The 55534-nt window shown below is 70.2% G+C and carries 53 protein-coding genes, 2 tRNA genes and 3 pseudogenes (1 of these 58 cut by a window edge); 17 read left to right on the top strand and 41 right to left on the bottom strand.

Annotated elements, in window-relative coordinates; translation table 11 throughout:
• The 3 genes from ELQ40_RS08715 to ELQ40_RS08705 all read left to right on the top strand — a co-directional run.
• On the top strand, positions 1 to 368 hold the 3' end of the coding sequence (locus ELQ40_RS08715; RefSeq protein WP_127793332.1) for an alpha/beta hydrolase. The gene continues 616 nt to the left of window position 1, outside the view; only the last 368 of its 984 coding nucleotides appear in the window; the start codon falls outside the window, past its left edge; its stop codon occupies positions 366 to 368.
• A 136-nt stretch (positions 369 to 504) separates the two neighbouring features.
• Complete coding sequence (locus ELQ40_RS08710; protein WP_240666012.1) at positions 505 to 1374, top strand: alpha/beta fold hydrolase; 870 nt, start codon at positions 505 to 507, stop codon at positions 1372 to 1374.
• 161 nt (positions 1375 to 1535) lie between these two features.
• Positions 1536 to 2651 carry a bifunctional 2-polyprenyl-6-hydroxyphenol methylase/3-demethylubiquinol 3-O-methyltransferase UbiG gene (locus ELQ40_RS08705; RefSeq protein WP_205649464.1) on the top strand — a complete coding sequence of 372 codons (1116 nt, stop codon included), beginning with the start codon at positions 1536 to 1538 and terminating at the stop codon, positions 2649 to 2651.
• 8 nt (positions 2652 to 2659) lie between these two features.
• Here ELQ40_RS08705 and ELQ40_RS08700 read toward each other — a convergent pair whose 3' ends face one another.
• A complete protein-coding gene (locus ELQ40_RS08700) occupies positions 2660 to 3910 on the bottom strand; it encodes a sugar MFS transporter (protein WP_127793331.1) in 1251 nt (416 codons plus the stop codon).
• 107 nt (positions 3911 to 4017) lie between these two features.
• Here ELQ40_RS08700 and ELQ40_RS08695 point away from each other — a divergent pair, with 107 nt between their 5' ends.
• From ELQ40_RS08695 to ELQ40_RS08690, 3 genes and pseudogenes are all read left to right on the top strand, one after another.
• The gene (locus ELQ40_RS08695; RefSeq protein ID WP_127793330.1) at positions 4018 to 4599 is read left to right on the top strand and encodes a sugar O-acetyltransferase; all 582 of its coding nucleotides are present in this window, start codon (positions 4018 to 4020) and stop codon (positions 4597 to 4599) included.
• Position 4600: 1 nt separating this feature from the next.
• Positions 4601 to 4744, top strand: a pseudogene (locus ELQ40_RS19390) (hypothetical protein); the annotation flags it as partial.
• A 15-nt stretch (positions 4745 to 4759) separates the two neighbouring features.
• Positions 4760 to 5263, top strand: coding sequence for a TetR/AcrR family transcriptional regulator (locus tag ELQ40_RS08690; protein WP_370296790.1), 504 nt, complete (start codon positions 4760 to 4762; stop codon positions 5261 to 5263).
• A gap of 401 nt (positions 5264 to 5664) precedes the next feature.
• Here the strand turns inward: ELQ40_RS08690 and ELQ40_RS08685 are convergent, their stop codons facing one another.
• Positions 5665 to 6915 carry an IS256 family transposase gene (locus ELQ40_RS08685; protein ID WP_127795219.1) on the bottom strand — a complete coding sequence of 417 codons (1251 nt, stop codon included), beginning with the start codon at positions 6913 to 6915 and terminating at the stop codon, positions 5665 to 5667.
• A gap of 150 nt (positions 6916 to 7065) precedes the next feature.
• Between ELQ40_RS08685 and ELQ40_RS08680 the strand changes: the two genes are divergently transcribed.
• The gene (locus ELQ40_RS08680; RefSeq protein WP_205649463.1) at positions 7066 to 8385 is read left to right on the top strand and encodes an SAVED domain-containing protein; all 1320 of its coding nucleotides are present in this window, start codon (positions 7066 to 7068) and stop codon (positions 8383 to 8385) included.
• Between the two features lie 434 nt (positions 8386 to 8819).
• On the opposite strand, the gene ELQ40_RS08675 is transcribed toward ELQ40_RS08680, so the two are convergent.
• The 3 genes from ELQ40_RS08675 to ELQ40_RS08665 all read right to left on the bottom strand — a co-directional run bounded on the left by ELQ40_RS08675 (position 8820) and on the right by ELQ40_RS08665 (position 11250).
• A tRNA-Ile gene (locus tag ELQ40_RS08675) sits at positions 8820 to 8893 on the bottom strand.
• A 10-nt stretch (positions 8894 to 8903) separates the two neighbouring features.
• Positions 8904 to 10154: a glycosyltransferase gene (locus ELQ40_RS08670; RefSeq protein ID WP_240666010.1), complete on the bottom strand. Its 1251-nt coding sequence runs from the start codon at positions 10152 to 10154 to the stop codon at positions 8904 to 8906.
• Positions 10155 to 10332: 178 nt separating this feature from the next.
• Positions 10333 to 11250 carry a DMT family transporter gene (locus ELQ40_RS08665; RefSeq protein WP_127793328.1) on the bottom strand — a complete coding sequence of 306 codons (918 nt, stop codon included), beginning with the start codon at positions 11248 to 11250 and terminating at the stop codon, positions 10333 to 10335.
• Between the two features lie 41 nt (positions 11251 to 11291).
• On the opposite strand from ELQ40_RS08665, the gene def reads away from it, so the two are divergent.
• The gene (def, locus tag ELQ40_RS08660; RefSeq protein ID WP_127793327.1) at positions 11292 to 11852 is read left to right on the top strand and encodes a peptide deformylase; all 561 of its coding nucleotides are present in this window, start codon (positions 11292 to 11294) and stop codon (positions 11850 to 11852) included.
• 40 nt (positions 11853 to 11892) lie between these two features.
• Here def and ELQ40_RS08655 read toward each other — a convergent pair whose 3' ends face one another.
• Both ELQ40_RS08655 and ELQ40_RS08650 read right to left on the bottom strand, forming a co-directional pair.
• Positions 11893 to 12198 (bottom strand): AzlD domain-containing protein, encoded by a 306-nt coding sequence (locus ELQ40_RS08655; protein WP_127793326.1) that lies wholly within the window; start codon positions 12196 to 12198, stop codon positions 11893 to 11895.
• Positions 12195 to 12953, bottom strand: coding sequence for an AzlC family ABC transporter permease (locus ELQ40_RS08650; RefSeq protein ID WP_127793325.1), 759 nt, complete (start codon positions 12951 to 12953; stop codon positions 12195 to 12197). The genes ELQ40_RS08655 and ELQ40_RS08650 overlap by 4 nt, the downstream gene beginning before the upstream one ends.
• 87 nt (positions 12954 to 13040) lie before the next feature.
• Here ELQ40_RS08650 and ELQ40_RS08645 point away from each other — a divergent pair, with 87 nt between their 5' ends.
• Entirely contained in the window at positions 13041 to 13451 is a 411-nt protein-coding gene (locus tag ELQ40_RS08645; protein ID WP_127793324.1) for a DUF1653 domain-containing protein, read from the top strand.
• A gap of 50 nt (positions 13452 to 13501) precedes the next feature.
• Here the strand turns inward: ELQ40_RS08645 and ELQ40_RS08640 are convergent.
• The 10 genes and pseudogenes from ELQ40_RS08640 to dusB form a co-directional block, all read right to left on the bottom strand.
• Positions 13502 to 13577: transfer RNA gene (locus ELQ40_RS08640), tRNA-Asn, on the bottom strand.
• Between the two features lie 97 nt (positions 13578 to 13674).
• On the bottom strand, positions 13675 to 14535 hold the full coding sequence (locus ELQ40_RS08635) for an ATP-binding cassette domain-containing protein (protein ID WP_127793323.1): 861 nt from the start codon (positions 14533 to 14535) through the stop codon (positions 13675 to 13677).
• Positions 14535 to 16274 (bottom strand): ABC transporter ATP-binding protein, encoded by a 1740-nt coding sequence (locus ELQ40_RS08630; RefSeq protein WP_127793322.1) that lies wholly within the window; start codon positions 16272 to 16274, stop codon positions 14535 to 14537. Before ELQ40_RS08630 ends, ELQ40_RS08635 begins: the two co-directional genes overlap by 1 nt.
• Positions 16271 to 17347, bottom strand: coding sequence for an ABC transporter permease (locus ELQ40_RS08625; RefSeq protein WP_127793321.1), 1077 nt, complete (start codon positions 17345 to 17347; stop codon positions 16271 to 16273). The genes ELQ40_RS08630 and ELQ40_RS08625 overlap by 4 nt, the downstream gene beginning before the upstream one ends.
• The gene (locus ELQ40_RS08620) at positions 17347 to 18438 is read right to left on the bottom strand and encodes an ABC transporter permease (RefSeq protein ID WP_127793320.1); all 1092 of its coding nucleotides are present in this window, start codon (positions 18436 to 18438) and stop codon (positions 17347 to 17349) included. The genes ELQ40_RS08625 and ELQ40_RS08620 overlap by 1 nt, the downstream gene beginning before the upstream one ends.
• 91 nt (positions 18439 to 18529) lie before the next feature.
• Positions 18530 to 20164: an ABC transporter substrate-binding protein gene (locus ELQ40_RS08615; RefSeq protein WP_127793319.1), complete on the bottom strand. Its 1635-nt coding sequence runs from the start codon at positions 20162 to 20164 to the stop codon at positions 18530 to 18532.
• Between the two features lie 390 nt (positions 20165 to 20554).
• Positions 20555 to 20962, bottom strand: a complete 408-nt coding sequence (locus tag ELQ40_RS19115) for a hypothetical protein (RefSeq protein WP_240666030.1) — start codon at positions 20960 to 20962, stop codon at positions 20555 to 20557.
• A 355-nt stretch (positions 20963 to 21317) separates the two neighbouring features.
• A pseudogene (gene dnaG / locus ELQ40_RS19110) lies at positions 21318 to 22535 on the bottom strand (DNA primase); the annotation flags it as partial.
• A gap of 64 nt (positions 22536 to 22599) precedes the next feature.
• Entirely contained in the window at positions 22600 to 23865 is a 1266-nt protein-coding gene (locus ELQ40_RS08605) for a deoxyguanosinetriphosphate triphosphohydrolase (RefSeq protein WP_370296789.1), read from the bottom strand.
• Positions 23862 to 25016, bottom strand: a complete 1155-nt coding sequence (dusB, locus tag ELQ40_RS08600; RefSeq protein ID WP_127793317.1) for a tRNA dihydrouridine synthase DusB — start codon at positions 25014 to 25016, stop codon at positions 23862 to 23864. Before dusB ends, ELQ40_RS08605 begins: the two co-directional genes overlap by 4 nt.
• A gap of 93 nt (positions 25017 to 25109) precedes the next feature.
• Between dusB and ELQ40_RS08595 the strand changes: the two genes are divergently transcribed.
• Positions 25110 to 25592, top strand: coding sequence for an aminoacyl-tRNA deacylase (locus ELQ40_RS08595; protein ID WP_127793316.1), 483 nt, complete (start codon positions 25110 to 25112; stop codon positions 25590 to 25592).
• A 142-nt stretch (positions 25593 to 25734) separates the two neighbouring features.
• Here the strand turns inward: ELQ40_RS08595 and ELQ40_RS19280 are convergent, their stop codons facing one another.
• Genes ELQ40_RS19280 through bla form a run of 3 tightly spaced genes read right to left on the bottom strand, consistent with a single transcriptional unit; the run spans position 25735 to position 27532 of the window.
• Positions 25735 to 25869 carry a hypothetical protein gene (locus tag ELQ40_RS19280; protein ID WP_255424721.1) on the bottom strand — a complete coding sequence of 45 codons (135 nt, stop codon included), beginning with the start codon at positions 25867 to 25869 and terminating at the stop codon, positions 25735 to 25737.
• A complete protein-coding gene (locus ELQ40_RS08590; RefSeq protein ID WP_127793315.1) occupies positions 25866 to 26528 on the bottom strand; it encodes a DsbA family protein in 663 nt (220 codons plus the stop codon). Before ELQ40_RS08590 ends, ELQ40_RS19280 begins: the two co-directional genes overlap by 4 nt.
• A 38-nt stretch (positions 26529 to 26566) precedes the next feature.
• Positions 26567 to 27532 carry a class A beta-lactamase gene (gene bla / locus ELQ40_RS08585; protein WP_164863509.1) on the bottom strand — a complete coding sequence of 322 codons (966 nt, stop codon included), beginning with the start codon at positions 27530 to 27532 and terminating at the stop codon, positions 26567 to 26569.
• 73 nt (positions 27533 to 27605) lie between these two features.
• Between bla and ELQ40_RS08580 the strand changes: the two genes are divergently transcribed.
• Both ELQ40_RS08580 and ELQ40_RS08575 read left to right on the top strand, forming a co-directional pair.
• Positions 27606 to 28526 carry a LysR family transcriptional regulator gene (locus tag ELQ40_RS08580; protein WP_164863507.1) on the top strand — a complete coding sequence of 307 codons (921 nt, stop codon included), beginning with the start codon at positions 27606 to 27608 and terminating at the stop codon, positions 28524 to 28526.
• Positions 28516 to 29430 (top strand): serine hydrolase, encoded by a 915-nt coding sequence (locus ELQ40_RS08575; RefSeq protein WP_127793312.1) that lies wholly within the window; start codon positions 28516 to 28518, stop codon positions 29428 to 29430. The genes ELQ40_RS08580 and ELQ40_RS08575 overlap by 11 nt, the downstream gene beginning before the upstream one ends.
• A 13-nt stretch (positions 29431 to 29443) precedes the next feature.
• On the opposite strand, the gene ELQ40_RS08570 is transcribed toward ELQ40_RS08575, so the two are convergent.
• Genes ELQ40_RS08570 through recO form a run of 3 tightly spaced genes read right to left on the bottom strand, consistent with a single transcriptional unit; the run spans position 29444 to position 31763 of the window.
• The gene (locus ELQ40_RS08570; protein ID WP_240666009.1) at positions 29444 to 30190 is read right to left on the bottom strand and encodes a Pr6Pr family membrane protein; all 747 of its coding nucleotides are present in this window, start codon (positions 30188 to 30190) and stop codon (positions 29444 to 29446) included.
• Between the two features lie 29 nt (positions 30191 to 30219).
• Positions 30220 to 31029 (bottom strand): isoprenyl transferase, encoded by an 810-nt coding sequence (locus ELQ40_RS08565; protein WP_127793311.1) that lies wholly within the window; start codon positions 31027 to 31029, stop codon positions 30220 to 30222.
• Positions 31026 to 31763 carry a DNA repair protein RecO gene (recO, locus tag ELQ40_RS08560; RefSeq protein WP_127793310.1) on the bottom strand — a complete coding sequence of 246 codons (738 nt, stop codon included), beginning with the start codon at positions 31761 to 31763 and terminating at the stop codon, positions 31026 to 31028. The genes ELQ40_RS08565 and recO overlap by 4 nt, the downstream gene beginning before the upstream one ends.
• 85 nt (positions 31764 to 31848) lie before the next feature.
• On the opposite strand from recO, the gene ELQ40_RS08555 reads away from it, so the two are divergent.
• A complete protein-coding gene (locus ELQ40_RS08555; protein WP_127793309.1) occupies positions 31849 to 32535 on the top strand; it encodes a trimeric intracellular cation channel family protein in 687 nt (228 codons plus the stop codon).
• A gap of 59 nt (positions 32536 to 32594) precedes the next feature.
• Here ELQ40_RS08555 and leuA read toward each other — a convergent pair whose 3' ends face one another.
• The 13 genes from leuA to hrcA form a co-directional block, all read right to left on the bottom strand.
• A complete protein-coding gene (leuA, locus tag ELQ40_RS08550) occupies positions 32595 to 34370 on the bottom strand; it encodes a 2-isopropylmalate synthase (RefSeq protein WP_127793308.1) in 1776 nt (591 codons plus the stop codon).
• 303 nt (positions 34371 to 34673) lie between these two features.
• Entirely contained in the window at positions 34674 to 36071 is a 1398-nt protein-coding gene (locus ELQ40_RS08545; protein WP_127793307.1) for an ABC transporter permease, read from the bottom strand.
• On the bottom strand, positions 36068 to 36829 hold the full coding sequence (locus ELQ40_RS08540; RefSeq protein ID WP_127793306.1) for an ABC transporter ATP-binding protein: 762 nt from the start codon (positions 36827 to 36829) through the stop codon (positions 36068 to 36070). The genes ELQ40_RS08545 and ELQ40_RS08540 overlap by 4 nt, the downstream gene beginning before the upstream one ends.
• A gap of 111 nt (positions 36830 to 36940) precedes the next feature.
• Complete coding sequence (locus ELQ40_RS08535) at positions 36941 to 37606, bottom strand: response regulator transcription factor (RefSeq protein ID WP_127793305.1); 666 nt, start codon at positions 37604 to 37606, stop codon at positions 36941 to 36943.
• Positions 37603 to 38811 (bottom strand): sensor histidine kinase, encoded by a 1209-nt coding sequence (locus ELQ40_RS08530; RefSeq protein ID WP_127793304.1) that lies wholly within the window; start codon positions 38809 to 38811, stop codon positions 37603 to 37605. The genes ELQ40_RS08535 and ELQ40_RS08530 overlap by 4 nt, the downstream gene beginning before the upstream one ends.
• Positions 38812 to 38894: 83 nt before the next feature.
• Entirely contained in the window at positions 38895 to 39797 is a 903-nt protein-coding gene (gene era, locus ELQ40_RS08525; protein ID WP_127793303.1) for a GTPase Era, read from the bottom strand.
• A complete protein-coding gene (locus ELQ40_RS08520; protein ID WP_127793302.1) occupies positions 39790 to 41106 on the bottom strand; it encodes a hemolysin family protein in 1317 nt (438 codons plus the stop codon). The genes era and ELQ40_RS08520 overlap by 8 nt, the downstream gene beginning before the upstream one ends.
• A gap of 2 nt (positions 41107 to 41108) precedes the next feature.
• A complete protein-coding gene (gene ybeY / locus ELQ40_RS08515; RefSeq protein WP_127793301.1) occupies positions 41109 to 41570 on the bottom strand; it encodes an rRNA maturation RNase YbeY in 462 nt (153 codons plus the stop codon).
• A gap of 74 nt (positions 41571 to 41644) precedes the next feature.
• Positions 41645 to 42661: a PhoH family protein gene (locus ELQ40_RS08510; RefSeq protein WP_127795214.1), complete on the bottom strand. Its 1017-nt coding sequence runs from the start codon at positions 42659 to 42661 to the stop codon at positions 41645 to 41647.
• A 103-nt stretch (positions 42662 to 42764) separates the two neighbouring features.
• A complete protein-coding gene (locus tag ELQ40_RS08505; protein WP_127793300.1) occupies positions 42765 to 43124 on the bottom strand; it encodes an HIT domain-containing protein in 360 nt (119 codons plus the stop codon).
• 24 nt (positions 43125 to 43148) lie between these two features.
• Complete coding sequence (locus ELQ40_RS08500; RefSeq protein ID WP_127793299.1) at positions 43149 to 43883, bottom strand: 16S rRNA (uracil(1498)-N(3))-methyltransferase; 735 nt, start codon at positions 43881 to 43883, stop codon at positions 43149 to 43151.
• A 5-nt stretch (positions 43884 to 43888) separates the two neighbouring features.
• Positions 43889 to 44986: a molecular chaperone DnaJ gene (gene dnaJ / locus ELQ40_RS08495; RefSeq protein WP_127793298.1), complete on the bottom strand. Its 1098-nt coding sequence runs from the start codon at positions 44984 to 44986 to the stop codon at positions 43889 to 43891.
• Between the two features lie 66 nt (positions 44987 to 45052).
• Positions 45053 to 46075 carry a heat-inducible transcriptional repressor HrcA gene (gene hrcA, locus ELQ40_RS08490; protein WP_127793297.1) on the bottom strand — a complete coding sequence of 341 codons (1023 nt, stop codon included), beginning with the start codon at positions 46073 to 46075 and terminating at the stop codon, positions 45053 to 45055.
• A gap of 191 nt (positions 46076 to 46266) precedes the next feature.
• On the opposite strand from hrcA, the gene ELQ40_RS08485 reads away from it, so the two are divergent.
• Both ELQ40_RS08485 and ELQ40_RS08480 read left to right on the top strand, forming a co-directional pair.
• Positions 46267 to 46686, top strand: a complete 420-nt coding sequence (locus tag ELQ40_RS08485) for a DUF4870 domain-containing protein (RefSeq protein WP_240666008.1) — start codon at positions 46267 to 46269, stop codon at positions 46684 to 46686.
• A gap of 101 nt (positions 46687 to 46787) precedes the next feature.
• Positions 46788 to 47207 (top strand): DUF4870 domain-containing protein, encoded by a 420-nt coding sequence (locus ELQ40_RS08480; RefSeq protein ID WP_127793295.1) that lies wholly within the window; start codon positions 46788 to 46790, stop codon positions 47205 to 47207.
• Positions 47208 to 47226: 19 nt separating this feature from the next.
• On the opposite strand, the gene hemW is transcribed toward ELQ40_RS08480, so the two are convergent.
• From hemW to lepA, 3 genes are read right to left on the bottom strand one after another with little or no spacing between them, the layout of a single operon-like run.
• On the bottom strand, positions 47227 to 48468 hold the full coding sequence (gene hemW / locus ELQ40_RS08475; protein WP_127793294.1) for a radical SAM family heme chaperone HemW: 1242 nt from the start codon (positions 48466 to 48468) through the stop codon (positions 47227 to 47229).
• Positions 48469 to 48470: 2 nt separating this feature from the next.
• Entirely contained in the window at positions 48471 to 49121 is a 651-nt protein-coding gene (locus ELQ40_RS08470) for a DUF1990 family protein (RefSeq protein ID WP_127793293.1), read from the bottom strand.
• A gap of 10 nt (positions 49122 to 49131) precedes the next feature.
• Entirely contained in the window at positions 49132 to 51006 is a 1875-nt protein-coding gene (gene lepA / locus ELQ40_RS08465) for a translation elongation factor 4 (protein ID WP_127793292.1), read from the bottom strand.
• A 76-nt stretch (positions 51007 to 51082) separates the two neighbouring features.
• On the opposite strand from lepA, the gene ELQ40_RS08460 reads away from it, so the two are divergent.
• Positions 51083 to 51835: an alpha/beta fold hydrolase gene (locus ELQ40_RS08460; RefSeq protein WP_127793291.1), complete on the top strand. Its 753-nt coding sequence runs from the start codon at positions 51083 to 51085 to the stop codon at positions 51833 to 51835.
• A 125-nt stretch (positions 51836 to 51960) separates the two neighbouring features.
• Positions 51961 to 52221: a 30S ribosomal protein S20 gene (rpsT, locus tag ELQ40_RS08455; protein ID WP_127793290.1), complete on the top strand. Its 261-nt coding sequence runs from the start codon at positions 51961 to 51963 to the stop codon at positions 52219 to 52221.
• A 68-nt stretch (positions 52222 to 52289) separates the two neighbouring features.
• Here rpsT and holA read toward each other — a convergent pair whose 3' ends face one another.
• Both holA and ELQ40_RS19100 read right to left on the bottom strand, forming a co-directional pair.
• Positions 52290 to 53336: a DNA polymerase III subunit delta gene (holA, locus tag ELQ40_RS19105; protein WP_240666029.1), complete on the bottom strand. Its 1047-nt coding sequence runs from the start codon at positions 53334 to 53336 to the stop codon at positions 52290 to 52292.
• 231 nt (positions 53337 to 53567) lie between these two features.
• Positions 53568 to 55331: pseudogene (locus ELQ40_RS19100) on the bottom strand (ComEC/Rec2 family competence protein); the annotation flags it as partial.
• Positions 55332 to 55534: the final 203 nt, after the last annotated feature.

Raw genomic sequence — 55534 nt, 5'->3', positions numbered from 1 at the left:
CGTTCCTGCGCGCCGACAGCATGGCCTGGTTCTGGGACCAGTACCTGCCGGATGTCGCGAAGCGCGACGAGATCACCGCGTCGCCGCTCCGTGCGACGCTCGAAGACCTCGCAGGCCTGCCGGAGGCCCTGGTGATCGTCGATGAGAACGACGTGCTTCGCGATGAGGGCGAAGCGTACGCGCGCAAGCTCACCGCCGCGGGAGTCCGCACGACGAGCCTCCGCGTGAACGGCACGATCCACGACTTCATGATGCTGAACCCGGTGCGGGGCACCGCCGCATCGACGGTCGCGATCGAACTCGCCGTCCACACGCTCCGAAGCGCCTTCGCGGCAGCGCCTGCCGTTGCAGCACCTGCGGCCGCCTGACCATCCACGCCCTGCACGGCATCGTCGTCGAACCGAAAGAGGTCGCATGAACGCCACCGACCGACTCGCGCCGCTCCAGTGGGTCTCCGCCGGCGTACTCGACGTGAGTTACCACGAGGCGGGGCCGCACGATGGGATGCCCGTGATCCTCCTCCACGGCTTTCCCTACGACCTGCACAGCTACCGTCGCGTCATCCCGATCCTCGCCGAGGCCGGCTTCCGGGTCATCACCCCCGAACTCCGTGGACACGGCGGCACACGATTTCGCAGCACGCTCACGCCCCGCACCGGGGAGCAGGCCGCGCTCGGCCGCGACGTGATCGAGTTGATGGATGCGCTCGGGCTGGAACGAGCGATCCTCGCCGGCTATGACTGGGGCGGACGCGCGGCGTGCGTCGCAGCAGCCCTGCACCCGGACCGGGTCGCGGGCCTCGTGAGCGTCAACGGTTATCTCGTCCAGGACATCCAGTCTGCGATGAAACCGCTGACGCCCGCGATCGAGGCCGGGTTCTGGTACTTCTTCTACTTCCTCACCGAGCGCGGCCGCGCGGGCCTCGCGGCCGATCGCCGGGGCATCGCCGAAGTGATCTGGCGGCGGAACTCGCCGGAATGGGAGTTCGACGACGAGACGCTCGATCGCGCCGCCACGGCGTTCGAGAATCCGGACTGGGTGGACGTCGTCGTCCACTCCTATCGGCATCGACTCGCTCAGGTACCCGGCGCACCTCAATACGTACGCGACGAAGGCGCGCTCGCGATGCTGCCGTCGATCCCGGTCCCGACCATCACGCTCGACGGGATGGCCGACGGCAACTTCCCCGCCCAGGATGCGGCAGTCCAGGCCGCGCATTTCACGGGCACGCGGACGCACCGTTTGATTCCGCACGCCGGTCACAACCTGCCGCAGGAGCGGCCGGACGAGTTCGCGTCCGCGATCATCGACGTCGCGGCTCTCGGCCGCGTGAGCCGTCGTCCGGAAGCGCGAGAGCACCGATCTACCGTCTGATCCGTCCTCCAAGCGCGAGGTCGCGTACCTGACAACTCGGGGCGAGCAGTCGGGGTTCTCCTCGGGCGGCCGCCTTCGCCATCGCGGCACGTCTGGTGTCCGGGTGTTGCGAGTCCTAGCATGTCGCTCGTTGAACCCGTCAGAGCAACCGGGGGTGCGAGATGGACGACGCGATGGATCGCGACGGCGACGAGGCCGACGGGGAGGCGGTCGAGGAGTTCGCGGGATGGGTGTTCGACCGGTTCCTCGGCGGGATGGAGACCCTGTCCATCCACATCGGATCCGCCCTCGGGCTCTACGTGGCGCTCCTGGGCGCACCGGCCACGGCGGCCCAGCTCGCCGCGCGGACCGGCATCGATCGGCGGTACGCGCGCGAGTGGCTCGAGCAGCAGGCGACGGCGGGCATCCTCGAGGTCGACGACGGCGACGGCGACGGCAACGGCAACGGCAACGACCTGAGCTTTCGTCTGCCGGCCGCGCAGGCCGAGGTGCTCACGGACCGCACCTCTCTCGGGTACTCCGCGCCGCTGGCCGACATGTTCGCCGCGGTCGCGCTGCGGATGCCCGACCTCACGGACGCCTACCGGTCGGGTCGAGGCGTTCCGTGGGCCGCGTTCGGCCCTGCGATGCGCGATGGACAGGGCGACATCAACCGTCCGTGGTTCGAGCATGCGCTCGGGGAGGCGCTCGCATCCGTCCCGCGGGTGCACGAGGTGCTGTCGCGGCCTTACGCCGGGATCGCCGATGTCGCGTGCGGGCACGGGTGGTCGACGATCGGTCTCGCCCGGGCGTACCCGGACGCCATCGTCGACGGGTTCGACATCGACGCCGCCGCCATCGAGGCGGCGCACGAGCATGCCGCGGGGCTCGAGAACGTGACCTTCTCCGAGCTCCGAGGAGAGCAACTCGCCGACGAGGGCGAAGACCGTTACGACGCGGCGTTCGTCTTCGAAGCACTGCACGACATGCCGGACCCCGTCGCCGTGCTCTCCTCGATCAGACGCGCGGTCCGACCCGACGGAATCGTGGTCGTGATGGACGAAGCCGTCGCCGAGACGTTCTCAGCCCCCGGCGACGACATCGAGCGGGCGATGTACGGATACAGCCTGCTGATCTGCCTCCCCGACTCGATGTCGACACCGGGCTCGGTCGCGACCGGCACGGTCATGCGACACTCGACCCTCGAACGCTACGCACGAGAAGCAGGCTTCTCCGGAGTCGCCATCCTGCCGATCGACGGGTTCGCCGCCTTCCGGTTCTCCCTCCTCGAGCGCTGAAGGCACGATCAGCGCTTGGCCGGAACCCGAATGTGGAGGGCCTCGGTCGCCGCGGTGCGCCGCTGACGGCGGTTGAGCGCCTCGGACATGAACAGTCCGATCGCGACGAGGACGGCGAGGTAGAGCGGGAGGATCCACATGCCGATCCCGGCGGCGATCACGCCGAACACCGGGGGCATGACGGTCGAACCCGTGTACGCCGCCGCCATCTGGATGCCGATGATCGCCTGCGAGTTCCGTTCACCGAAGTTCGCCGGAGTGGAGTGCACGATCGCCGGGTAGATCGGGGCGCACCCGAGACCTGCCAACACGAGGCCCGTCAGTGCGAACCCGTCGGTCGGGAGTGGCAGCGCGATCAGCACGACGCCCGCGGCCACGACCAGGAACCCGCCTCGGATGAGCGCACGGTCGCCGACGCGATCCGCGAAGAACCCGCTGAGGAACCGGCCCGCGGTGATGCCGAGGAGGAACAGGGCCGCGAAGGTCGCGGCCGTCGCGGGATCGATGTCGCGCTGGGTGACGAGGTAGCTCGACGCCCAGAGGATCAGGGTGCTCTCGATGGCGCAGTACGCGAAGAACGCGCCGAGGATGAGTTTCACACCGGGAATGCCGATCGCGGTGCGCAGGGGTACGTGGCCACTCGGATGCGGCTCGGGTGCGGTCGTCGCGTCAGGCGCGGCATCCTGCTGCGCCCGTGCAGGTCGACGACGGTCGACCTTCTTCCAGAGCGACAGGCTCACGACGAGCACGACCGCCAACCCCGCCTGGATCAGGCCCACGGTCTCGTAGGCGCTCGACCAGCCGAGCCCTGCGCTGATGGCGTACCCCATGATGAACGGACTGATCGACGCGCCGACGCCCCAGAACGCATGCAGCCAGTTCATGTGGCGCGCTGCGTAGTGCAGGGCGACGTAGTTGTTGAGGGCGGCGTCGACGGCCCCGGCGCCGAGGCCGAACGGAATCGCCCAGAGGCACAGCATCCAGAACTCGCCCGAGAACGCGAACCCGAGCAGCGCAGCGGCGGTCATCGTCACGCTGACTGCCGTCACGAGCCCGACGCCGAAGCGCTTGGTCACCCGCTCCGACAGCAGGCTCGAGACGATCGTGCCGCCGGCGATGATCATCGTGAGGATGCCGGCGTACGCCACGGGAACGCCGAAGTGGCCGTGCATGACGGGCCATCCGGCGCCGACGAGCGCATCGGGCAGGCCGAGGCTGATGAAGGCGACATAGATGATCGCGAGCAGGAGTGCGTACATGTGGAGCCCTCTCGAACACCGGCCGACGCGGGCCGCGGGGGAAGTGCGCGGCCGAGCCGCCGATCCGTATGTGTACGATCGTACACTCAGTCGGCTAGGCTGGCGTCATGACGCACGATCACTTCGCGGGCGACCCCCGAACGAATCGGGAGCGGATGCTCGCGGGCGATCTGTACATCGCCGACGACCCCGAGAGCGCCCGCATCGCGCAACGGGCGCTCGTGCTGAAGCACGAGTACGAGCTGGCGACGATCCGCGATCCGCAGAGCGCCCGCGTGTTGCTCGAGGAACTCGTCGGAAGCCTCGGCGCGGACGCGTACGTCAAGCCGCCGCTCTCGGTCGACTACGGCGAGAACCTCCACATCGGCGCGCGGACCTTCATCAATTCCAACCTCACCGCACTCGACGTCGCACGGATCACGATCGGCGAGGATTGCCAGATCGGCCCAAACGTCCAACTCCTCACGCCCACCCACCCGATCGAGCCCCAGCCCCGACGGGATCGCCTCGAAGCGGCCCGGCCGATCACGATCGGCGACAACGTGTGGCTCGGCGGCGGCGTCATCGTCTGTCCCGGCGTGAGCATCGGCGAGAACAGCGTGATCGGCGCGGGCTCCGTCGTCACCCGCGACATCCCTGCGAACGTCGTCGCGGTGGGCAACCCGGCACGCGTCATCCGGGAGATCTGACATGGCAGACGCCGACCCGGACGCACCTCGACACCGCCGCACCGATCCGGACCGGCGCGACCGCATCATCGACGCTGCCCTCGAGCTGATCGCGACCGAGGGAGTCGCCGGAGTGTCGCACCGCAAGATCGCAGCCGCGGCCGACGTGCCGCTCGGCTCGATGACCTACCACTTCGCCGGCATGGACGACCTGCTCCACGAGGCGTTCACCCGATTCGCGACGAGCGTCAGCGATCAGATCGATCGACGCATGGATGCCGCGCACGATCGCGACGCTGCGATCGACGCGCTCGTCGAACACATCGAGCAGGACATCTTCGGCAGCCCCCGCGAGCTCGTCCTCACCCACGAGCTCTATACCCTGGCCGCACGCCGGTCGGAGTATCGCGCGCTCACCTCGGCCTGGATGGCGAAGAGCCGGGCAAGCCTCGAACGCTATTTCGACCCGACGACCACCCGGATCCTCGATGCGCTCGTGGAAGGACTCACGATCCATCGCGCGCTCGACACCGCTCCCCCGCCGCCCGGACTCGCGCGTGAAGCGGTCCTGCGCGTCCTCACCCCGAACGTGAACCGCCCGGAGCAGACCAATTCCGCAACACATGGCACGCCTTGGTCAGGAGAAACACCTGCGACGCAAGGCGGACGGGGCTCGAACCCGTGACCGATGGACTCGCCCAGGCGTTTCCGACCTAGCTCCGAATCTCGTGAACTACTCGAGCGATCTCGACATGACCGGGGATTTCTCGCCGATCCTGAAACTTCAAACTCCAGAATACTCGGGCTGTATCGGAGCACCTCGACCGGGCTCGAATCGAATAAACGTTGGATAAGCGTTGACGCATCAAGTCCCGTGATCTCTGACGAGACTCGACTCATAGTCCACGAGCGGAACGAAGGCGAAGGCGATTCCCCCTATGGCCTCATCCAATGTGTCGTCCGTTCGTTCCTCACGCCCTTCACCTCGAATCAGCCCAGCAGAGTTCCGCCGGACAAAGAAGCCGATAGGAACGATACTCAGGCCGAGGGTCTGTCAGATAAACGGTGTGTGAGGTCCAGCGGTTTTCATTGAGCGGTGCGCTCGAGTCGTCCGGCGAATGCGATCGCGAACGCGTTCAGAGCTGGCTTCCATCTGATCACCCAGCGTGCCCTCCCGCCGCCGGTCGGGTCAAGCGAGCGGGTCACGAGGTAGAGGCACTTGAGCGCGGCTTGCTCGTTCGGGAAGTGCCCGCGGGCTCGGACCGCACGTCGGTACCGGGCGTTGATCGACTCGATCGCGTTGGTCGTGCAGATCACCTTGCGGATCTCGACGTTGTATCCCAGGAACGGGACGAACTCGGCCCAGCTGGATTCCCACAACTGCACGATCGCCGGGTATCGGTCGCCCCATTCGGCGGCGAACTCGTCGAAGCGGTCCCGGGCGGCCTGCGCGGTCGGCGCCGTGTACACGGGCTTGAGGGCTTTCACGATGCCGTCGCGGTGCTGCCGGCCCGCGTAGCGGAACGAGGCCCGGATCAGGTGCACGATGCACTGCTGCACGATCGTGGGCTCCCACGTCGTGTTGATCGCTTCCGGTAGCCCCTTCAGGCCGTCGCACACGGCGATGAACACGTCCGCGACGCCTCGGTTCTTCAGCTCGGTGAATACCTGCAACCAGAACCGGGCGCCCTCACCGCCGTCGCCTGCCCAGATGCCCAGGATGTCGCGCTCTCCGTTTACCGTGACGCCCATCACGACGTAGAACGGGATGTTGCGCACCTGCCCGTCGCGGACCTTCACGACGATCGCGTCGACGAGGATCACTGGGTACACCGCGTCCAACGGGCGCGACGCCCATTCCGTGAGCTCGGCGGTGACCTTCTCGGTGATCCGGCTGATGGTGTCCTTGGACACCTTCGCGCCGTACACCTCGTCGAAGTGCGCGGCGACTTCACCGGTCGTCAGCCCGCGCGCCGTCAACGACAACACGATCTGATCGATGCCGTCCAGACGTCGCTTCCGCTTGGGCACGATGACCGGCTCGAACGAGCCGTCCCGATCCCTGGGCACCTCGATCTGAACCGGGCCGATCTCAGTCAGCACCGTCTTGGTCCGGGTGCCGTTGCGCATGTTCCCCGTGATCGGCGTCCCGCCATGCTCGTGGCCGAGGTGGTCGGTCAACTCCGCTTCGAGCGCGGTCTCGAGCACCGTCTTCGTCAGTTGGCTGAGCAGACCGCCCGGGCCTACCAGGCTCACGCCCTGCTGCTTGGCCTGCGCGAGAAGCAGCGCGGCGAGTTCCTGCTGATCGATGATCTCTCCAGTCACGGGATCGATCATCGCGTCCTCGATGTCCTCGGTCGTGTCAGCCACGGCCGTCTCCTTTCGGATCAAGCCGAACCCCACACACCGTTATTCAGACAGTCCCCCTACTTCGGGCTGGTCGGACGACGTCAGCGACTCGGCCGAGTCGTCACGCGGGACGCGAACGTGACCCTCCCCCCGCCACGATTCAGGCCGTTCGACCAGCTACCCGATGGCGCGGTTCGCGGCGATGGCCCGGTGTTCATCTCGTACCGTCAGTCCGACGGGTCCGAGCAAGCGGAGTCCATGGAGAACTTGCTCAGGGCCGCTGGTCTCGTCGTGTGGAGAGACCGCGTCGACCTGCGACCAGGGACGACCACCGACCGACTCGAGCAGGCACTCACCGAGGGGCTTTCAGCAGCCGTGCTCGTCGTGACGCCCGACATCGTCGACAGCGAGATCGTCCGCGAACGCGAACTACCCCGACTGCTCCAGCTCGACGAAGACCCCGCATTCAGCCTGTGCATCGCCAACAAGATCGCACGACCGGGAACCGAGTCGAAATGCGACTACGACGGACCCGACCGACTGCTACGACTCGCACCGGCACGAACACTCGCCGACAAGAAGCAGGCCAACGTGCTCGACCCCGCGGGCGAGCTCGAAATCGTTCGCGACCTCCTCATGCACCGCATCGAACAACGCCGACCTGCGATCCGCACCGAGGGCCGAGGCCTCACTATGCGTGTACAGAGCCGTCCCGCCCCGTTCGCCGTGGATGCTGACGACGACGACCTTCACATGCGGATCAAGGAGGCCACAGAGGGTCGACTCCCGTCGCCGGAGGGCCTCAAACTCCTCCGAAGGACGCTCCCGCTCACCGGTGACGCGGTGTTCGCGGCAGGCGCGAAGCACGTGGAGATCTCCGGCGGCGCACACCTCTCAATCGGGCTCGCACTCGGGGCGGCAATGCCCGAAACGAAGATCGGCAACGTTGCCGTACTCGATATCCAGAACAACGTCTGGGATTCAACATCATCAAGCAACGATTCAGTCACCACCGAGCTCAACGTCGAAGCGCTCCCGGTAGACGGCACGCAGCCGAACGACACTGCGACGAAAATCGCGGTCTTCGTAACGCTCACCGCAGATCCAGACCGCACCGCGTTCGAGCGCCTCGTGCGTGAATCCCCGGAGAGGTTCGCCGGCGTAATGATCGTCTCCGTCCCGAGTTCCAATCGAATCGATCCACGGGAAGCTGGCTCACTCAGCCAAGCCGTGGCCCAACAGGTCAAGCGTCTGTCCGCCGATCACGGTCGGGCCGAGGTGCATCTCGCCTTCCACGGCCCCTTCCCCATGGCCGTACTCCTCGGGCGTTACCTGAACACGCTTCGCACCATCGCCTACGAATGGGACGGCGATACAGTCAACGGCCCTCGCTACCGGCCAGCAATCACCCTCGAGCCTGGCGTCGTCGGCGGTCCGATCACCGAGGTATTCGAGTAACGCCAGCGGCCACGTCGACACGGACCTGCTGCCACTCCGGCTGCGAGACGCCCATACGGGCGTCAAATCATCGAGCGGATGCTGATGACTGCCGCGCAACTTGCGCCAACTCACGGAAACCGGCCCATGTCCGGCTCACCCGAGTTACTCCGAGACGAACCGATAATGCTCGAGCCGCCCGTGCCCAGAGCCCCATTTGTGCCGAATAAATGGAAACGCGGCATTTCGCAAGCCACGCGAGCCGGTATAAATCCTGATCAGCGGCTGTTTCCAGTCCAGCAGGGACTTGAGCTGGAAACATCGGCATTCTGTGTAATCTCGGCCAAGAAATACCCGATCAGCGCGAAATCCAGCACGAACGAAAGGATGACGCCAGCAATCCGAAGCGGTGGAAGGGGTCGGCAAATCCCTGATCAGAAGCTAAATACACGACGTAGGGCGGACGGGACTTGAACCCGTGACCGATGGATTATGAGTCCACTGCTCTAACCGGCTGAGCTACCGCCCCGCGAGCGACCTCAGTCGGGCAGGATGACCGGGATCGACTCGGTGACCGGATCGGTCACGCGCTCACCACGATACAGACTCTCGAACGTGTCGAGCGTGCGGGTGATGTCGTGCGCCTTGATGAGCTTGATCGACTGCGACTTCAGTGCGTTGTAGTCGTCGGGCGATGCCTCGAGCACGGTGCGCAGTTTCTCGGCGAGGTCGGCGGGGTTGCTCGGCTCGAAGAGGTATCCGTTCTGGCCGTCGTGCACGAGGTGCGGCAGCGCCATGGCGTTGGCGGCGACGACGGGCAGCGCCGAGGCCATGGCCTCCATCGTGACGATCGACTGCAGTTCGGCGATCGACGGCATCGCGAGCACGGATGCCCGGTGATAGGCGTCGCGCAGTTCTTCGTCGGTGACGTAGCCGGTGAACGTCACGCGATCCGCGACGCCGAGTTCGGCCGCGAGGTTCTGCAGGTTCTTGAGCTGGTCTCCGCCGCCGACGATCTCGACCTTGGCGTCGAGTTCGGCGGGCAGGAGCGTGAGCGCCCGGATGAGCACGTCGATCTGCTTCTCACCGGTGACCCGGCCGACGAAGAGGATGCGGTTCTCGGTGCGCGGTTCCCAGTTCGGCGAGTACTTGTGCGCGTCGATGCCGCACGAGATCGCGTGGACGCCCTCGAGGCCGGTGTGCTTCTCGAGGAAGTGGGCGGCCTTGAGCGTCGGGGTGGTCACCGATTCGGCGCGGCCGAACGTGCGGCGTGCGGCCTTCCACGCGAGCCCGACGGCGAAGTCCTGCCACGCCTTCGGCAGCAGGGTGAACTCGAGCATGTTCTCGGGCATGAAGTGGTTGGTACCGACGATGCGGATGCCCCGCTTCTCGGCCTCGACCGACAGGCCCCGGCCGACGACGATGTGCGACTGGAAGTGCACCACGTCGGGCTTCACCCGGTCGAGGATGCGCGCGCTGTTCTGCTTGATCCGCCACGGGAGCGCGAACCGCAGCCAGTCGTGCGGGTACCACCGCCACGAGTACAGGCGGTGGGCGGTGAGCTGCTGCCCCTCGTGCACCTCGGTCCAGGTGCCGTGCTTGCGACTCGCGGCCGGCGCGACGATGTGCACCTCGTGGCCCCGCTCGACGAGTCCTGCCGCGAGACGCTCGGCGAACCTGGCGGCCCCGTTGACGTCGGGGGCGAACGTGTCGGCTCCGATCAGGATGCGCAGCGGCGCGTCGGTTCGGGGCGTGGTCGAAGCGGTTGACGCACCGGGTGTGTCAGTCACTGGGGTGGTGTTCCTCACGAGGTCGGTGATGGGCGAATACGCCCGGGGAGAGGCATCCGCTGCGAGGGTGGCACGCGGTTTCGTCCGACCCTAGTCTACGCGGCGGCCCGCGGGCACGGCTCGGCGGGCATGTCATCCGAGCGGATGACTCGCCCCGCGGCTCGCCGTTCGGATGCGGTCAGACGCGCGTCTGCGGGTGGTTCCTGGCGAGGAGGAAGACCCCCCACACGGCGATCGCGCCCGCGATGATGAAGGTCACCATCGCCCACGGCGGCGCCTGGGAGGCCTCGCCGAGCACGACGATGCCGATCGCGACGGCGACGATCGGGTCGACGACCGTGAGGCCGGCGATGACGAGGTCCGGCGGGCCCGACGCGTGCGCGTTCTGCACGAAGTACGCGCCGAGGCCGGTGCCGGCGAGCAGCGCGATCACGCACAGCACGGTCAGCCAGTCGAAGTCGCCCTGCTCGATCTGGCCGATGATCACCTTGGCCAGCGTGGCGACGAAGCCGTAGAGCACACCGGCCAGCACGACGTAGAAGACCGCGCGGATGCGTGCGCGGAACAGCACGAATGCAGCCCCGGCGGCGAGCAGCACGATGGCGAGGATGCCGAGGATCACGTACAGCTGCCGGTCGGTCACCGGCTTCGTGACGGCGGTGAACGCCGCGACGCCGACGAAGAGGAACACGCCGCCGACGCACATGGCGATCGCGATGATCGTGTTCCGGTTCAGCTTCACCTTCGCGACCCTCGAGTTGATGATCGACGTGATGACGAGGGCGATCGCGCCGAGCGGCTGCACGACGATCAGCGGCGCGAAGTAGAGGCTCGACAGTTGGAACACGATCGCGAGGCCGAGCATCAAGGTGCCCAGTACCCACGACGGGCGCGCGAGCAGCAGTGCGATCTGCTTGCCGCTGAGCCCCTTGCCGAGCGTGTCGACGGTCTGCGCCTCGACCTTGACGACGCCGCGGTGCTGGAACTGCGCGCCGAGCGACAGGAAGACCGCACCGACCAGTGCGAGCGGGATGCCGATGAACTGCGTCGGGTCGAGCGCGATCTGCTCGGTCAGGTCGCTCAGGTCGGGATCCACGCCCTCGACCCTACCGGCTGCCCCCTCGATATCCTTGACGAATGGCCGTTCGAGCGATCCGAATCACGGGCGACCCGTGCTCCACTCCCCGCCGCCCCGTCGTCGAGATCGACCAGGAGATCCGCGAACTCGTCGCCGACCTGTACGAGACGATGGACCGCGCGCCGGGCGTCGGGCTCGCGGCGCCGCAGGTCGGCGTGGGGCTGCGCATCTTCACGTTCGGCTGGACCGACGAGGACGACCGGCTCTGGCGCGGCGTCGCTATCAACCCGGAACTGTGGATCAGCCCGCCGCCGCCTGGCGAGCCCGACATCGACGAGGAGGAGGGCTGCCTCTCGTTCCCCGGCGAGCGGTTCGGCCTGCGCCGGGCCGAGCGCGCGATCCTGCGGGCGACGAACCTCGAGGGCGAGAAGTACGAGATCGAGGCATCCGGGTGGCTCGCCCGCATCTTCCAGCACGAGTACGACCACCTCGACGGCGTGCTCTACACGGACCGGCTCGAGTATCGAGACCAGAAGGTCGTGCAGAAGATCACGCGCAAGCTCGGCTGGGGCAAGCCGGGTGGGAAGTGGATGCCGGGAGTCGACGACCTCGACGCGTGACCGGATTCCCGGGGCATCCTGCGCGGTACGACAGCGGACGTCAGGTGAACGCGCGGATGCCCGCCGCCACGCCCGCGGCGGCGAAAACGACGATCACGAACGGCACCCGCAGCGCGTAGAGCGCCGCGGCGACGATGACGGCAGGCAGCCGCGCGTCGACGACGATCTGCTGCCCTTCGGCGAACGTCTGCACCGCGATCAACGCGGCGAGGAGCGCCACGGTCAGCAGGTCGGCGATCCGCGCGGGACGCTCTCGTTCGAGGAATCCCGCGGGCACGAGATGGCCCGCCAGCTTCAGCGACAGCGTCGCGACCGAGGCGAGCAGGATGATGTGCCAGGTCGTCATCGTGCACCCTCCCGCGCGCTGCCGCGCGGCGGCCCGGAGCGCCGCCGATCGAACAGGTCGAACCACCCGACGACGACCGCGACGACCGCCGCGATCAGCACCGGCAGCCCGGGCATGACCACCGGCGTCGCGAGCACCGCGACGAGCGCGGCGGCGACCGCGACCGCACCGGCCTGGAAGCGCTTCAGCCGGGGCCAGAGCAGCCCCAGGAACGCCGCGGCCGCCGCGGCGTCGAGCCCCCATGCGCGGGTGTCGCCGATCGCGTCGCCGATGAGCGCGCCGACGAGCGTGGTGAGGTTCCACCCGATGAAGATCGCGACACCGGTCACCCAGAAGCCGATCCTCGCCGACCGCTCCTCGGACTGGGCGAGCGCGACGGCCGTCGACTCGTCGATCGTGATCCACGCCGCCCCGATGCGCTGCCAGAGGCCGCCGTTGTCGACGAGCGGCTTCATGCGCATGCCGTAGACGACGTTGCGCACGCCGAGCAGGGCCGCCGTGGCGATCGCGGTGCCGCCCGCGGCGACGCCGCCCGACGCCAGCACCCCGACGAGCGCGAACTGCGAGCCGCCCGTGAACATCACGAGGCTGAGGAAGCACGTCTGCCAGACGTCGAGTCCGGCCGCAACCGCCAGCGCGCCGAACGAGATGCCGTAGGCGGCGGTCGCGAGGCCCACGGCGAGCCCGTCGCGCGCCGCCGGCGTCGACAGCAGGCGACCGGATGCCTCGCGCTCCGCGCCCTCGTCCTGCGTCATGCCACCTCCCGCGCCCCGACATCCGAACCTATCCGGTCGATCGCCGACCGGCGGAATCGGTGGACGGCGCGGACCTACGCTGGAGGAATGGACGTCGACATCCTCGTACGAGATCCCTCCGGCGCAGCATCATGGCGCACCGTCCGCCCGATCGGGCTCGGCGGGGATGCGGACGGCCGGCGTGTCGAGGTTGCGGGCGACGGTGACCGGTCGGCCGTCGAGGCGATCGACCTGCTCGCGATCGAGGCGTGGCGCCTGCCTGCCGGCGACCTGCCCGCACCCGACGTCGCCGCGATCACTCCCGGCCTGTACGTGCATGCCAAGGGGCACGCGTACGAGGTGCTCCACCTCGCCCGACACAGCGAGACGGAGGAGGCGCTCGTCGTCTATCGGGCGCTGTACGGCGACTTCGGCGTCTGGGTGCGCCCCGCCGCGATGTTCGCGGAGCAGGTGACGGTCGACGGCCGCACGATCCCGAGATTCACCCGCGTCGCCTGACGAGCGGCCCCCGAACGACGAAACGCCGCCCGGATCGGGCGGCGTTTCGGTGGCTCCCCCACTTGGACTCGAACCAAGAACCTATCGGTTAACAGCCGATTGCTCTGCCAATTGAGCTATGGAGGATCGCTTTGCAGCGACGACTACTCTAGCAAAACCACCGCCGGGTTCCCAATCGAGCAACCCTCGCCTCCGGCGGGCCTCACCGAGCCGGCGCCGACGGTCAGGCGCGCGGCCCCGTGTCCACCTCGTCGATGATCGCGTGCCCGTCGTCGAGCGCCCCGGCGAGGGCCTTGACGTACGGGTGGTGCGGGTCGTCGAGCACGTCCTCGAGCGTCCCGAGCGCGACCAGCGAACCCCGATCGAGCACGGCGACCCGGTCGGCGATCTTCCGCAGCACCGGCAGGTCGTGCGAGATGATCACGGCGGAGAACCGGTGCCCGTCGCGCAGTTCGCCGAGCAGTTGCGCGACCGTGTCGCGCACCGTCAGGTCGATGCCCGCCGTCGGTTCGTCGGCGATCAGGAGCTGCGGACCGAGCACGAGTGCCCGCGCGATCGCGACGCGCTGCCGTTGACCGCCCGACAGCTCGTACGGGAACCGCTCGAGCGTGCTCAGCGGCAGCCTGACGCCGTCGATGAGATCGGCCACACGCGACGCGAGACGCCGCCGGTCGAAATGCCGATCGCGCTCGAGGATCGGTTCGCCGACGAGCTCGGCGACCGTGCGGTCGGCCGTCAGCTTCGAACCGGCGTCCTGGGCGAGGTACCCGACGTGGAATCGGTGCTCGGCGAGCTTCCGGCGCGGCATCCGCTTCATCGGATGCCCGAGCACCCGCGCCTCGCCGCCGGTCACGACCGGCCGCACCTCCTCGCTGCGGGGATCGAGGAACACGCCCGACAGCACCTTCGCGAGCGTGCTCTTGCCGCTGCCGGCGCTGCCGAGCAGCCCGAGCACCTCGCCCGGCGCGATCCGCAGTTCGATGCCCCGCAGCGCGACGTGTGCCCCGGATGCCCCGTGCGCGGGGTACTCGACCGACAGGTCGCTCAGGATCACGGGGTGGCCGTGCGCCGGGCCGCTCGACATCAGCCGGCCTGCCGCAGACGGTGGAGCTCGGCGCGGCGTTCGGCCTGCGCGACCGGATCGGGAACGGGGAGGCTCGCGAGCAGCCGCTGGGTGTACGGGTCGCGCGGGGCTCCGAGCACCTCGGCCCCGGTCCCCTCCTCGACGAGCTCGCCGTGGTACAGGACCGCGATCCGGTCAGCGAGCAGGTCGACCACCGCGAGATCGTGGCTGATGAACAGCGACGCGAAGCCGAACTCGCGCTGCAGCTCCCGGAACAGCTCGAGCACGCGGGCCTGCACCGACACGTCGAGCGCCGACGTCGGCTCGTCCGCGATGAGCAACTCCGGCTCGAGCGCGAGTCCCCGGGCCAGGCTCGCGCGCTGCCGCTGGCCGCCCGACAGCTCGTGCGGGTACCGGTCGCCGTACGAACGCGGCAGCTGCACCGCCTCGAGCAGTTCGTCGACGCGGGTGCGTGCCTCGCGGGCGTTCGCCGCACGTCCGTGGATCACGAGCGGCTCGGCGACGCACTCGGCGATCGTCAGCAGCGGGTTGAAGCTCGACGCCGGATCCTGGAACACGAATCCGATGCGGCTGCGCACCTGCCGGAACTCGCGCTCGCGGACCCCGAGCATCTCGTGCCCGAGCACCTTCAGCGAACCGCCGGTGACCTTCGTGAGGCCCGCGATCGCGCGCCCGATGGTCGTCTTGCCCGACCCGGACTCGCCGACCAGGCCGAGCACCTCGCCCGGGCGGATCACGAAGTCGACGCCCTTCACGGCGCGGAACCCCGCGCGGCCGAAGCGGCCGGGGTACTCGATCTCGAGCCCCCTCGCCTCGACGACCGGGGTCTGCTCGGCCCACCCAGCTGGGCGCGCCGCGGCGCGCTCGGCCGCGCGGGCCGTGCCGTGCCCCACGTACGGGACGGCCGCCAGGAGTTGCTTCGTGTACTCGGCCCGGGGCGATGCGAACAGCGTGCGCGCGTCGGCCTGCTCGACCACGTTGCCCTGGTACATGACCGCGACGCGATCGGCGAGGTCGGCGACCACGCCCATGTTGTGCGTGATCAGCACGATCGCCGTGCCGAACTCGTCGCGGCACCGGCGCAGCAGGTCGAGGATCTCGGCCTGCACGGTGACGTCGAGCGCGGTCGTCGGCTCGTCGGCGACGATGAGTCCCGGGTCGAGCACGAGCGCCATCGCGATGACGATGCGCTGCTTCTGCCCGCCCGAGAACTGGTGCGGGTAGTGGTCGACGCGCTCCTCGGCGTCGGGGATGCCGACGCGTCGGAGGATGTCGATCGCCTTGGCGCGGGCATCCTGCTTGGAGACCTCGCCGTGCGCCCGGATGCCCTCCATGATCTGCCACCCGACCGTGTAGACCGGGTTGAGCGCGGTCGACGGCTCCTGGAAGACCATCGCGACATCGGTGCCGCGGACCTCGCGGAGGCGCTTGGGATCGATCGAGACGATGTCGTGCTCGCGCGTGCCCTCGCGGTTGGCGAGCACCACCGCGCCCTGCGCGGTCGCGGTCTCCGGCAGGAGTCCGAGGATCGTCTTCGCCGTCACGGTCTTGCCGCTGCCGGACTCGCCGACGATCGCGAGCACCTCGCCGCGCGAGACGTGCAGCGAGACGTCGTCGACCGCCTTCACCGCGCCGGCATCGGTCGAGAACGAAACGCCGAGGTTTCGGATGTCGACGATGGGGCCGTCACCGGCGTCGGTCTGGCGGGTACCCCCGATGTTCACGTCGGTGCCGCTCATTGCTTGACCTCGATTCCGTGCTCGTCGAATGTCTCGCCTGGTTCGAGCCCCTCGACTCCGCCCGGGCCTGCGGTCAGCGTGCCGCCGGGCACGACCGAGGTGGCGGCGACCTGGCCGGCCGCCTGGGCGACCCGGCGCCGGCCGCGCAGGCGCGGGTCGGCGAGGTCGTTGAGGCTCTCGCCCACGAGCGTGATCGCGAGCACCGTGAAGACGATCGCGAGACCCGGGAACAGGGCGGTCCACCAGATGCCGCTCGTCACGTCGGACTGCGCCTTGGAGAGGTCGTAGCCCCACTCGGCCGCAGCGGTCGGCTCGATGCCGAAGCCGAGGAAGCCGAGCGCCGTGAGCGTGAGGATCGCCTCCGACGAGTTCAGGGTGATGATCAGCGGCAGCGTCCGCGTCGAGTTGCGGAAGACGTGCTTGAACACGATGCGCGAGCTCGAGGCGCCCAGGACCTTGGCGGACTCGACGTACGCCTCGGCCTTGATGCGCACGACCTCCGCGCGGATCACCCGGAAGTACTGCGGGATGTAGATCACGGTGATCGAGATCGCCGCCGCGAGCACGCCGCCCCAGAGGCTGGACTGGCCGCCGGAGATGACGATCGCCATGACGATCGCGAGCAGCAGCGACGGGAACGCGTAGATCGCGTCGCACACCACGACGAGGGTGCGGTCGAGCCAGCCGCCGAAGTACCCGGCGTAGAGACCGAGCGCGACGCCGATGAAGATCGACAGCAGCACGGCGACCACGACCACGAGGAGCGAGGTCTGCGTGCCCCAGATCACGCGCGACAGCACGTCGTATCCGCCGACGGTGGTGCCGAACCAGTGTTCGGCCGACGGCGGCTGCTGGGTGCCGAAGGACTCGCCGTCGACGCTGCGCTGGGCGAAGCCGAACGGCGCGATCAACGGGGCGAGCGCGGCCGTGAGGATGAACACCCCGAGCATGATGAGACCGGCGACGAGCATGCCGCGCTGGAGGCCAACGCTCTGGCGGACCTGGTGGACGACCGGGAGCCGGTCGACGAGACGGCGCTTCGGCGCCGCTGCGGTTGCGGTGGTGGCGGTCATCAGTACCTCACCCTCGGGTCGATGAACGCCGCGATGATGTCGACGATGAAGTTCGTGAGCGCGACGATCACCGCGAGCAGCGCGACGATGCCCTGCACGGCGACGAAGTCGCGCGACTCGAGGAACTCGGCGAGCATGAAGCCGAGGCCCTTCCATTCGAAGGTCGTCTCGGTGAGCACGGCGCCCGAGAGGAGCAGCGCGATCTGCAGGCCGATCACCGTGATGATCGGGATGAGCGCAGGCCGGTAGGCGTGCTTGCGCAGCAGCCGCGACTCCGCGACGCCGCGCGAACGGGCGGCGTCCACGTAGTCGGTCGAGAGGGTGCCGATCACGTTGGTGCGAACCAGGCGCAGGAAGATGCCCGCGGTCAGCAGGCCCAGCGCGATCGCGGGGAGGACGACGTGCGAGAGCACGTCGCCGAGCACCCGGGGGTCCCCCGTCATGATCGCGTCGATCGTGTAGAACCCCGTCGGGTGCGGGAGCATGCCCATCTCGATCTCGGAGTCGATGCTCGACCGGCCAGCGACCGGGAACCACTTGAGCCAGACCGAGAACACGAGCTTCAGCAGGAGCCCGCCGAAGAAGATCGGCACCGCGTACCAGACGATTGCGAGCACGCGGTACACCGCGTCCTCCGGCTTGTCGCGGTGATAGGCGGCGCGAAGGCCGAGCGGGATGCCGACGGCGAACGCGACGATGAGCGAGTAGAAGACCAGCTCGAACGTGGCCGGCCCGTAGGTCGCGAGGATCTCGATCACGGGGCGGTTCGTGGTCAGGGTCGACCCGAAGTCGAGCACGGCGATCTGGCCGAGGTACTCGAGGTACTGCACGAAGACGGGCCGGTCGTACCCGGCGGCGGCGCGCAGTTCGGCGAGTTGGTCGGCGCTGAGCCGGCCTCCCTGCGCGGCGGTGATGGGGTCGCCGGTCAAGCGCATCAGGAAGAACACCATCGTGACCAGGATCAGGATGGTCGGGAAGATCAGGATGAATCGGATGAGCAGGTAGCGCCCGAAACCCCCGCCCTTCGGTTTGGACTGCGTGGCGGCCGGGGCCGGGGTCGCAGGCCGCGGCGTCACATCGACAGCGGACATGGATTCCTCACGTGGTGCATGGAACGGGGGCGACCCGCGCGGATGCGGGTCGCCCCCGTCGGTCGATCAGGTCGACTCTAGTCGGACGGGATCAGCCCTTGGTGAGGGCGGCGTACCGGAACTTGAACGACGCGTCCAGCGTGTCCTCGGCACCCTCGACGTCCGCACCGACGACCGCGACCTGCGCGCCCTGCATGTACGGGATGGTCGAGAGGTCCGCGGCGACCTTGTCCTGGATCTCACCGATCAGCGCCTCGCGCGCCGCCTCGTCGGCCGTCACGGCCTGCTCGAGGATGAGGTCGTTGACCTCGGGGTTGTCGTAGTGGTTCGACAGGAAGTTCTCCGTGAGGAAGAACGGCGTGAGGTAGTTGTCGGCGTCCGAGTAGTCCGGGAACCAGCCGAGCTGGTAGGCCGGGTACAGGTCGGCGACGCGGTCCTCGGAGTACTGCACCCACTCGGTCGACTGCAGGTTGACCGTGAACAGGCCCGACTCCTCGAGGTTCTCCTTGATGATCGCGTACTCGTCGGACGACGACGGGCCGTAACGCTCGGCGACGTACTGGATCGAGATGTCGAGCGGCGTCTGGATGCCGGCTGCGGAGAGACGCTCCGCGGCCTTGTCCGCGTCGGGCGCGCCGTTGCCGTCGCCGTAGAGGCCCTTGAGCGCCTCGTTCGCACCCGTGAGGCCCTCGGGCACGTACGAGTAGAGCGGCGTGAAGGTGCCCTTGTAGACGTCCTCCGAGATCGCGTCGCGGTCGATGAGGTCCGCGATCGCCTGACGCACGGCGAGCGCCTTGGCCGGGTCGGCCTCGGCCGTGGTCGCACCGAACGGCATCGTGTTGAAGTTGAAGACCAGGTAGCGGATCTCGCCGCCGGGGCCGTCGACGACCTTCACGTTGTCGTTGCCGCGGAGGTCCTCGATGTCGGTCGCGCTGAGCGTGCGGTGCGCGACATCGATGTTGCCCTCCTGGACGTCGAGCTTCAGGTTCGACGCGTCGGTGTAGTACCGCACGTTGACCGTCTCGGTCTTCGCCTCGCCCAGGATGCCCTGGTAGTCGGGGTTGGCCTTGTACTGCACCAACTCGTTGACCTTGAAGCTCGAGATCGAGTACTGGCCGGCGAACGGCTCACCGTCGACGATGTCGGCGTCGCTGGTCAGCGAGTCGGCCGAGAAGACGTCCTCGTCGACGATCGGGCCCACCGGGCTCGACAGGATCTGCGGGAAGATCTGGTCGTTCGGCGAGATCAGGTTGAACACGACCGTGAGGTCGTCGGGCGCGTCGACCGACTCGAGGTTGTACAGCAGCGACGACGGGCCGTTCTCGTCGGCGATCGCGAGCTGGCGGTCGAAGGTGAACTTCACGTCCGAAGAGGTGAGCTCGTTGCCGTTCGCGAAGGTCAGGCCCTCCTTGAGGGTCACCGTGTACTGGTTCTCCGAGGTGAACTCGGCCGACTCCGCGATGTCGGGCTCGACGTCGGGGCTGCCGTACGGGGTGTTCAGCAGGAACGGGTAGACCTGGTTCATGACGGCGAACGAGCCGTTGTCGTACGAGCCGGCCGGGTCGAGCGCCGTGACCTGCTCGGTGGTGCCGATGGTGATCGAGTCGCCCGAGGCGGTCTCGCCTTCGCTGCCGCCGGCGGTGCAGCCGGCGAGCGTGAGGGCGGCCACCGAGACGCCGGCCGCCGCGACGAGGCCGCGACGCCGGAGCTGGGATGCGGATGCCATATCCGTCTACCTCTTCCTGAGATGGGACACGCGTGGCCAAGGCAGCCACGGCGGGGGTGATGGCTTCAGACGGCAGGGAGCCGGTGGAACCATCGGCCGGGGTCCAGGCGTGGAGCCGACGTCCATGGACAGCGACGTCGTCTCCCCGCGCTCGATCCGAACCGGTGTCAATAGGACTATCACGATGGATCGTTCAGGTCCGGGAAGCGTTACCTGATCGAATCATCGGAGATCGCAACGGATACCGTTCCCCGATTCCGACGGGTCACCCCGCGCAGGATGCTGCAATATGGCACACACCACCCGCAGGAGGGATGACGAAGACGTGTTCCCGGCAGCCGCGCCGAAGCCTCGAGGCGATCCGCCGTGCTCGGCTCAGTCGGACTCGGCTCAGTCGGACTCGGAGAGCGCCCGCCGCTCGCGCTCCAGTTCGACGAGCGCGCGCTGGATCGCCGAATACGTCTCGCGCTCGGCCGGGTCGGTGCGCTGCAGCCGCCCGAGCAGCTCGCGCTTCTGCCGGAGCAACTCGCGCTCGACGAGCGAGGTCACGACGCCGCGCACGTACGCGGTCGTCGCGGTCTCGGTGCGCTGCGGCACTGGCGCGACCGCGAGCTGCTGCACGACGCCCGCGAACGGTGCCGGCACCTCGGCGACGACGCGGTCGACGCGGACGGCGCCGTCGGTCGCGAGCGCCGACGCGATGCCGTCGCGCACGACCGCGAGCGTCTCGTTGCCGAAGCGGCTGTCGGTGGCGTGCCGGATGAGGTCTGCTCCCGCGGCTTCGGGGAACTGCAGCATGGCCTGCAACGCGTCGCGTTCGAGCCTGGTCGACGGATCGGTCGGCAGCTCGGTGATCGAGAACGGTCGCGCCGGCTCGGGTGGCGGGGCGCCCGTCGCAGCACGCGAGCCGTCGAGCGGCCGAGCGGATGCCCCTCCCCTGGCGGGCCGCCATCGAACGCGGAGCCGGCCTCGCGGCCGTCGCGCCGCCCGCCGTCGCGGGCGCCGTCGCGGTGGGCCCCGATCGGTCTCCGTCACGACCGCCGTCGCGCCCGCGGGCGGCCGCACCGCGGACCGCGCGCTCGACCTCGGCGAGCTCGAGCCCCAGCATCCGCGCCAGCTCGCGCGTGTAGCCGGGACGCAACGACCGGTCGCGGATCTCGGCGATGACCGGAGCCGCGGCGCGAAGCGCGCCGACTCGGCCCTCGACCGACTCGAGGTCGAATCGCGACACCGTGTGGCGGATGACGAACTCGAACAGCGGCGTCTTCTCGTCGATCAGTGCTCGCACGGCGTGGTCGCCCTTCGCCAGGCGCAGATCGCACGGGTCGAGGCCGTCGGGCGCGACCGCGACGTAGGTCTGCGCGGTGAACCGCTGCTCCTCGGCGAACGCGCGCATCGCGGCCTGCTGCCCGGCCGCGTCGCCGTCGAACGTGAACACGACCTCGCCGCCGCCGGTGTCGTCGCCGAGCACCCGCCGCAGCACCCGGATGTGCTCGACGCCGAACGCGGTGCCGCACGTCGCGATCGCGGTCGTCACGCCCGCGAGGTGGCACGCCATGACGTCGGTGTACCCCTCGACGACGACGACCCGCCTGGTGCGCGAGATGTCGCGCTTGGCGAGGTCGAGCCCGTACAGCACCTGCGCCTTGCGGTACACGGCCGTCTCGGGGGTGTTCAGGTACTTCGGCCCGTTGTCGTCCTCCAGCAGGCGGCGCGCGCCGAAGCCGACGACCTGGCCGGTGACATCCCGGATCGGCCACACCAGGCGCCCGCGGAACCGGTCGTACACGCCGCGGTCGCCCTGCGAGACGAGCCCGGCGGCGGCCTGCTCCTCGTGCGAGAAGCCGCGGCCCTTCAGGTGGTTCGTCAGCCTGTCCCAGCTCTTCGGCGCGAATCCGACGCCGAACCGCTTCGCCGCCTCGGCGTCGAAGCCGCGCTCGCCGAGGAAGCGTCGAGCCACGTCGGCCTCGGGCGAACCGAGCTGCTCGACGAAGTACTCCCCCGCAGCCTGGTTCGCGGCGAGCAGTCGCGCGCGATTGCCGTGGTCCTGCGACGGGCCGCCACCGTCCTCGTAGTTGAGCGCGTAGCCGAGGCGCCCCGCGAGCCGTTCGACCGCCTCCGAGAACGAGACGTGGTCCATCTTCTGGAGGAAGGAGTAGACGTCGCCGGACTCGCCGCAGCCGAAGCAGTGGTAGTAGCCGAGTTGCGGCCGCACGTGGAAGCTCGGACTGCGCTCGTCGTGGAACGGGCACAGGCCCTTCAGCGAACCGACGCCGGCCGACTTCAGCGTGACGTGCTCGCCCACGATGTCGGCGATGTTCGTGCGTGCCTTCACCTCTTCGACATCGCTCTGTCGAATTCGGCCCGCCATGCTCACATCCTAGATCCGGTCGGCACCGCTCGGGCCCGCCGTCCTGCGTCGGGCTGCGGCGCGGTCAGCGCTGCACGAGCCGTTCGTACCAGGCGAGCGCCGACTGATCGGTCAGCCCCTGCACCTGGTCGACGATGACGCGCTTGCGGGCTCGGTCGTCTGCGGCGGCGCGCCAGTCGTCGGCGAAGCCGGGATCGAGGTGCTGGTCGCCCGTCGCGAGCAGCACGTCGGCGAGCCCGGTGAGGATGCTCCGCTGCTGCGCGTAGATCGGCTGCCGGGTGTTGCGCGACATCACGAAGGTCGCGACGATGCCCTTCAGCACCGCGATCTCGGCCTGGATCGCGTGCGGCACGACGACGTCGGCGTCGAAGCGGATCAGGCTCGCGAGCGGGAACGCGGAGCGGGTGGCATCCGTCGCGGCGTGCGCGAATCGGCCGATGAGCTGGCTCGTGAGGTTCTTGAGCCGGGCGTGGTCGCGGCGGCTGCCGCTCCACGAGTCGAGCCAGTCGGGCAGCGAGTCGAGCCGGTCGAACGCGGCGATGAGCTCGTCTGCCGGGATCGCCCCGCCGATCCACTCCGACATGGATGCGACGAGGTCGTCGTGGTCGACCCGGGCACCGAGCGCCTCGACGTCGATGTAGCCGTTGACGATCGCGTCCTCGAAGTCGTGCACCGAGTACGCGATGTCGTCGCTCAGGTCCATCACCTGGGCCTCGATGCACAGACGTCGGGCCGGGGCGCCGGCCCGCAGCCACTCGAAGGCCGCCACGTCGTCGGCGTAGAAGCCGAACTTCTGCCGACCCGACGGGTCGGCGACGCCCTGGTCTTCGGGCCACGGGTACTTGCAGCTCGCGTCGAGGCTCGCGCGCGTCAGGTTGAGCCCGTAGCTGCGCCCGTCGTCGCCGAACACCTTCGGCTCGAGCCGGGTCAGGACGCGCAGGGTCTGCGCATTGCCCTCGAACCCGCCGATGTCGGCGGCCCACGTGTTGAGTGCCTTCTCGCCGTTGTGGCCGAACGGCGGGTGGCCGAGGTCGTGCGCCAGGCAGGCGGTGTCGACCACGTCGGGGTCGAGCGCGAGGTTCGCGGCCAACTCCCGCCCGATCTGCGCGACCTCGAGCGAGTGCGTCAGGCGGTTGCGGGCGAAGTCGAGCCCGGCGGTCGGGCTCAGCACCTGCGTCTTCGCCGCGAGGCGCCGCAGCGCGCTGGAGTGCAGCAGGCGTGCCCGATCGCGGGCGAAGTCGCTGCGCCGCGAGGAGTGCTCCTCGGGCAGCATCCGCTCCACGTCGGCGTCGTCGTAGCCGCCGAAGAGTCGTTCGCGCACGGGGCTCAGCCGCCGCTCGTGTCGAGTTCGGCGTCGACGAGGGTGACCCGATCGTGGCCGGCGAGCTCCTGCGAGTCGAGCCAGCCGTCGGGCAGCGCCGGATTCTTCGGCGTGCCGGCGCGGCCGCGCGGGCCCTCGGCGCCCTCACCGGGGTACGGCATCTCCCAGTCGAGCGTCGCGAGCAGGTCGTCGAGGTGTTCGAGCGTGTCGACCGTCGCGAGCTTCGCCCGCAGCTCGCCGCCGACCGGGTACCCCTTGAAGTACCAGGCGACGTGCTTGCGGATGTCGCGGCACCCGCGCTCCTCGCTGTCGAAGAAGTCGGCGAGCAGCTCGGCGTGCCGCCGGAACGTGCGGGCGACGTCGCCGAGCGACGGCTCGTACTTGCGGTCCTCGCCGCGGAACCCGGCGGCGAGGTCGCCGAACAGCCACGGGCGGCCGAGGCATCCGCGCCCGACGACGACGCCGTCGCAACCGGTCTCGGCGACCATGCGCAGTGCGTCGTCGGCCGACCAGATGTCGCCGTTGCCGAGCACCGGAACGGTCGTCACCGTCTCCTTCAGCTTCGTGATCGCCGACCAGTCGGCCTCGCCGGAGTAGAACTCCGACGCGGTACGCGCGTGCAGCGCGACGGCCGCGACGCCCGCGCCCTCGGCGATGCGTCCCGCCTCGAGGTAGGTGAGGTGGTCGGCGTCGATGCCCTTGCGCATCTTCACCGTGAGCGGGATGTCGCCCGCCGCGCGCACGGCGCCCTCGACGATGTCGCGGAACAGGCCCGTCTTCCACGGCAGCGCCGACCCGCCGCCCTTACGCGTGACCTTCGGCACTGGGCATCCGAAGTTCAGGTCGATGTGGTCGGCCCGGTCCTCGGCGACGAGCATCGTGACCGCCTCGGCGACCGTCTTCGGGTCGACGCCGTAGAGCTGGATCGACCGCGTCGTCTCGGACTCGTGGTGCGTGATGAGCCGCATCGACTCGGGCGTGCGCTCGACGAGCGCACGGCTCGTGATCATCTCGCTGACGTACAGGCCCGCGCCGAACTCGCGGCAGAGCCGACGGAACGCGGTGTTCGTGATGCCCGCCATGGGTGCGAGCACCACGGGCACGTCGAGTTCGAGACCGCCGATCGTGAGTGGCGCGAAGGTGCTGGTGGGAGTGGACATCGCCTCCGATTCTCCCAGACTTCACGGCTTCGGCGGGCGAGGCGCCGTCGAGCGCGCATAGGATTCGGAGGACGCGCACCGGTGGAGGACCAGATGACGGATGCAACGCCCACGGGCGCCGACCGCGTACGAGCGGATGCCGCGGCCCGCGGCCTCGAGATCGAGGTCATCGAACGACCCGCTGCGCGCAGCCTCGAGGAGGCCGCCGAACTCCTCGGCATCGAACCCGGCGACATCGTGAAGTCGCTCGTCGTGAAGCGCAGCGACGACACGTTCCTCTTCGCCCTGGTGCCCGGCGGCCGCAAGATCAGCTGGCCGAAGCTGCGGGCGCTGGTCGGCGTCAACAAGCTGCAACTGCCGGATGCCTCGCTCGCGCTCGCCGCGACCGGGTACGAGCGCGGCACGATCACGCCGCTCGGCTCGACGACGGCGTGGCCCGTGTACGCGGACGAGTCGATCGTCGGCCGCCGAGTGTCGATGGGCGCGGGTGAGCACGGCCGCAGCCTGTTCGTGCAGGCCGACGACCTGATCGCCGCCTACGGCGCGACGGTCGCCGACCTCAGCGAACCGGAGTAGGCACCGGCGGTCGAGTAGCGAACCAGCCACCGGCGGTCGAGGAGCGAAGCGTATCGAGACCCGAACGACCGGCGGTCGAGGAGCGAAGCGTATCGAGACCCGCACCGGCGATCTCGATACGGTCGCTGCGCTCCCTACTCGATCAACGAGGCGTCTCGCTCCCGGGCACGAAGCAGACGTCGCCCTCGCACACCATGGCCGCGGGGTCGCCGGCCACGAGCGTGAACGGCGACGCCGGCGCCGGCGCATCGGTGGGCGTGGGCGCCCCGTCGGTCACGCCGCCTGTCCCTGCTCGTCGGCCACCTGCGTGAGCACGTTCGCGAACACCTCGGCCGGCTGCGCGCCCGAGACGCCGTACTTGCCCTCGAACACGAAGAAGGGCACGCCCTGGATGCCGTAGGCCTGCGCCTGCGCGATGTCGTCCTGGACGTCGGCGCCGAACGACCCCGACTCGAGCGCCTCGCGGGCGGCGGCGCCGTCGAGCCCGACCTCCTCGGCATAGCCGACGAGCTCGTCGATGCGGTTCACCCGCCCGCCCTCGGTGAAGTAGGCCTTCAGCAGGCGCTCCTTGAGCTCGAGCTGCTTGCCGTGCGCCTTCGCGAAGTGCAGCAGCTCGTGCGCCTTGAGCGTCTTGGTGTGCGCGACCTGCTCGAAGTGGTACTCGAGGCCGGCCTTCGCGGCCACGCCGGTCACGTGGTCCAGCATCTGCTCGACGCGCTCGACCGGCATGCCCTTGCGCTCGGAGAGGTACTCGACCGTCGAACCCTCGAAGTCCAGGGGCGTGTCGGGCGAGAGCTCGTACGAGTGGTACTCGATCTCCACGTCGGGGGCGTCCTCGCCGAGGGCGGCGATGCCGGCCTCGAGGTGCCGCTTGCCGATGTAGCACCACGGGCAGGCGATGTCGGACCAGATGTCGATCTTGATGGGGGAAGTCACGGTGAGGTGCAACGCCGGATCGATGCGTTCGTATTCCCTCACCCGCCGACGACGATGCGGGTCGCCTCGGCGACCACGGCGTCATTGCGGGTGGCATCCGATCGATCCGTCCGGGTCATGATCGCGATCGTCATCGGCGGATGCCCCGGCCGCCACAGCACGCCCGCGTCGTTCACGACGCCGTAGGATCCGCCGCCGGTCTTGTCGGCGAGCTCGTACGGACCGTCGAGGCCGTTCCGCATCCGCTTCCCGGAGGTCTGGCAGCGCAGCATCCACTCCCGCAGGCGCGCCGACGCGAGCACGCCCGCCGCGTCGTCGAGGAGGAGCGCCTCGTACAACATCGCGATGTCGTCGGGCGTGGACGTGTCCCGCAGGTCGCCGGGCAGCGCCTGGTTGAGGTCCGGCTCCCAGCGGTCGAGCCGCGTGTTGCGCGCGCCGAGCGAGGCGGCGAATGCCGTGATCGCTGCGGGACCTCCGAGTTCGCGCAGCAGCAGGTTGCCCGCGGTGTTGTCGCTCGCGCGAACCGCTGCGTCGCACATCAGGTCCGGCGATGCCTGCATCGGCGGGTTCTCGCCACCGAGCACCGAGGAGTCGATCACGATGTCCGCCCTCGTGTACGGGATCGGCGTCGTCCAGTAGACGTCGTCGTACCCGCGCTGCTGGACGAGCGATGCGGCCGCAAGCGTCTTGAACAAGGAGCACATCGGGAACCGTTCGTCGGCGCGGTAGCGGAACGCCCGGCGTTCGCCGCGCACCGCCGCGACGACGCCGATGCTGACGGATGCCTCCCGCTCGAGGTCGGCGAGGGCACGGGCACGACGGTCGAACGACCACCCCGCGCTCGGCGCGGACTGGGCGCGGGCCGGCGCGGCGCCACCGGCCGCACCGAGCGCTGCGCCCGCGGAGATCGCCCCGCCGAGGGCGATCAGCGAGCGACGGGAGAGGTTCCCGCGGGTGTCGGGAGTCGATGCGGAATCTGAATCGGTAGGGAACGAATCGGTCATGCGGCGAGTGTTCCGCGACGGCACCCATTCAGGCAAAGCACTGGAAGCCCGCATTGATGCCAAACTGGCATCGATGTCCCGACACCTCGACCTGATGGCCGCCTGCGAGGCCTTCGTCTCCGTCGCCGAGCGCGAGAGCTTCACCGCAGGAGCCGCGGGTGTCGGCCTCACCCAATCGGTCGCGAGCCGGCGGATCGCCGCGCTCGAAGCGCACTTCGGCGCCCGCCTGTTCGAACGCACCTCGCGTCGAGTCGCCCTGACCGCGTTCGGCAGGCGCATGCTTCCGGGCGCGATCAAGCTCGTCGCCGCCGCGCGAGAACTCGCCGACGATGCCGACCAGGCGCGACTGCACCCCGTCGTCGTCGCCGCGCCCGCCAACGTCCCGCCGCGGGCCGCGGCTCGTCTCATCGCCGCGGCCGCGGCCGGCGGGATCACGATCGAACTGCTCGAGGGCGTGCCCGCCGCGCGGGGCGAATGGATCACCGGAGGACGCGCCGACCTGGCACTCCAGCACGTCGAACCGGACCGAGCGCGATGGAGCAGTCCGCTCGGCGTCGGCTGGGCCCGCCCAGAGCCCGCGCCGGAGTCCGGCGACGACGAGCGCCCGTTCCACCTCGCGGAACTCCGCCCGCGCCGCGGCGGCGCCGAACGACGCCGACTCTGGCTGCAACCCGAGGACGACGTGCCGAACGTGCGAGACCGCCTCGACCGGGTGCGCAACGGCGCCGGACTCGCTCCGGGCCACCTCAGGGTCGCGTCCTCCCCCGCAGCCGCGATGGCGAAGGCGATCGCCGACGACGACCTCGTGCTCTGCACCCCCGCCGAGGCCGAGGCGTACGACCTCGCCTGGCACCCGCTCGGCGACCTGCACCTGCTGCGCGGGTACGCGCTCGTGCACCGCGACGCCGACCTCGCCCGACGGTTCGAACTGGCCGCCGCGAGCCACCTGCCGGCGGTACTCGGCACCTCCCGCGAGAGCACCGATGCGAACTGAACGTCGCGCCGCGGTCCGTGAGGCCGAGGCGGTGCTCGCTGAAGTCGGGCTCACGGCATCCATCACCGTGCGCGACCTCCGGAGCGGAGCGGAACTCGCCCTGCTCCCCGGTCGCCCGTATCCGCTCGCGTCGGTGGTGAAACTGCCGCTCGGCCTCGCGGTGCTGCACGAGGCGTCCGTCGGCCGCCTCGATCTCGGCGAGCAGATCGCGCTCGACCCGCGGAGAAGCACCCCTGGGCGCACCGGGACCTCGAGGTTCGCGCACCCGGCGACGGTCGCCGTCGGCGACCTCCTCTACCTGGCCCTCGCGGTCAGCGATGACACCGCGGCGGACGCGCTCTTCGATCGGTGCCCGCCGGCGACGGTGACGGCGCTCATGCGCGACCTCGGCATCCCCGACCTCACCGTGCGCCACTCGATCCGCGAGCTGCACGAGACGCTCGCGAGCCGGCTCGCACCCGACGAGCAGTCGCAGGCACTCACCCTCGCGATCCGGGCATCCACGCCGGGCGGCGGGCACCTGATCCCCCAGCTCGACGTGACGGGCGCCAACGCGGGTACGGCGACGGCACTCGTCGACCTGCTCGACCGGCTCTGGAACGACCCCTCGCTCGGGGGCGCCCGCGAGGTGCTCAGGCCGATGCTCGCCGGCAACCTCATGCGCCAGCGGCTCGCGCCCGACCTCGAGTCCGACGACGCGACGTGGTACTCGAAGACCGGCTCGTTCCTCCACCTGCGCCACGAGGTCGGCGTGCTCGAGCACGCCGACGGCGGGGTGTTCGCGATCGCCGCGCTCAGCGAATCGTCGGTTCCGGCGCACGTGCAGCCGGCCGCCGACCAGTCGCTCGGCTACGCGGCCCGGCTCCTGCACGACGAACTGCGCGCAGCCGCCGCCGTCCGCTGAACGGCGACGCGGGTCACACCGTCGATTCCGCGACCGGCCGGGACGTGCCGATGCGCGTCACCCAGACGACGAGCGACGCGACCGCGACGAACGCGATCGCGATGACCACCACCCAGAACGCGACGCTCACGTACCCGTTCTCCTGCGTGGCCGGATTCAGGAACGGGTAGGGATACCAGGTCTCGACGCCCTTGACCTGGTCGAAGACGAGCGGACCGCGGATGAGCGTGTACGCGACCCACACGATCGGGAATGCGATCACGATCCACACTTGGCTCCACGCCAACCTGATGCGCCCCGGAGCGACGAGCCAATCGATGACGAGGAGGATCGGCGCCCAGACGTGCAGCACCTCGTTCGTCCACGGCGGCGTATCGCCGCCCCCGGTGACGGGGATCCCGCGAAGCAGCAGGTTGTAGACGATGCCGGTGATCGCCATGTACGTCGCGGCGCACGCTCGCAGCAGTCCGAACCACGACAGATCGGGCACCCGGCCCACCAGCGCGAACACGGCGCCCAGGGTCAGCACCGCCGCGGCGAGGAGGTTCGACTCGATGGTGAAGTAGCTGAAGAAGTTGACGTTGAGGGTGACGAGGTCGTCGAATCCCGACGCGATCCAGAACCCGTGCGAGCCCTGGTAGGTCACGACCACCGCGGCGACGATCGCCGCGGCGACGACGAACCGCGGCACGGCCCAGATGCGCGCGAACCGCAGGTTCGACGATCGGCCTCGGACTCCGGATTCGCTCGCGACGCTCACGGCGCCAGACTAGGGGATGCGCCGACGGCTCAGCCCGCGGCATCCGGCGCGTCGACCGCGCCGCCGAAGCGGCGGTTCCGCGACGCGTAGAGCTCGATCGCCTTCCACAGCTCGACCCGGGAGAAGTCCGGCCAGAGCGTGTCGAGGAACACCATCTCGGCGTACGCCGACTGCCAGAGCAGGAAGTTCGAGGTGCGCTGCTCCCCCGAGCTGCGCACGAAGAGGTCGACGTCGGGCATGTCGGGCACGTACAGGCGCTTCTCGATCAGCCGGTCGCTGACCGCCGACGGCTTCAGGCGTCCTGCGGCGACGTCGTCGGCGATGGAGCGCACGGCGTCGACGATCTCGTTGCGGCCGCCGTAGTTCACGCACATCGTGAACTGGAGGCCGGTGTTGCCCGCGGTGAGGCGCTCGGCGACCTGGAGCTCGTCGATCACGGACTTCCACAGGCGCGGCCTGCGGCCCGCCCAGCGGATGCGCACGTCCCACTCGTTGAGCTGGTCGCGGCGACGGTGCAGCACGTCGCGGTTGTACCCCATCAGGAACCGCACCTCGTCGGGCGAGCGCTTCCAGTTCTCGGTCGAGAACGCGTACACCGAGAGGTGCTTCACGCCGATCTGGATGGCGCCCGCGACGACGTCGAGCAGCACCTCCTCGCCGGCCTTGTGCCCTTCGATGCGGGTCAGGCCCTGTCGGTTGGCCCAGCGCCCGTTGCCGTCCATGACGATCGCGACATGGTTCGGCACGGCGCCTTTCGGCAGCTCGGGCGGCGTGAGCCCGGTCCAGTCCAGCGGCCGGTAGGGCACGGCGTCCTTGTGGGTGTACGGCTTGGGGGTCACTTCGGTGCGGGTTCCCTCGTCACGTGCGGCAGCGAGCGCAGACCCCGCTCGAGGTGCCACTGGGTGTAGGCGGCGATGATGCCGCTGGCCTGGTTGCGGTCGCGTTCGGGTGCCTGTTCGGCGTACGTCCAGTCGCCCGCGAGCAGCGCGCCGAGCAGCCCGATCGTCGACGGGTCGATGCGCGGCGAACCGGGCGGTGCGCACTCGTCACACACGACGCCGCCGAGCTGCACGACGACCGCGGTGTGCGAGCCCTCGCGGGCGCAGCGCGCGCAGTCCTGGAAGCTCGGCGCCCATCCGGCCAGGGCCAGCGAGCGGAGCAGGTACGAGTCGAGCGTCAGCGACGGTCCGTGCTCGCCACGGGCGAGCGACCGGAGCGCACCGACGAGCAGGAGGTACTGCTGCAGCGATCCCTCCGCCTCGGTCATCCGGTCGGCGGTCTCGACCATCGCATTCGCCGCCGTGTACGCGGCGTAGTCCTGCGAGATCTCGGCGCCGTACGAGCCCAGCGAATCGGCCTGGGTGATCACGTCGAGGGTGCGGCCCTCGTACAACTGCAGGTCGGCGACCATGAACGGCTCGAGCCTGGCACCGAACTTCGAAGCGGTGCGGCGCACGCCCTTCGCGACCGCGCGGATCTTGCCGTGCCGCCGCGTGAGCAGCGTGACGATGCGGTCGGCTTCGCCCAGCTTGTGGGTGCGGAGCACCACCGCTTCATCTCGATAGACCGGCACCCCTCGATTCTCCCACCAGCGACCCACGCGACGGCGCACCGCGCGGATGCCGCGCCCGGGGCATCCGCTCTGGTTCACTGTCTGCGTGGAAACCGAGCAGTTCGTCATCCCCCTCTGGCTCGACCTCACCGCGGTCGGCCTCGGCGGCATCCAGGGCGCCCTGTTCGCCTCCGGGTTCCGTGGCGAACGGCGGCTCGACCTGTTGGGCGTCGCGCTCGTCGGCATCGTGATGGGGTTCGGCGGCGGCATGATCCGAGACCTCCTGCTCAACGCGCCGCTCCGGGCGCTCGAGAGCGACTGGTACCTGATCGTCGCGGTCGCCGCCGCGCTCGTGGGCATGCTCCTCGCCGGCCCGCTCACCCGACTCAACGTCGTGATCGTCGGACTCGATGCGATCGTGATCGGCATGTTCGGCGCGCTGGGCACGTCGAAGGCCCTGGCCTCCGGGCTGCCGCTGCTACCTGCCGTGTTCGTCGGCGTGGCGGCGGCCGTCGGCGGCGGCGTGCTCCGCGACATGCTGATGGGGTTGCCGGTCGCGATCATGCACGTCGGCTCGCTGTACGCCGTGGCGGCGGGAGCCGGATGCATCGTGCTCGCCGTGCTCAACCTGTTCGAGGTTCCCCTGCTCATCAGCGGGATCACCTGCGTCGTCGTCACGAGCATCATCCGCTGGCTCGCCGTGATCTTCGACGTGTCGCTGCCCGAGCAGCGCATGCTCTACCGCCGCAAGGTCGCGACGGAGACCGGCATGATGCCGATCATCCGTCGCTGACCTCGCGCACGGACATCGCCGGAGGCCGGCGCGACACAGGCCGGCCCGCCGCCGCAGGTTCAGGCCAGCGCGGCCTCGCGATCGGCCTCGGCCGGCACCGTGCCGCGCACCGCCCGGTTCACGGCCGACACGACGGCCTTGAGCGACGCGGTCGAGATGTCGGCGTCGATGCCGACGCCCCACAGCACCCGGCCGCCGACCTCGAGTTCGACGTATGCCGCCGCCAGGGCGTCGCCCGAAGCGGTGAGCGCGTGCTCGACGTAGTCGCGCAGCTTCACCTGGACGCCGGTGCCGCCCAGCACGGAGAGGAACGCCGAGATCGGGCCGTTGCCGCTCGCGTCGACCGCGGTGCGCTCATCGCCGTCGCGCAGGCCGACGTGCACGTGCACGACGCCGTCGAGCGCGGACTCGGTGCGCAGCGACAGCAGTTCGAACCGCCCCCACCGCTCCTCGGGCCGTTCGGCGGGCGCGGGCAGGTACTCGTCGTTGAAGATCCGCCAGATCTCGTCGCTCGTGACCTCGCCGCCCTCGGCGTCGGTCTTCGCCTGCACGACGCCCGAGAACTCGATCTGCAGCTTCCGCGGCAGGTCGAGCGCGTGGTCGCTCTTCAGCAGGTACGCGACGCCGCCCTTGCCCGACTGCGAGTTCACGCGGATGACCGCCTCGTAGCTGCGCCCCAGGTCGCGCGGGTCGACCGGCAGGTACGGCACGCCCCACTCGAGGTCGTCGACGGCGACGCCCTCGGCCTCGGCGCGCGCGGCCATGGCTTCGAAGCCCTTCTTGATCGCGTCCTGGTGCGAGCCCGAGAACGCGGTGTAGACCAGGTCGCCGGCCCACGGACTGCGCTCGTGCACGGGCAGCTGGTTGCAGTACTCGGCGGTGCGCTTGATCTCGTCGACGTCGCTGAAGTCGATCTGCGGGTCGATGCCCTGCGTGAACAGGTTGATGCCGAGCGCGACGAGGTCGACGTTGCCGGTGCGCTCGCCGTTGCCGAACAGGCATCCCTCGATGCGGTCGGCGCCCGCCATGTAGCCGAGTTCGGCGGCGGCGACGGCGGTTCCGCGGTCGTTGTGCGGATGCAGCGACAGGATCACGTTCGCTCGGTGCGCGAGGTGACGGCTCATCCACTCGATCGAGTCCGCATAGACGTTCGGCGTCGCCATCTCGACGGTCGCCGGCAGGTTGATGATGACCTTGCGCTCGGGCGTCGGCTCGAACACCTCGAGCACCTGGTTGCAGACGTCGACGGCGAACTCGAGCTCGGTGCCCGTGTAGCTCTCGGGCGAGTACTCGTAGTAGACCGTCGTGCCGGGCACGGTCGACTCCATCTCGCGGCACTTGCGCGCGCCGTGCAGGGCGATGTCGATGATGCCCTGCCGGTCGGTGCGGAACACGACCTCGCGCTGCAGCACGCTCGTCGAGTTGTACAGGTGGACGATCGCCTGCTTCGCACCCCGGATCGACTCGTAGGTGCGCTCGATCAGGTGGTCGCGCGCCTGCGTCAGCACCTGGATGGTGACGTCGTCGGGGATCGCGCCCTCGTCGATGAGGCTCCGGACGAAGTCGAAGTCGGTCTGGCTCGCGCTCGGGAACCCGACCTCGATCTCCTTGTAGCCCATGCGCACCAGCAGGTCGAACATGATGCGCTTGCGCTCGGGGCTCATCGGGTCGATGAGCGCCTGGTTGCCGTCGCGCAGGTCGACGGCGCACCAGCGGGGCGCCTCGGTGATGCGGGTCGACGGCCAGGTCCGATCGGGCAGGTCGACCACGATCTGCTCGTGGAACGGGCGATACCGGTGGACGGGCATCGGGGAGGGCTTCTGGGTGTTCTGCATTGCTCGCTCTTCTCGCTTCAGTCTGTGTCAGCCGACGACGAACTCCGCTGCGAGGGAGGCCTGTGAACTAGGACTCGCAGCGGCAGCTAAGGAGAAGCAGGCCGTGAAGCACGGATCAAGGCTAGCACCCCGCCGGACGCCGCGGATCGACCGCGACGGATCGACCACGCGGGATCGACCACGCCGGATCGACCAGGCCGACTCGACCACGCCCGACACGGCGAAACGCCCCGTCGCGACCGGTGGCGCCGGGCGACGGGGCGGATCGGTGCGGCGGCCCGTTCCCCAACGGCCGCCGCACGCTCACTCGACCGCGAGTGCGGCCACCGGTGAGATCCTGACCGCCCGTCGCGCGGGCGTGACGGATGCCGCGAGCGTGATGAGCGCCGCCGCTCCCACCACGATCGCGACGACGACCCACGGCACCGACGGAACGACGAAGGTCGGCTCCCCCTCGATCGACCCGAGCATCGACTGCGCACCGAGCCACCCGTAGACCGTGCCGAGCACGAGCCCCGTGACGGTCGCGGCGACCGTGAGCGCGGCCGCCTCCGCGAGGATCATCGAGCGCACCTGGGCGCGGTCGAACCCGAGGGCGCGAAGGAGTCCGATCTCGCGCGTGCGCTGCAGCACGCTGATCGACAGCGTGTTCACGAGTCCGACCGCGGCGATCACCGCACTGAATCCGACGAGCGCCGAGAAGACGGCGATCGTGCCGTCGATGACCGGGCCGATCGCCGCGTCGAGCATCTCCTGACTGCTCAGGATGCGCCCCATCGCCACACGGTACGTCTCCATCGTGACCGCGAACATCGTCACGAGGGTGACGCCGACCACGAGGCCGATGGTCATGCGGGTCGCACGCTCGGGGTGGCGCACCGCGTTCTCGGCGGCGAGGCGTGCGGCCGGCGAAGACCCGAGCAACCGCCCGACCGCGCGCAGCACGGGCGGCATGATGCGGTCGGCGACGAGCACGACCCCGGTGAACGACAGGATGCCCCCCACGACGCCCACGAGCACGCCCAGCGGGTGGAACAGGCCGATCACGACCCCGCCCGCGAGCGCGAGCGCGCCGAGCACGACGAGCACGACACCCGTCGCCGTACGGCCGGCCCGGCGCCCGACCTCCTCGCTCGAGGACTCCGTCGAGTTGCCGAGCGCCTCGGCCGGGCGCACCGCGAGCACGCGCCGCGAGCCCGCCCAGGCCGCCAGCCAGGTCGTGAGGACGACGGCGACCATCGGCACCACGAGCACCGGGTCGAGGTAGCCGTAGTCGAACGACGGGAGCATGTCGGCGGCGACCGCCCACTGCGCGACGGCCCAGGCGATGAGCGTGCCGAGGGCCGCGCCCGCGACCGCGCCGACCGCGCCGACCAGCAGTCCCTCCCTGGCGATCGTCGCGCGCTGCGCCCTCGCACTCGACCCGATGAGCCGGAGCAGTGCGATCGTGCGGGTCCGGCCGGCGACGACCGTCGCGACGGTGTTCGCCGTCGTCACGGCCGACACGTAGACCGCGATCGCGATGAACACGAACGCGACGACGTCGAGCATCGTCTTGACGGTGCCGCTCGACCCTGCGACCTCGTCGGCCGCGATGACGGCGGTGAGGATGCCCGTGACCTGCAGCAGCGCCACCCCGAACGCCGAGGCGAGGACCGCGACGAGCAGCGTCGGCAGGTGGTCGCGGATGCCCCTGCTCACGCCGCCGTCTCCATCTGGAGCATGTACGCCGAGATCTCCTCCGGCGTGATGCGCGGGGAGTCGCGGACGATTCGGCCGTCGGCGAGGAAAAGGATCCGGTCGGCGTGGCTCGCCGCGATCGGGTCGTGGGTGACCATCGCGATCGACTGACCCGACCGCGAACTCGCGGTCGCGAGGAGGCCGAGCACCTCGCGGCCGGTGCGCGAGTCGAGGTTCCCGGTCGGCTCGTCGGCGAAGACGAGGTCGGGGCGGGTCGCGAGGGCTCGGGCGATGGCGACGCGCTGCTGCTGACCGCCGGACAGTTCATGGGGACGATGGCGGAGCCTGGCCGTGAGCCCGAGCGAGTCGACGAGTTCGTCGATCCACGCCTGCTCCTCGCGCGACGGGCGGCGGCCGTCGAGCTCGAACGGCAGCACGATGTTGCCTCGCACGTCGAGCGTCGGGATCAGGTTGAACGACTGGAAGACGAAGCCGATACGGCGGCGACGCAGCACCGTGAGCTGTGCGTCGGAGAGGTCGGTGATGTCGGAGTCGCCGAGCCACACCTGCCCCGATGTGGGCGTGTCGAGGCCGGCCATCAGGTGCATGAGCGTCGACTTGCCCGAGCCCGACGGCCCCATGATCGCCGTGAACTCGCCGCGACGCAGGCCGATCGAGACGTCGTCGAGCGCGACGACCTCACCGGTGCCGGCGCCGTACCGCTTGCCGAGCCTGACGGCGCGGGCGATGAGACCGAGGTCGGAGGGAGGGTTCTGCATGCTGTCGACGCTACGGATCCGCGTGCGGCGGGGCATCCGACCGGGGGTTGCCGTGCATCATCCCATCGGATGATCCGGGCGTCGGCCGAGCGGTGGGAGCGGTGGGCGCGCTCAGCCGGTCAGGTCGTGCTCGTACGCGAACACCACGAGCTGCACCCGATCGCGCAGGCCGAGCTTCGCGAGGATGCGGCTCACGTGGGTCTTCACCGTGGCCTCGCTGAGGAACTCGCTCGTCGCGATCTCCGTGTTCGACAGCCCGCGGGCCGCGAGGCCGAAGATCTCGCGTTCACGCGGCGTCAACTCAGACCAGGCCGCCGGCGCCGGACGTGCCACGCCGCTGCGCCGCACGTGCGCGAAGAGCTCGCGCGTCGCCGTGGCCGCGAGCACCGCGTTGCCCTGATGCACCGTCCGGATCGCCGCGAGCAGGAACTCCGGGTCGGCGTCCTTCAGCACGAACCCGCTCGCGCCCGCGCGGATCGCCCTCGCCGCGTTCTCGTCGAGGTCGAACGTCGTGAGGACGATGATGCGGGGCGGCGTGCGCCCCGCGCGATCTGCGTCGGCGAGGATCCGCTCGGTCGCCTCGATGCCGTCGGCGAGCGGCATCCGCACGTCCATGAGCACGACGTCGGGTCGCGCGCGTTCGACGAGCGCGACCGCCTGCACGCCGTCGCCCGCCTCCCCCGCGAACTCGAGATCGGGTTGCGACTCGACGAGCATCCGGATGCCGGCGCGGAAGAGCGCCTGGTCGTCGACGAGCGCGACGCGGATCGGCGTCATGCGGTCCTCCCCTTCGTCGCCGGTACCTCGGCCACCAGCCGGAACCGGTCCTCGCCCTCGTACTCGGCCTGCAACGCACCGCCCGCGAGCTGCGCTCGCTCGCGCATCCCCGGAATCCCGTGACGGAACCCGGTCGTCTCGCGCGGGGCATCCGCCCGGACCCGGTTGACCAGGTCGATGAGCACGCCTCGCTCGCTCCACGTGAGCCGCAACTCGACCGGCCGCGAGACGTCGCCGTGGCGCAGCGCGTTCGTCAGGCCCTCCTGCACGATGCGGTAGACCGCGATCTGGTGACCGGTGCCGAGCGGGGTCCGGTCGCCGACCTCGTCGAACCGCAGGTCGAGGCCCGCTGCCCGGAGCTGGTCGAGCAGCGGATCGAGGTCGTCGAGCACGGGCTGCGGCGTCGCCGCCTCCGTGTGGCGCAGTTCGGCGAGGAGCGACCGGACGTCGCCGAGCGCGCCGCGCGCGACCTCGGCGATCGTCCCGAGCGCGGTGACGGATGCCTCGGGCCGGGTCGTCGCCGCGAAGCGGGCGCCGTCGGCCTGGGCGATGACCACTGCGAGCGAGTGCGCGACGACGTCGTGCATATCGCGCGCGATGCGGTTGCGCTCCTGCTCGACGGCGTACCGGTACTCGGCGAGCTCCCGCTTGCGGGTCGCCTCCTCCTCGCGCCGACGGATGTCCCGCGAGTCGCGAACCGCACGCACGAGCAGGCCCGCGGTCCACGCGAGCACCAGCACGGCGATCGAGGCGACGAAGAGGAAGAGCATCCAGACCGCCATCGACAGCGGCGCGGCGGCGTCGGCGGGCGAAGAGGCCCCGTCGAAGATCGGCTTCACGAGCGCGAGGTAGAGCGTCGCGACCAGCGCGCCGACCCCCGCCGACGCGAGGCCGAGCCAGCGCAGCAGCCGGCCGCCGTGCGCCGAGGTCGAGTAGAGCACGCCGAGCACCGCGGCGTCGTAGAGCTGGAGGTCGCGCAGCGTGAGCATCTGCACGAGCGCGGCGACCCAGGCGATGCCCAGCGACCACGCCGGCTCGAGCCGGCGAACCGCCAATGCTCCGACGAACACGATGAGCGCGACGATGTCGGCCGCGTTGCCGAGCAGCGCGAACGGGAGGCACGCGAGGCCGAACAGGCCGGCCAGGACGAGGTCCGTCACCAGCTTGCCGCGGCTCAGCGGTTCGCGTTCCGGTGCAGTGGTCACCGATCCACCGTACGCGCCCGACACCGAGGCATCCGGCTCAGCCCACCGGAATCATCCTCGCGATGGAGGCCGCTCCGCGATCGTCAGAACCCGAGCCGCCCCAACTGCTTGGGGTCGCGCTGCCAGTCCTTCGCGACCTTCACGTGCAACGCGAGGTACACCTTCCGGCCGAGCAGCGCCTCGATCTGGGCCCGAGCCGTCGCGCCGACCTCCTTGAGGCGTGCACCGCCCTTGCCGATGATGATGCCCTTCTGGCTGTCGCGCTCGACGTACAGGTTCGCGTACACCTCGACGAGGTCCTTGTCGTCGCGCTCGACCATGTCCTCCACCGTGACCGCGATCGAATGCGGCAGTTCGTCGGCGACGCCCTCGAGCGCCGCCTCGCGGACGAACTCCGCGATGCGCTCCGCCACTTCCTCGTCGGTCGTCGTCTCCGCGGGGTACAGCGCCTGATCGGACTCGGGCATGAGCGCCAGGAGCTCGGCGACCAGCACCTCGAGCTGCTCGCCTCGGGGTGCCGAGACCGGGATGATCGCCGCCCACTCGCGAAGCTCCGACACGGCGAGCAGCTGCTGTGCGACCTTCGCCTTCGATGCGGCATCCGTCTTCGTGACGATCGCGACCTTCTTCGCGTGCGGGTACTGGTCGAGCTGCTCGTTGATGAAGCGGTCCCCCGGCCCGATCGCCTCGTTCGCCGGCACGCAGAACGCGATCACGTCGACATCGCCGAGCGTCGACTGCACGAGCGTGTTCAGCCGCTCGCCGAGCAGCGTGCGCGGTCGGTGCAGGCCGGGGGTGTCGACCAGGATCAACTGCCCGTGCTCGCGGTGCACGATGCCACGGATCGCCCGGCGCGTGGTCTGCGGCTTCGAGCTCGTGATCGCGACCTTCTCGCCGACCAGCGCGTTCGTCAGCGTCGACTTGCCGACGTTCGGCCTCCCCACGAAGGAGACGAACCCGGCGCGGTAGTTCGGAGACTCAGCCATCGGAACGGCCCCTTTCCATGTCCGCGCCCTGGAATGCCGTGCGCGCGTCGATCAGTGCCTGGTCGGGCCAGGCGAGGATGGTCGCGATCCGCTTTCGACGTCCCTCGGTGCGCTCCGCCTCGAGCAGCAGCCCGGAGACCGCGACCCGGTCGCCCGGCTGCGGGAGCCGGCCGAGCTCCTTCGCGAGCAGCCCGCCCGCAGTGTCGACGTCGTCGTCCTCGAGGTCGAGCCCGAACAGCTCGCCGAGCTCGTCGATCGGCAGGCGCGCGTTCACGCGGAAGCGATCGCCGCCGAGCTCCTCGACCTGCGCGGCCTCGCGGTCGTACTCGTCGGAGATGTCGCCGACGAGCTCCTCGATCAGGTCCTCCAGGGTCGCGAGCCCCGCGATGCCGCCGTACTCGTCGACGACCATCGCGAGGTGGTTCGACGTCGCCTGCATCTGCCGCAGCAGCGCGTCGGCCTTCATCGAGTCGGGCACGAAGACCGCGGGGCGTGCCAGCGAGCCGACCGTCATCGCATCCGCATCCAACGGCTGCTCGAACGCCAGCCGCGCGACATCGCGCAGGTACAGCACGCCGATGACGTCGTCGGCGTCGCGCTCGATGACGGGCACGCGCGAGTACCCGGCGCGGAGGAACACCGCCATCGCCTGCGGCAGGTGCGCCGTCGCGTCGATGGTCACCATGTCCGTGCGGGCGACCATGACCTCGCGGACGACCGTGTCGTTGAACTCGAAGATCGAGTGGATGAGCTCGCGGTCCTCGGGCTCGAGCACCTCGAGCTCGGCGGCCTCGTCGACGATGCTGAGCAACTGCTCCTCGCTCGAGACGCCGGCGAACCGGATGCGCGCGGGCGTCACGCGGTTGCCGAGCGCCACCAGCGCTCCGGCGATCGGCCCGAGGCTCACCCGGAGGAACCGCACGATCGGCGCCGACCAGCGCAGCACCGTGCGTGCGTGCACGCGGCCGACGCTCCGCGGGCTCGCACCGACCAGCACGAACGACACCGCGGTCATGATCAGGGCCGACCAGAGCAGCACGAACCAGACGTTGTCGATGAACGACGCGAGGGCGAGCGTCACGAGCACCGCGGCCGTGGTCTCCGTGAGGATGCGCACGAAGTTGACGGCATTGACGTGCGGCCCCGGATCCTCGGCGATCGCGAGCAGCGACGCTCGGCGACGCGAGACGAGCGCCAGATCGGTCAGGTCGGCGCGCGACAGCGTGCCCAGCGCGGAATCGACGGCGGCCATCAGTCCGCCGAAGGCGACGAGCACGAGCGCCGCCGAGAGGAACACCCACTCCTGCATGGTCAGCGGCGGCGCTCCTGCATCGCGAACCCGACGAGGATGTCGCGCTGGATCGAGAACATCTCCTTCTCCTCGTCGGGCTCGGCGTGGTCGAACCCGAGCAGGTGCAGGATCCCGTGGGCCGTGAGCAACTGGAGCTCGTCGAGGAGTGTGTGGCCCGCCTGCCGGGCCTGCGATTCGGCGACCTGCGGGCAGAGCACGACGTCGCCGAGCAGACCCGGCGAAGTGGGCTGGTCCTCGGTGCCCGGCCGCAGCTCGTCCATGGGGAAGCTCAGCACGTCGGTCGGCCCCGGCTCGTCCATCCACTGCACGTGCAGCTGCTCCATCGCACCCTCGTCGACGAGGAGGATCGCGAGCTCGGCGTCGCGGTGCACGTGCATCGTGTCGAGCGCGAAGACGGCGAGGCGCTGCAGGGCCGCCTCGTCGACCTCGACGGCCGATTCGTTGTTGATCTCGATGCTCATCTGGTCGGACTCCGTCTGGTCGGTGCGTCGTGGCGTCGGTGGGTCGTGTCGTCGGGCGGTCGGCGGCCGCCCGGTCAGCTCTTCGGCCGCGGAGGCTGGCGGTCGCGCGGTATCCGCCCGCGGCGCTCCGCGCGGTTCGCGAACTCGCGCGCCTGCTCGCGTTCGAACCGCTGCGCCTGGTTGCGCTGGTCGTACTCGGTGTAGGCGTCGACGATGCGGCCGACGAGCGTGTGCCGCACGACGTCGTCGCTCGTGAGCCGGGCGAAGTGGATGTCGTCGATGCGGTCGAGGATCTTCGTCACGAGTCGCAGTCCCGAGGCGCCACCCGGCAGGTCGACCTGCGTGATGTCGCCGGTGACGACCATCTTCGAGCCGAACCCGAGGCGGGTGAGGAACATCTTCATCTGCTCGGGCGTGGTGTTCTGCGCCTCGTCGAGCACGACGAACGAGTCGTTCAGGGTGCGACCGCGCATGTAGGCGAGCGGGGCGACCTCGACCGTGCCGGAGGCGAGCAGCTTCGGCACGAGCTCGGGGTCCATCATCTCGTTGAGCGCGTCGTAGAGGGGCCTGAGGTACGGGTCGATCTTGTCGGTGAGCGTGCCGGGCAGGAATCCGAGGCGCTCGCCGGCCTCGACGGCCGGGCGGGTCAGGATGATCCGGCTGACCTCCTTGCGTTGCAGCGCCTGCACGGCCTTCGCCATCGCGAGGTACGTCTTGCCGGTTCCGGCCGGCCCGATGCCGAACACGATGGTGTGCTCGTCGATCGCGTCGACGTAGGCGCGCTGGCCCTCGGTCTTCGGGCGGATCGACTTGCCGCGGCTCGAGACGATGACCTGGCCGAGCAGCTCGGACGGGCGTGCGCCCGGGTCCTGGTCGAGCATCCTGGCTGAACTCCTGACTTCGGTGGGGGTCGGATCCTGTCCGTTCCGGACCAGTTCGAGCAACTCCTCGATGAGCCGGCGCACGCGCAGTCGCCCGTCGGCGTCTCCTCGGATCGCGATCTCGTTGCCGCGCACGTGCACGGTCACGCCCGGGTACTCGCGCTGGATGCTCGAGAGCAGGCGGTCCTGCGGGCCGAGCAGCCGCACCATCGCGATGCCGTCGATCTCGAGTCGCTCCTCGCCGACCGCCGGATCGGGCACGGTCTGCGCGGGGCCGTCGACGGATGCCTCGACGCCGTCGGTCCGCTCGGGTTCAGCCGGCGGCAAGCGAGCCCTCCTCGAGGCCGCCGGCCAGGACGTGGGCGTGCACGTGGAAGACGGTCTGCCCGGCGTCCGCGCCGGTGTTGAACACGAGCCGGAACTGGCCGTCGGCCAGTTCGCCGGCCACGCGGTGCGCGACGTCGACCAGCTCCGCGAGCAGGGCCGGGTCGGCCGCGGCGAGTTCGACCACGTCGCGGTGGTCGCCCGACCGCGGGGTCACGACGACGTGGATCGGCGCCTTCGGCGCGATGTCGTGGAACGCGATCACCCGCTCGGTCTCGGCCACCATCTCCGCCGGGATCTCACCGGCCGAGATGCGTTCGAACACGGTCGGTTCCCGGGTCTCGCTCATCCTTCCATCGTAGCGACGGATGCGTCACCACCGCCCGATCGCCGCGGAGATCACGGCGATCGCCGCCGGTCCCGCGGTCGACGTCCGGAGCACGGATGCCCCGAGCCGCACGCTCTCGGCACCCGCAGCGGTGAGCCGGGCGAGCTCCTCGGGGGCGATCCCGCCCTCGGGGCCGACGACGAGCGCGAGGTCGCGGCCGTCGAACTCCAGGTCGGTGAGCGCGACGGTCGCCGTGGGCTCGAGGAGGAGCATCCGCGCGCCGTGCAGCCGGTCGGCGAGCGTCGCCGTCGATGCGACCTCGTCGACCTCTGGCCGCCAGGCGCGGATCGACTGCTTCACGGCCTCGCGCACGATCGATGCCCAGCGCGCCCGCCCCTTCGCGGCCTTCGGCCCGTCCCACCGCGAGATCGACCTCGCGGCCGACCACGGCACGATGCGGTCGACACCGAGTTCGGTGGCGGCCTGCACGGCCAGCTCGTCGCGGTCGCCCTTCGCGAGCGCCTGCACCAGGATCAGCGCCGGGGCGGGGCGCTCCTCGACGAGGACCTCGTCGACCTCGAGCGCGAGGTCGCGCGGACCCGTCGAGACGACGGCACCGCGCACGATGCGCCCGCGGCCGTCGCCGATGGCGAGCCGCTCGCCGACGCGCACGCGGGCGACGGTCACGGCGTGCCGCGCCTCGTCGCCGGCGAGCTCGACGCGATGGCCGACGCCGACCGCCCCGAGGTCGAGGTCGTCGACGAGGTACAGGCTGCTCATCGCGATCAGCCCAGGAAGCGGTCGCGCAGGCGCGCGAACAGTCCCTGCTGGAAATGGGCGAGCTCGGGAGCGGCGGACTTGCGCGACGCCGCGAACTGCTCGACGAGAGCGCGCTCCTTGCCCGAGAGCTTCGTCGGGGTGACGACCTGCACGCCGATGCGCAGGTCGCCGCGGCCGTTGCCGCGCAGCTTGGTGACGCCGCGATCCTTGACGGTGATGATCTCGCCCGCCTGGGTGCCGGGCTTGAGCTCGACCTGGACGTCGCCGTCGAGTGCCGGGATCGTCGTGGTCGTGCCGAGGATGGCGTCGGTCATCTGCACCTCGAGGGTCGCGAGCAGGTCGTCGCCGTTGCGGCTGAACACGTCGTGGTTGCGCACCTTGATCTCGAGGTACAGGTCGCCGTTGCTGCCGCCGGCGGGCCCGACCTCGCCGGAGCCCGGCATCTGCAGGCGAAGGCCGGTGTCGACGCCGGCCGGGATGTCGACCGGCACGGTGCGGCGCGCCCGCACGCGACCCTGCCCCTGGCAGGTGACGCACGGCGTGGCGATCACGGTGCCGTAGCCGCGGCAGCTGCCGCACGGGCTGGAGGTCATCACGTTGCCCAGCAGCGAGCGCACCGCGCGCTGGATCGATCCGGTGCCGTGGCAGATGTCGCACGTGACGGGTGCGGTCCCCGGCTGGCAGCAGGAGCCGTGGCACGTCTCGCAGAGCACCGCGGTGTCGACCTCGAGGTCGCGGTGCGTGCCGAAGACGACCTCGTCGAGGCCGACCTCGACGCGGATCAGGGCGTCCTGCCCGCGCTCGCGGCGCGATCGGGGTCCGCGGGTCTGCTGGCCGCCGCCGAAGAACGTCTCGAAGATGTCGCCGAAGCCGCCGAATCCCTGGCCGCCCATGCCGCCCTGGCCGCCGAGGTCGTACTGCTGTCGCTGCTTCGGATCGGAGAGCACGTCGTAGGCGTGGGTGACCTCCTTGAACCGCTCGGATGCCTCCGTGCCCGGATTCACGTCCGGGTGGAGCTCACGGGCGAGACGGCGGTACGCCTTCTTGATCTCGTCCGGGGTGGCGTCCTGGGCGACGCCGAGGACCTCGTAGTGGTCGGCCACTGAGGGCTGTCCTTTCGATCGTGATGCCGGCGGCCCGGAGGCGCCGAAGGTTCGGTACGCGGGCGGTCAGTGCTCGCCGAGCGTTCGGGAGAGGTATCGGGCGACCGCACGGACGGCCCCCATGCTCGCGGTGTAGTCCATGCGGGTGGGGCCGACGATGCCGAGCCGGGCGATGTCGCGCCCGGGCACCGAGAACGCACTGGTGACGACGGATGCCTCGGCGAGCCCGTACGGGGCGTTCTCCCGCCCGATGCGCACGGCGACGCTGTGCGAGTCCGCCGCCATCTCGCCGAACAGTCGCAGCACGACGACCTGCTCCTCGATCGCCTCGATCACGTCGAGGATCGACCCGGAGAAGTCCTGCTCGGTGCGTACGAGGTTCGCCGCTCCGGCGACGACGAGCCGGTCGCCGCGCTGCGCGCGGGCCAGCTCGGCCAGGGTGGCCGCGAGCGTGTGCAGCACGGCCGCGTGGCGGGGATCGGTGGTCGGGATCTCGCCGGACAGGGCCGCCGCGGCCTCGGCGAGGGTCAGCCCGCCGGCGACGTCGTTGAGGCGGACGCGAAGGTCGGCGATCGTCGCGGCGTCGATCGCGTCGCCGAGGTCGGCCAGGCGTTGCTCGACCTGCCCGGAGTCGGTGATCAGGATGCACAGGACGCGCGCGGCGTCGAGGTGCACGAGTTCGACGTGGCGGACGCGCGAGCTCGCGAAGCTCGGCACCTGGACGACGGCGAGCTGGTTGGTGAGCTGCGCCATGAGCCGGACGGTGCGCGCGAGGAGTTCGTCGAGGTCGCCGGCCTCGCCCAGGAACGTGTCGATGGCGTGGCGCTGGGCCGTGGTGAGCGGGCGCACGTCGCTGAGCTGGTCGACGAAGACGCGGTAGCCCTTGTCGGTCGGGATCCGACCCGACGACGTGTGCGGGGCCGCGATCAGCTCCTCCTCCTCGAGGAGGGCCATGTCGTTGCGGATCGTCGCCGCCGAGACGCCGAACGAGTGGCGCTCGACGATCGTCTTCGAGCCGACGGGCTCGCGCGACGCGACGTAGTCCTGGACGATCGCGCGGAGCACCGCCAGACCGCGTTCCGAGACCATCGACCCTCCGCATCCGCTCGATTGGCACTCACCGTGCCTGAGTGCCAATGGTACCGCGACTTTCAGTGTCAGCACCGTTGCCGGGCGCTCCGGGGCGACGCTACCGTATGCAGGTCCGCATCACCCCGGTCCCCGCTGCGGATACCGCGGCGCTCGCGGGTCGTCCCCCTCCCCACCCGAAAGGCATGCTCATGTCCGACCAGTCAGCACCCGATCCCAACGCCGCGCCGCAGGCGCCGGCGCCCGCTCCCGCGGCTCCGCTGAGCCCGGAGCAGGACATCCAGTGGGCGTCGTTCGCCCACCTCGGCGGCATCCTCGGATTCCTGCCGTCGCTCATCATCTGGCTCGTCTTCAAGGACCGCGGCGCGTTCACGAACGTCGAGGCCAAGGAGGCGCTGAACTTCCAGATCACGGCCACGATCGCCTACGTGGCGATCGCCCTCCTCAACACCATCCTCACCGCGATCACCTTCGGCATCTGGGGATTCATCGGCTGGATCCTGCCGCTCGCGCTCTGGGCCGTCGTCATCGTCTTCTCGATCCAGGGCTTCCTGAAGGCCAAGGAGGGCCAGCACTACCGCTACCCCTTCGCCATCCGCCTCATCAAGTAGCCGTGCCGGACCGGCACGCCGCGACGGGTCTTCCGCCGGGGCGTGCCGGACTGGGATGATGAGCAGAACCCGGTCGTCCGGGAACGACGAAGGAGACCGCCATGTCCGATGCCGCACCTCCCCCTCCCCCGACGCCTCCGGGTCCGCCCACGCCGCCTCCGGGTGAGCCGCAGAACCCGTACCAGCAGAGCGCACCGCTCCAGCCCTCCGAGGAGAAGCTCTGGGCGACGCTGATCCACATCGGCGGCGCGATCTTCAACTTCCTGCCCGCACTGATCGGCTACCTGGTCCTCAAGGACAAGGGTCCCTTCATCCGCGAGCACACCGCGACGGCGCTGAACTTCCAGCTGACGGTGCTCATCGCCTACGTCGTGAGCTTCATCCTGATGTTCCTGATCATCGGGTTCGTGCTCTACTTCGTCGTCTGGGCCGTCAACATCGTGTTCTGCATCCTGGCCGCGATCAAGGCCAACCAGGGACTGCCGTACACCTACCCGATGGCCATCAAGTTCGTCAGCTGACCGGTCCACCCCCGAGGGGTCACCCCTCGAGGTCTCCTGGCTCCAGCAGCCTGCGCACGACCGCATCGGCCAGCAACCGCCCTCGCCGGGTGAGCACCAGCCTCCCGGCGAGGGCGGTTCGCGCTTCCACGAGGCCGTCGGCCATGAGCGCGGCCACCGCGTGGCGACCGCCCGCGTGCAGCGAATCGACCGCGATGCCCTCGCGGATGCGCGAGAGCAGCAGCACCCGCTCGGTCTCGCGGGTGGCCTCGTCGAGCGTCTCCCGCCCGACGGCCGGCGAGTCGCCCGCGGCGAGACGGTCCGCGTACGCCGCCGGATGCTTCGCATTCCACCATCGCACCCCGCCGACGTGGCTGTGCGCACCGGGGCCCACGCCCCACCAGTCGTCACCGCGCCAGTACCCGAGGTTGTGGCGCGAACGGTGCCGGTCATCCGAAGCCCAGTTGCTCACCTCGTACCAGTCGTAGCCGGCGGCCGCGAACGCGTCGTCGGCGAGCTCGTACATGTCGGCCTCGAGGTCGTCGCTCGGCTCGGCGACCTCGCCGCGGCGGATCTGCCTGGCGAGCTTCGTCCCGTCCTCGACGATCAGCGCGTAGGCGCTCACGTGATCTGGACGGCACGCGAGCACCTGCTCCACGCTGAGCCGCCAGTCGTCGAGCGACTCGCCCGGCGTGCCGTAGATGAGGTCGAGACTCACGTCGAGGCCGGTCTCACGCGCCCACTCGACGACGTGCGGCACCCGATCCGGATCGTGCGTCCGGTCGAGCGTCGCGAGCACGTGCGGCACGGCCGACTGCATGCCGAACGAGACCCGCGTGAACCCGCCCTCGGCGAGTCGGGCGAGGTCGTCGCGATCGACCGAGTCGGGATTCGCCTCCGTCGTCACCTCGGCGTTCGCGGCGAGTCCGTGCTCCTCGCGGATCGCGGCGAGCATCGCGACCAGGTCGTGCACCGGGAGCAGCGTCGGCGTGCCGCCGCCGAAGAAGACGGTGGATGCCTCGCGCGCGGGCACGCCCGACGCCTCGAGCACTCGCCGTGACATCCGGATCTCGTCGATCGCCTGACCGGCGTATTCCGACCTGCGCACCCCCCGCAACTCGTCGGCGGTGTACGTGTTGAAGTCGCAGTAGCCGCAGCGGACCCGGCAGAACGGCACGTGCACGTACACTCCGAACGCACGCGCGGCCGCGCCGGCCGCCGCGGTCGACGGAAGCATCCCGTCGGCCGGCGCGGGATCGCCGAGCGGGAGAGCGCCGGCCACGATCAGCCCGGGAAGGCGGGGTGCAGCGCTCGAAGCTGGCGCCGAACCGCCTCTCGCCGGCGTCGGCCGCGGAACGGCGCGAGGACGCGCCCGATTCCACCCGCGGGTTGCAGGACCGACCGCACGGTCAGCCAGACGCCGTCGTCGTCGCGGTGCTCGAGGATGAACGATTCCTCGCCGTGCTCCCGCGCGCGACCCGACGTGCCGTAGGCGAACCCGACCCGCTTCGGCTCGTCGATCACGTAGACGACGAGCACGGGCACCGGCCGACCCGCGAGCCGGCCCCGCGGCTTCAGCGTCGCCGTCACTCCGGCCGTGATGAACGCCGTGCCGTCGGCGGCGAACCGCTGCTCGGTCTGCGGCGACGGCTGCTCGGCGAGCGGCGCACCGGTCTCGTCGAACGAGATCCCCGTGTACTGCGCACCCGTGCCCGCCGTGACCTCGACGACGTCGAATCCGGAGCCGCGCTGGATGCCCCAGGTCATGAGCTCCTCGGCCGCTCGCTCGAACCGATCCGCGCCCGAACCGAGCTTCACCGAGTCCTCCGCGGGGCGGAAGCCGGCCGGCGGGTAACGCAGGAAATCAGGGTCGAGCGTCGCGCCGATCCCCCCGTAGGTGACGGACTGGTCGGTGAAGGTGCTGCGGCGAGACATCCGGGACAGCCTACTTCTTGGCGTCCTTCTTCGTCTCGGTGTCACCTGAGAGCGCGGCGATGAACGCCTCCTGGGGCACCTCGACGCGGCCGACCATCTTCATGCGCTTCTTGCCCTCCTTCTGCTTCTCGAGGAGCTTGCGCTTGCGGGTGATGTCACCGCCGTAGCACTTCGCGAGGACGTCCTTGCGCATGGCCCGGATGTTCTCGCGGGCGATGATCCGCGCGCCGATCGCGGCCTGGATCGGCACCTCGAACTGCTGGCGGGGAATGAGCTTGCGGAGCCGCTCCGCCATCATCGTGCCGTACACGTACGCCTTCTCGCGGTGCACGATCGCGCTGAACGCGTCGACCTGCTCGCCCTGCAGCAGGATGTCGACCTTCACGAGGTCGGCGGCCTGGTCGCCGGCCGGCTCGTAGTCGAGCGACGCGTACCCGGCGGTCTTCGACTTCAGGTTGTCGAAGAAGTCGAAGACGATCTCGCCGAGCGGGATGGTGTAGCGGATCTCGACGCGGTCCTCGCCGAGGTAGTCCATGCCCATGAGCGTTCCCCGCCGGGACTGGCAGAGCTCCATGATGGTGCCGACGTAGTCCTTGGGGGCGAGGATCGCCGCCTTCACGATCGGCTCGCGCACCTCGGCGATCTTGCCGCCGGTCGGGAACTCGCTCGGGTTCGTGACGGTGACGGTCTTCTTGTCCTCGGTCATGACCTCGTAGACGACGCTCGGAGCCGTCGCGATGATGTCGAGGCCGAATTCGCGACGCAGGCGCTCGGTCACGATCTCGAGGTGCAGGAGGCCGAGGAAGCCGGCGCGGAACCCGAAGCCGAGCGCGACCGACGTCTCGGGCTCGTAGACCAGCGCGGCATCCGACAGCTTCAGCTTGTCGAGCGCCTCGCGCAGTTCGGGGTAGTCGCTGCCGTCGAGGGGGTAGAGGCCCGAGAACACCATCGGCAGCGGCTCGGTGTAGCCCGCGAGCGCCTCGACCGCCGGCTTGGTCGCCGTGGTGACGGTGTCGCCGACCTTCGACTGGCGCACGTCCTTCACCCCGGTGATGAGGTATCCGACCTCGCCGACCGCGAGCCCCTTCGACGGCGTCGGCTCGGGCGAGCTCACGCCGATCTCGAGGATCTCGTGCGTCGCCTTCGTCGACATCATCTGGATGCGCTCGCGCGGGTTCAGCTTGCCGTCGACCATCCGGACGTAGGTGACCACCCCGCGATAGGGGTCGTACACCGAGTCGAAGATCATCGCGCGCGCCGCGGCATCCGGGTCGCCCACCGGGGCCGGGATGCGCTCGACGACCCGGTCGAGGAGGTCCTCCACGCCGAGGCCCGTCTTGCCCGACACCTTGAGCACGTCGTCGGGCGAACCGCCGATCAGGTCGGCGAGCTCGCGCGCGTACTTCTCCGGCTCGGCCGCCGGAAGGTCGATCTTGTTCAGCACCGGGATGATCTCGAGGTCGTTCTCGAGCGCCAGGTAGAGGTTCGCGAGCGTCTGCGCCTCGATGCCCTGCGCCGCGTCGACCAGCAGGATCGCCCCCTCGCACGCCGCGAGCGACCGGGAGACCTCGTAGCTGAAGTCGACGTGCCCCGGGGTGTCGATCATGTTCAGCGCGTAGGTGCGAAGGCCCCCGTCGGCAGCCTGCAGCGACCATGGCATGCGCACGGCCTGGCTCTTGATCGTGATGCCGCGCTCGCGCTCGATGTCCATGCGGTCCAGGTACTGCGCGCGCATGTCGCGATCGCTGACGATGCCGGTGATCTGCAGCATGCGGTCGGCGAGGGTGGACTTGCCGTGGTCGATGTGCGCGATGATGCAGAAGTTGCGGATCATCGAGGGATCGGTGGCGGCGGGCACCAGCGGGGAAGCGGCTCTCGGAGACATCCCGACGATTCTCCCATGATCCGGCGGCTGCGCCGATTCCGGCCCGGGTTACGCTGGCGGTGTCGAGGGGAGGACGATGGCCAGGGCGCAGGTCGTGCTCGTGCACGGCATCAGGACCTCCGCCACGATGTGGCGCAATCAGCTCGCACCGCTGGCCCGGCACGACCTCGACGTCGTCGCGGTCGACCTGCCGGCGCACGGCAGCCGCATGGGTGAGGAGTTCTCGCTCGAAGCCGCCGATTCGGCCATCGGCGACGCGCTCGACGCCGCACGACCCGGGGTTCCCCGGCTGCTCGTCGGCCTCAGCCTCGGCGGCTACCTGTCGATCGACTTCGCGGGCCGGCACCCCGACCGGCTCGACGGGCTCGTCGCCGCCTCCTGCGGAACCCGGCCTCGCGGGCTCCCCCTCGCCGGATACCTGCGGCTCGCCGCGGCGATCGGCCGGATGCCCGACCGCGGGCGCGCGCTCAACGACCGCATGGCCCGCCTGGCGCTCTCCGAGTCCGCCGTCCAGGACGTCGCGGCGGGCGGCGTTGCGCTCGACGTCATGGTGCCCGCGCTCACCGCCGTCGGCGGGCTCGACCCGGAGGCATCCCTCGCCCGCATCCAGTGCCCGGTCTGGCTCGTCAACGGCCGGTACGACCACTTCCGGATCGAGGAACGACGGATGCTCCGCGCGGCGCGCGATGCGCGCCTCGTCGTGATCCCCGGCGCCACCCACCTCGTCAGCCTCGTCCGCCCGGAGGAGTTCACCGCGGTCGTGCTCGGCGCCGTCGCGGAGGTCGAGCGTCGCTCCGCGGTGCGGCGACGCGCCGTCATTGGTGCCTGAACGCCGAAGCTGGTATCGTTGCCTGTTGGCTTGCGTGTGGGTCCCACCCCGCACGAAACGCCGGACGTGAGCCCCTCTACCTCGCGACGGCACTTCCGCACCCGCACGAACGAAAGAACACTGACGTGGCAAACATCAAGTCGCAGATCAAGCGCAACAAGACCAACCTGAAGGCGCAGGAGCGCAACAAGGCTGTCAAGAGCGAGCTCAAGACCGTCGTCCGCGCCGCGCGCGAGGCGATCTCCGGCGGCGACAAGGACAAGGCGACCGCCGCCGTCCGCGTCGCGAACCGCAAGCTCGACAAGGCCGCCTCGAAGGGCGTCATCCACAAGAACCAGGCCGCGAACCGCAAGTCGGCGATCGCGAAGCAGGCTGCCGCGCTGTAAGGCACGCACCGCGAAACGGGCCCCGCACCTTCCAAGGTGCGGGGCCCGTTCTGGTTTCGGCGGTCTGCTCAGCGTCCGCGGTCGGCGATGATCCCGACGAGCCGCTCGAGCGCGAACACCGGGTCCCGCTCTGCGCCCTTGACCGCGGCGTCGGTCGCCGCGAGCGCCTCGATGACGCGCGCGAGCCCGGCATCCTCCCAGCCGACCAGGTCGCGACGGGCCCGGTCGACCTGCCATGGAGCGAGGCCGAGGCTGCCGGCCAGCTGGCCGGACGCTCCACGCGCGCCGTGCACCTTCGCCATCGTGCGGATCTTCACGGCGAAGGCGCCGACGATCGGCACGGGGTCGGCGCCGGAGTCGAGGGCCTGACGCAGCGCGACGAGCGCCTCGCCGTGGCGACCGGCGATCGCCGCATCGGCGACCGTGAACGCCGTCGTCTCGACGCGGCCGCCGTAGTACTTCGCGACGGTCTTCTCATCGATGTCACCCGGGGCGTCGGCCATGAGCTGGCGGCACGCCGCCGAGAGCTCGCCGAGGTCATCGCTGAACGCCGCGACGAGGGCGCGAAGTGCGGCCGGGGCGATCCTCCGACCGGCGGCACGGAACTCGGCGACGACGAAGTCCTGCTTCTCGGCGTCCTTCTTGAGCTCCGCGCAGACCACCTCGACGGCGTCGCCGCCGCCGGCGCGGATCGCGTCGAGCAGCTTCTTGCCCCGCATTCCGCCGCGGTGCCGCAGGACGACCGTCGTCGACTCGGCCGTGGACTCGAGGTACTCGAGGGCGTCGAGGAGGAAATCGTCGCTGGCCTTCTCGACCGCGGTGACACGGATGAGCCGCGGCTCGCCGAACAGGGATGGGCTGGCGAGGGTCAGGAGCTCGCCGCGCCGGTACCCGTCGGCCTCGAGGTCGCTGACCTCGAGCGACGGGTCCTCCGTGCGCAGATAGTCGCGCAGCATCGAGATCGCGCGATCGGCGAGCACATCCTCTCCCCCGGAGACGAGCACGACCGGGGCCGGACGGACCTGATTCCATGCGATCTGCGGGATCGCGACTCGCGACTTCGCAGAGCTCGCACCCCTGCCAGAGGCCGTGCGTTGCGCCACCCGTGCTCCCATCCTTCGCCGCCGCTCAAGTCTACGTTCGGCCGCCGTCATCGAGCGTTCCGTCCAGAGGACGAACTCGCCGTGCTCGACGCCGAGCAGCGCCGTGCCCATCAGGTCGCTCCGCACGACGGCGGTGCCGTCCTCCGTCAGGAGATCGAGCAGGCTGCCGGTCGGATGCCCGTAGCCGTTGTCGACGCCGACCCCGATGATCCCGACCCGCGCCCCGATCTCGTCGTACAGCCGCTCCGACTGGTCGGCGGAACCGTGGTGCGAGACCTTCACGAGGTCGGCCGGGAGCACGTCTCCCCGGCCGAGCATGCGCTGCTGCGCCTCCTCGCCGAGGTCGCCGAGGAAGGTCCCGGTGAACGCCGGCATCGCCAGTGCGAGCACCACGCTCCCGTCGTTGCCGGGCGGTTCACCGGTCGGCGGCCAGAGCACCTCCCAGGAGGCGTCGCCGAGCGTGCCGCGACGGCCGGCGACGACCTCGACCGTCTCGGCGCCGGCGGCGGCCAGCGGCACCAGGACCTCGGACGAACGATCCCCGTCGGGCGGCCCGTGCAGCACCGTGTCGACCCGACCCTCGATCGCCTCGACGCCGCCGACGTGATCTGCGTCGAAGTGCGTGAGCACCAGCAGGTCGATCCGATCGACGCCGACCAGGTGCAGGCACTCGCGGAGGGCCGTCTCGTCGGGACCGGTGTCGATCAGCGCGACCCGGCCCCCCGTTCGCACGAGCACCGCGTCGCCCTGGCCGACGTCGCACGACGCCACGAGCCAGTCCCCGGGCGCCCCTGCCCGCCGCAGCGCGGGCCCGCCGACGAGCACCCCGACCGGGACGGCGATCGCGATCGCCAGCACGACGACGACCGCTCGCACCGCCCATCGCGGCCGCCGACGAGCGAGTGCCAGCCACAGGACCCCTGCGGTCGCGCCCGCGAGGAGGAGCGCACCCGGCGCATCCGCGATCCACGGCAGTTGCGCGCCGGGCAGCCCGGCGGCGCCGTGGGCGACGAGCGCGATCCACGATGCCGGGGCCCAGGCGATCTGCAGGGCGGCGTACCCGACCGACGGCAGAGCCGGAAGCAGGAGACATCCGGCGAGTCCCGCGAGCGTCCCGACGGGAGCAGCGGGACCCGCGAGGAGGTTGGCCGCGACGCCGTAGCTCGCGATCGCGGGTTCGAGCAGCACCAGCACGGGCTGGCACGCCAACTGCGCCGCGGTCGGCACCGCGATGACCGCGGCGATCCGCGTCGGCATGACCCTCGCGAGCCGGCGCGCGAGCGGACCCGCGAGCAGGATGAGCCCGGCGGTCGCGCACACCGAGAGCGCGAATCCGTAGTCGCGGGAGTACCACGGGTCGGCGACGAGCAGGGCGATGACGGCGACGGACAGCGCGGCCGGGCCGCCACCCGGTCGTCCGGACGCGGTGGCGGCGAGCACGACCACGGCCATCGCGCCGGCGCGCACGACGCTCGACTCGGGGGTCACGAGCACGATGAACGCGGTCAGCGCGAGGAGCGCGACCCCGACGCGAAGGATCCGCGGCGCACGACAGGCGGCCGCGAGCGCGAAGGCCAGGGCCGTCACGATCGCGCAGTTCGCCCCCGACACCGCGGTCAGGTGGCTGAGCGACGACGCCTTCATCGCCGCGTCGAGTCCGGGCCCGACGGCGCCGGTGTCGCCGATCGCCAGCCCGGGCACGAGAGCACCGCCGTCGCCGCCAAGACGCTCCGCCGCCGCCGCGAAGCCCGCGCGCAGGTGCGCGGCCCACGCGGTCGCAGGACCCGGCGGTGACGTCCGGATGTCGCCGACCGGGCGCAGCACGAAGGCGGCGCCGTCGGATGCGGGCAGCCGCACGACCCGGGCACGGAGCTCGGCCGAAGCACCGAACACGAGGTCGGGCGATCGTTCGGCCCCATCGAGGCGCACGGCGACGGGCGGGCCGCCCTCGCCGTCGACGGCCAGGAGCCGGGCGTCGACCCGTACCCGGGCAGCGCCGTCCGCCATCCACGGCATCGCCGCGGGGACCGCGATCGTGCGCGGTGCGGACGTGAGCTCGATGCGGACCTCCGCGGTTCGCCCGTCCGCGGCCGCGGCAGCGAGCGGGGATGCCTCGCGTGACGCGACGCCGAGCGCGGTCGAATGCGCGACGATCGCGACGGCACTGGCGACGAGCAGCGTCGCGGCGGCGACGGATCGAGCACGGGCCC

Source organism: Agromyces sp. LHK192 (assembly GCF_004006235.1).
In the GTDB taxonomy this organism is placed as follows: Bacteria; Actinomycetota; Actinomycetes; order Actinomycetales; family Microbacteriaceae; genus Agromyces.
Note: the sequence above shows the minus strand (reverse complement) of the source record. Positions and strands in the feature narration are given on the sequence as shown.

Excerpts from the sequence above, each read along its gene's own strand:
- ELQ40_RS08710 (WP_240666012.1), top strand. The coding sequence starts at position 505 with ATGCCCGTGATCCTCCTCCACGGCTTTCCCTACGACCTGCACAGCTAC.
- ELQ40_RS08705 (WP_205649464.1), top strand. The coding sequence starts at position 1,536 with ATGGACGACGCGATGGATCGCGACGGCGACGAGGCCGACGGGGAGGCG.
- ELQ40_RS08700 (WP_127793331.1), bottom strand. The coding sequence starts at position 3,910 with ATGTACGCACTCCTGCTCGCGATCATCTATGTCGCCTTCATCAGCCTC.
- ELQ40_RS08695 (WP_127793330.1), top strand. The coding sequence starts at position 4,018 with ATGACGCACGATCACTTCGCGGGCGACCCCCGAACGAATCGGGAGCGG.
- ELQ40_RS08690 (WP_370296790.1), top strand. The coding sequence starts at position 4,760 with ATGACCTACCACTTCGCCGGCATGGACGACCTGCTCCACGAGGCGTTC.
- ELQ40_RS08685 (WP_127795219.1), bottom strand. The coding sequence starts at position 6,915 with ATGATCGATCCCGTGACTGGAGAGATCATCGATCAGCAGGAACTCGCC.
- def (WP_127793327.1), top strand. The coding sequence starts at position 11,292 with ATGGCCGTTCGAGCGATCCGAATCACGGGCGACCCGTGCTCCACTCCC.
- ELQ40_RS08655 (WP_127793326.1), bottom strand. The coding sequence starts at position 12,198 with ATGACGACCTGGCACATCATCCTGCTCGCCTCGGTCGCGACGCTGTCG.
- ELQ40_RS08650 (WP_127793325.1), bottom strand. The coding sequence starts at position 12,953 with ATGACGCAGGACGAGGGCGCGGAGCGCGAGGCATCCGGTCGCCTGCTG.
- ELQ40_RS08645 (WP_127793324.1), top strand. The coding sequence starts at position 13,041 with ATGGACGTCGACATCCTCGTACGAGATCCCTCCGGCGCAGCATCATGG.
- ELQ40_RS08635 (WP_127793323.1), bottom strand. The coding sequence starts at position 14,535 with ATGTCGAGCGGCCCGGCGCACGGCCACCCCGTGATCCTGAGCGACCTG.
- ELQ40_RS08630 (WP_127793322.1), bottom strand. The coding sequence starts at position 16,274 with ATGAGCGGCACCGACGTGAACATCGGGGGTACCCGCCAGACCGACGCC.
- ELQ40_RS08625 (WP_127793321.1), bottom strand. The coding sequence starts at position 17,347 with ATGACCGCCACCACCGCAACCGCAGCGGCGCCGAAGCGCCGTCTCGTC.
- ELQ40_RS08620 (WP_127793320.1), bottom strand. The coding sequence starts at position 18,438 with ATGTCCGCTGTCGATGTGACGCCGCGGCCTGCGACCCCGGCCCCGGCC.
- ELQ40_RS08615 (WP_127793319.1), bottom strand. The coding sequence starts at position 20,164 with ATGGCATCCGCATCCCAGCTCCGGCGTCGCGGCCTCGTCGCGGCGGCC.
- ELQ40_RS19115 (WP_240666030.1), bottom strand. The coding sequence starts at position 20,962 with ATGCTGCAGTTCCCCGAAGCCGCGGGAGCAGACCTCATCCGGCACGCC.
- dusB (WP_127793317.1), bottom strand. The coding sequence starts at position 25,016 with ATGTCCACTCCCACCAGCACCTTCGCGCCACTCACGATCGGCGGTCTC.
- ELQ40_RS08595 (WP_127793316.1), top strand. The coding sequence starts at position 25,110 with ATGACGGATGCAACGCCCACGGGCGCCGACCGCGTACGAGCGGATGCC.
- bla (WP_164863509.1), bottom strand. The coding sequence starts at position 27,532 with ATGACCGATTCGTTCCCTACCGATTCAGATTCCGCATCGACTCCCGAC.
- ELQ40_RS08580 (WP_164863507.1), top strand. The coding sequence starts at position 27,606 with ATGTCCCGACACCTCGACCTGATGGCCGCCTGCGAGGCCTTCGTCTCC.
- ELQ40_RS08575 (WP_127793312.1), top strand. The coding sequence starts at position 28,516 with ATGCGAACTGAACGTCGCGCCGCGGTCCGTGAGGCCGAGGCGGTGCTC.
- leuA (WP_127793308.1), bottom strand. The coding sequence starts at position 34,370 with ATGCAGAACACCCAGAAGCCCTCCCCGATGCCCGTCCACCGGTATCGC.
- ELQ40_RS08540 (WP_127793306.1), bottom strand. The coding sequence starts at position 36,829 with ATGCAGAACCCTCCCTCCGACCTCGGTCTCATCGCCCGCGCCGTCAGG.
- ELQ40_RS08535 (WP_127793305.1), bottom strand. The coding sequence starts at position 37,606 with ATGACGCCGATCCGCGTCGCGCTCGTCGACGACCAGGCGCTCTTCCGC.
- era (WP_127793303.1), bottom strand. The coding sequence starts at position 39,797 with ATGGCTGAGTCTCCGAACTACCGCGCCGGGTTCGTCTCCTTCGTGGGG.
- ELQ40_RS08520 (WP_127793302.1), bottom strand. The coding sequence starts at position 41,106 with ATGCAGGAGTGGGTGTTCCTCTCGGCGGCGCTCGTGCTCGTCGCCTTC.
- ybeY (WP_127793301.1), bottom strand. The coding sequence starts at position 41,570 with ATGAGCATCGAGATCAACAACGAATCGGCCGTCGAGGTCGACGAGGCG.
- ELQ40_RS08510 (WP_127795214.1), bottom strand. The coding sequence starts at position 42,661 with ATGGTGCGGCTGCTCGGCCCGCAGGACCGCCTGCTCTCGAGCATCCAG.
- ELQ40_RS08505 (WP_127793300.1), bottom strand. The coding sequence starts at position 43,124 with ATGAGCGAGACCCGGGAACCGACCGTGTTCGAACGCATCTCGGCCGGT.
- ELQ40_RS08500 (WP_127793299.1), bottom strand. The coding sequence starts at position 43,883 with ATGAGCAGCCTGTACCTCGTCGACGACCTCGACCTCGGGGCGGTCGGC.
- hrcA (WP_127793297.1), bottom strand. The coding sequence starts at position 46,075 with ATGGTCTCGGAACGCGGTCTGGCGGTGCTCCGCGCGATCGTCCAGGAC.
- ELQ40_RS08485 (WP_240666008.1), top strand. The coding sequence starts at position 46,267 with ATGTCCGACCAGTCAGCACCCGATCCCAACGCCGCGCCGCAGGCGCCG.
- ELQ40_RS08480 (WP_127793295.1), top strand. The coding sequence starts at position 46,788 with ATGTCCGATGCCGCACCTCCCCCTCCCCCGACGCCTCCGGGTCCGCCC.
- ELQ40_RS08470 (WP_127793293.1), bottom strand. The coding sequence starts at position 49,121 with ATGTCTCGCCGCAGCACCTTCACCGACCAGTCCGTCACCTACGGGGGG.
- lepA (WP_127793292.1), bottom strand. The coding sequence starts at position 51,006 with ATGTCTCCGAGAGCCGCTTCCCCGCTGGTGCCCGCCGCCACCGATCCC.
- ELQ40_RS08460 (WP_127793291.1), top strand. The coding sequence starts at position 51,083 with ATGGCCAGGGCGCAGGTCGTGCTCGTGCACGGCATCAGGACCTCCGCC.
- holA (WP_240666029.1), bottom strand. The coding sequence starts at position 53,336 with ATGGGAGCACGGGTGGCGCAACGCACGGCCTCTGGCAGGGGTGCGAGC.